The 55821-nt window shown below is 46.3% G+C and carries 60 protein-coding genes (2 of these 60 only partly in view); 27 read left to right on the top strand and 33 right to left on the bottom strand.

The genetic code is table 11. The features are described 5' to 3' along the window. The 3 genes from yhfH to ACINLD_RS00945 all read left to right on the top strand — a co-directional run. On the top strand, positions 1–127 hold the 3' portion of the coding sequence (gene yhfH, locus ACINLD_RS00955; protein ID WP_077737102.1) for a protein YhfH. Its footprint begins 8 nt before the window's first position; the window shows 127 of its 135 coding nt (coding positions 9–135); its start codon lies beyond the left edge, outside the window; its stop codon occupies positions 125–127. A 311-nt stretch (positions 128–438) separates the two neighbouring features. Further along, positions 439–1725 (top strand): cation:dicarboxylate symporter family transporter, encoded by a 1287-nt coding sequence (locus ACINLD_RS00950; RefSeq protein WP_077737103.1) that lies wholly within the window; start codon positions 439–441, stop codon positions 1723–1725. 149 nt (positions 1726–1874) lie between these two features. Next, entirely contained in the window at positions 1875–2078 is a 204-nt protein-coding gene (locus ACINLD_RS00945) for a hypothetical protein (protein WP_035427978.1), read from the top strand. 227 nt (positions 2079–2305) lie between these two features. Here the strand turns inward: ACINLD_RS00945 and ACINLD_RS00940 are convergent, their stop codons facing one another. Beyond that, positions 2306–3346, bottom strand: coding sequence for a M42 family metallopeptidase (locus ACINLD_RS00940; RefSeq protein ID WP_026586281.1), 1041 nt, complete (start codon positions 3344–3346; stop codon positions 2306–2308). 104 nt (positions 3347–3450) lie between these two features. Here ACINLD_RS00940 and ACINLD_RS00935 point away from each other — a divergent pair, with 104 nt between their 5' ends. Beyond that, on the top strand, positions 3451–4446 hold the full coding sequence (locus tag ACINLD_RS00935; RefSeq protein ID WP_077737104.1) for a ketoacyl-ACP synthase III: 996 nt from the start codon (positions 3451–3453) through the stop codon (positions 4444–4446). 91 nt (positions 4447–4537) lie between these two features. Here ACINLD_RS00935 and ACINLD_RS00930 read toward each other — a convergent pair whose 3' ends face one another. The 6 genes from ACINLD_RS00930 to ACINLD_RS00905 form a co-directional block, all read right to left on the bottom strand. Next, positions 4538–6700 (bottom strand): YhgE/Pip domain-containing protein, encoded by a 2163-nt coding sequence (locus ACINLD_RS00930; protein ID WP_077737105.1) that lies wholly within the window; start codon positions 6698–6700, stop codon positions 4538–4540. 71 nt (positions 6701–6771) lie between these two features. Beyond that, a complete protein-coding gene (locus tag ACINLD_RS00925; protein ID WP_026586278.1) occupies positions 6772–7344 on the bottom strand; it encodes a TetR/AcrR family transcriptional regulator in 573 nt (190 codons plus the stop codon). 183 nt (positions 7345–7527) lie between these two features. Continuing rightward, on the bottom strand, positions 7528–8949 hold the full coding sequence (gene hemY, locus ACINLD_RS00920; RefSeq protein WP_026586277.1) for a protoporphyrinogen oxidase: 1422 nt from the start codon (positions 8947–8949) through the stop codon (positions 7528–7530). Positions 8950–8964: 15 nt separating this feature from the next. Next, positions 8965–9903 carry a ferrochelatase gene (hemH, locus tag ACINLD_RS00915; RefSeq protein ID WP_409444915.1) on the bottom strand — a complete coding sequence of 313 codons (939 nt, stop codon included), beginning with the start codon at positions 9901–9903 and terminating at the stop codon, positions 8965–8967. Between the two features lie 73 nt (positions 9904–9976). Further along, the gene (hemE, locus tag ACINLD_RS00910) at positions 9977–11038 is read right to left on the bottom strand and encodes a uroporphyrinogen decarboxylase (protein WP_026586275.1); all 1062 of its coding nucleotides are present in this window, start codon (positions 11036–11038) and stop codon (positions 9977–9979) included. Between the two features lie 125 nt (positions 11039–11163). Next, positions 11164–13305 (bottom strand): transglycosylase domain-containing protein, encoded by a 2142-nt coding sequence (locus ACINLD_RS00905; RefSeq protein WP_026586274.1) that lies wholly within the window; start codon positions 13303–13305, stop codon positions 11164–11166. 131 nt (positions 13306–13436) lie between these two features. Here ACINLD_RS00905 and ACINLD_RS00900 point away from each other — a divergent pair, with 131 nt between their 5' ends. The 3 genes from ACINLD_RS00900 to ACINLD_RS00890 all read left to right on the top strand — a co-directional run bounded on the left by ACINLD_RS00900 (position 13437) and on the right by ACINLD_RS00890 (position 16726). Then, complete coding sequence (locus ACINLD_RS00900) at positions 13437–13940, top strand: antibiotic biosynthesis monooxygenase family protein (protein WP_026586273.1); 504 nt, start codon at positions 13437–13439, stop codon at positions 13938–13940. Positions 13941–14043: 103 nt separating this feature from the next. Continuing rightward, entirely contained in the window at positions 14044–15420 is a 1377-nt protein-coding gene (locus tag ACINLD_RS00895; protein ID WP_410206873.1) for a hypothetical protein, read from the top strand. 142 nt (positions 15421–15562) lie between these two features. Continuing rightward, the gene (locus ACINLD_RS00890; protein ID WP_142246162.1) at positions 15563–16726 is read left to right on the top strand and encodes a M20 family metallopeptidase; all 1164 of its coding nucleotides are present in this window, start codon (positions 15563–15565) and stop codon (positions 16724–16726) included. Positions 16727–16748: 22 nt separating this feature from the next. Here ACINLD_RS00890 and ACINLD_RS00885 read toward each other — a convergent pair whose 3' ends face one another. Genes ACINLD_RS00885 through ACINLD_RS00875 form a run of 3 tightly spaced genes read right to left on the bottom strand, consistent with a single transcriptional unit; the run spans position 16749 to position 19466 of the window. Continuing rightward, positions 16749–17456, bottom strand: a complete 708-nt coding sequence (locus ACINLD_RS00885) for an EcsC family protein (protein WP_026586270.1) — start codon at positions 17454–17456, stop codon at positions 16749–16751. A gap of 53 nt (positions 17457–17509) precedes the next feature. Beyond that, positions 17510–18733, bottom strand: a complete 1224-nt coding sequence (locus ACINLD_RS00880) for an ABC transporter permease (protein WP_026586269.1) — start codon at positions 18731–18733, stop codon at positions 17510–17512. Next, positions 18726–19466, bottom strand: coding sequence for an ABC transporter ATP-binding protein (locus tag ACINLD_RS00875; RefSeq protein WP_026586268.1), 741 nt, complete (start codon positions 19464–19466; stop codon positions 18726–18728). Before ACINLD_RS00875 ends, ACINLD_RS00880 begins: the two co-directional genes overlap by 8 nt. A gap of 512 nt (positions 19467–19978) precedes the next feature. Between ACINLD_RS00875 and ACINLD_RS00870 the strand changes: the two genes are divergently transcribed. From ACINLD_RS00870 to ACINLD_RS00860, 3 genes are all read left to right on the top strand, one after another. Then, positions 19979–20410 carry an HIT family protein gene (locus tag ACINLD_RS00870; RefSeq protein ID WP_026586267.1) on the top strand — a complete coding sequence of 144 codons (432 nt, stop codon included), beginning with the start codon at positions 19979–19981 and terminating at the stop codon, positions 20408–20410. Between the two features lie 220 nt (positions 20411–20630). Next, positions 20631–21704 (top strand): 3-phosphoserine/phosphohydroxythreonine transaminase, encoded by a 1074-nt coding sequence (gene serC / locus ACINLD_RS00865; RefSeq protein ID WP_026586266.1) that lies wholly within the window; start codon positions 20631–20633, stop codon positions 21702–21704. Positions 21705–21847: 143 nt separating this feature from the next. Beyond that, a complete protein-coding gene (locus tag ACINLD_RS00860; RefSeq protein ID WP_026586265.1) occupies positions 21848–22375 on the top strand; it encodes a tryptophan transporter in 528 nt (175 codons plus the stop codon). Positions 22376–22468: 93 nt separating this feature from the next. Here the strand turns inward: ACINLD_RS00860 and ACINLD_RS00855 are convergent, their stop codons facing one another. Continuing rightward, positions 22469–22660, bottom strand: a complete 192-nt coding sequence (locus ACINLD_RS00855) for a hypothetical protein (RefSeq protein ID WP_026586264.1) — start codon at positions 22658–22660, stop codon at positions 22469–22471. A gap of 149 nt (positions 22661–22809) precedes the next feature. On the opposite strand from ACINLD_RS00855, the gene ACINLD_RS00850 reads away from it, so the two are divergent. Then, the gene (locus ACINLD_RS00850) at positions 22810–23166 is read left to right on the top strand and encodes a YtxH domain-containing protein (protein ID WP_026586263.1); all 357 of its coding nucleotides are present in this window, start codon (positions 22810–22812) and stop codon (positions 23164–23166) included. Positions 23167–23357: 191 nt separating this feature from the next. Then, positions 23358–23978 (top strand): HTH-type transcriptional regulator Hpr, encoded by a 621-nt coding sequence (locus ACINLD_RS00845; protein WP_026586262.1) that lies wholly within the window; start codon positions 23358–23360, stop codon positions 23976–23978. Here ACINLD_RS00845 and ACINLD_RS00840 read toward each other — a convergent pair. Beyond that, a complete protein-coding gene (locus ACINLD_RS00840) occupies positions 23975–24322 on the bottom strand; it encodes a YhaI family protein (RefSeq protein WP_026586261.1) in 348 nt (115 codons plus the stop codon). The two genes, ACINLD_RS00845 and ACINLD_RS00840, sit on opposite strands and share 4 nt — an antisense overlap. 210 nt (positions 24323–24532) lie before the next feature. On the opposite strand from ACINLD_RS00840, the gene ACINLD_RS00835 reads away from it, so the two are divergent. Together ACINLD_RS00835 and ACINLD_RS00830 are read left to right on the top strand one after the other, a co-directional pair. Then, positions 24533–25048, top strand: a complete 516-nt coding sequence (locus ACINLD_RS00835) for a DUF3267 domain-containing protein (RefSeq protein ID WP_026586260.1) — start codon at positions 24533–24535, stop codon at positions 25046–25048. Positions 25049–25122: 74 nt separating this feature from the next. Continuing rightward, positions 25123–25338 carry a hypothetical protein gene (locus ACINLD_RS00830; RefSeq protein WP_003180249.1) on the top strand — a complete coding sequence of 72 codons (216 nt, stop codon included), beginning with the start codon at positions 25123–25125 and terminating at the stop codon, positions 25336–25338. A gap of 49 nt (positions 25339–25387) precedes the next feature. Here the strand turns inward: ACINLD_RS00830 and ACINLD_RS00825 are convergent, their stop codons facing one another. After that, positions 25388–25486 carry a YjcZ family sporulation protein gene (locus tag ACINLD_RS00825; RefSeq protein WP_003180247.1) on the bottom strand — a complete coding sequence of 33 codons (99 nt, stop codon included), beginning with the start codon at positions 25484–25486 and terminating at the stop codon, positions 25388–25390. Between the two features lie 121 nt (positions 25487–25607). Beyond that, positions 25608–25694, bottom strand: a complete 87-nt coding sequence (locus ACINLD_RS00820) for a YjcZ family sporulation protein (RefSeq protein WP_035427975.1) — start codon at positions 25692–25694, stop codon at positions 25608–25610. Between the two features lie 162 nt (positions 25695–25856). On the opposite strand from ACINLD_RS00820, the gene ACINLD_RS00815 reads away from it, so the two are divergent. Further along, the gene (locus tag ACINLD_RS00815; protein WP_026586259.1) at positions 25857–26717 is read left to right on the top strand and encodes a peptidylprolyl isomerase; all 861 of its coding nucleotides are present in this window, start codon (positions 25857–25859) and stop codon (positions 26715–26717) included. A 48-nt stretch (positions 26718–26765) separates the two neighbouring features. Here the strand turns inward: ACINLD_RS00815 and ACINLD_RS00810 are convergent, their stop codons facing one another. The 6 genes from ACINLD_RS00810 to ACINLD_RS00785 all read right to left on the bottom strand — a co-directional run bounded on the left by ACINLD_RS00810 (position 26766) and on the right by ACINLD_RS00785 (position 34554). Next, positions 26766–26993 (bottom strand): sporulation YhaL family protein, encoded by a 228-nt coding sequence (locus tag ACINLD_RS00810; protein WP_026586258.1) that lies wholly within the window; start codon positions 26991–26993, stop codon positions 26766–26768. Between the two features lie 67 nt (positions 26994–27060). Next, positions 27061–28005, bottom strand: coding sequence for a 3'-5' exoribonuclease YhaM (gene yhaM / locus ACINLD_RS00805; protein ID WP_077737106.1), 945 nt, complete (start codon positions 28003–28005; stop codon positions 27061–27063). A gap of 73 nt (positions 28006–28078) precedes the next feature. Next, positions 28079–31027, bottom strand: a complete 2949-nt coding sequence (locus ACINLD_RS00800; RefSeq protein WP_077737107.1) for an ATP-binding protein — start codon at positions 31025–31027, stop codon at positions 28079–28081. 13 nt (positions 31028–31040) lie between these two features. Further along, positions 31041–32267 (bottom strand): exonuclease SbcCD subunit D, encoded by a 1227-nt coding sequence (locus ACINLD_RS00795; RefSeq protein ID WP_077737108.1) that lies wholly within the window; start codon positions 32265–32267, stop codon positions 31041–31043. A gap of 126 nt (positions 32268–32393) precedes the next feature. Beyond that, positions 32394–33665: an ABC transporter permease gene (locus tag ACINLD_RS00790; RefSeq protein ID WP_077737109.1), complete on the bottom strand. Its 1272-nt coding sequence runs from the start codon at positions 33663–33665 to the stop codon at positions 32394–32396. Next, on the bottom strand, positions 33658–34554 hold the full coding sequence (locus ACINLD_RS00785) for an ABC transporter ATP-binding protein (protein ID WP_409445008.1): 897 nt from the start codon (positions 34552–34554) through the stop codon (positions 33658–33660). Before ACINLD_RS00785 ends, ACINLD_RS00790 begins: the two co-directional genes overlap by 8 nt. Before the next feature lie 118 nt (positions 34555–34672). On the opposite strand from ACINLD_RS00785, the gene ACINLD_RS00780 reads away from it, so the two are divergent. Then, positions 34673–34858, top strand: a complete 186-nt coding sequence (locus ACINLD_RS00780) for a YhzD family protein (RefSeq protein ID WP_077737110.1) — start codon at positions 34673–34675, stop codon at positions 34856–34858. Between the two features lie 67 nt (positions 34859–34925). Here the strand turns inward: ACINLD_RS00780 and ACINLD_RS00775 are convergent, their stop codons facing one another. From ACINLD_RS00775 to ACINLD_RS00730, 10 genes are all read right to left on the bottom strand, one after another. Next, complete coding sequence (locus tag ACINLD_RS00775; RefSeq protein WP_077737111.1) at positions 34926–35195, bottom strand: hypothetical protein; 270 nt, start codon at positions 35193–35195, stop codon at positions 34926–34928. A 17-nt stretch (positions 35196–35212) separates the two neighbouring features. After that, the gene (locus ACINLD_RS00770; protein WP_179115746.1) at positions 35213–35353 is read right to left on the bottom strand and encodes a hypothetical protein; all 141 of its coding nucleotides are present in this window, start codon (positions 35351–35353) and stop codon (positions 35213–35215) included. Continuing rightward, a complete protein-coding gene (locus ACINLD_RS00765; protein ID WP_077737112.1) occupies positions 35343–36461 on the bottom strand; it encodes a Rap family tetratricopeptide repeat protein in 1119 nt (372 codons plus the stop codon). The genes ACINLD_RS00770 and ACINLD_RS00765 overlap by 11 nt, the downstream gene beginning before the upstream one ends. 122 nt (positions 36462–36583) lie before the next feature. Beyond that, positions 36584–37351 carry an enoyl-CoA hydratase gene (locus ACINLD_RS00760; RefSeq protein ID WP_026586249.1) on the bottom strand — a complete coding sequence of 256 codons (768 nt, stop codon included), beginning with the start codon at positions 37349–37351 and terminating at the stop codon, positions 36584–36586. Positions 37352–37483: 132 nt separating this feature from the next. Beyond that, complete coding sequence (locus ACINLD_RS00755; RefSeq protein WP_026586248.1) at positions 37484–39001, bottom strand: coproporphyrinogen III oxidase; 1518 nt, start codon at positions 38999–39001, stop codon at positions 37484–37486. 166 nt (positions 39002–39167) lie between these two features. Beyond that, entirely contained in the window at positions 39168–40031 is an 864-nt protein-coding gene (locus tag ACINLD_RS00750) for a Cof-type HAD-IIB family hydrolase (RefSeq protein WP_026586247.1), read from the bottom strand. Positions 40032–40495: 464 nt separating this feature from the next. After that, positions 40496–40849 carry a YlbF family regulator gene (locus ACINLD_RS00745; protein WP_026586246.1) on the bottom strand — a complete coding sequence of 118 codons (354 nt, stop codon included), beginning with the start codon at positions 40847–40849 and terminating at the stop codon, positions 40496–40498. Between the two features lie 101 nt (positions 40850–40950). Further along, a complete protein-coding gene (locus ACINLD_RS00740) occupies positions 40951–42081 on the bottom strand; it encodes a DUF445 domain-containing protein (RefSeq protein WP_077737113.1) in 1131 nt (376 codons plus the stop codon). Between the two features lie 241 nt (positions 42082–42322). Continuing rightward, positions 42323–42712, bottom strand: coding sequence for a hypothetical protein (locus ACINLD_RS00735; protein WP_026586244.1), 390 nt, complete (start codon positions 42710–42712; stop codon positions 42323–42325). Further along, the gene (locus tag ACINLD_RS00730; RefSeq protein WP_026586243.1) at positions 42709–42915 is read right to left on the bottom strand and encodes a helix-turn-helix transcriptional regulator; all 207 of its coding nucleotides are present in this window, start codon (positions 42913–42915) and stop codon (positions 42709–42711) included. Before ACINLD_RS00730 ends, ACINLD_RS00735 begins: the two co-directional genes overlap by 4 nt. 459 nt (positions 42916–43374) lie before the next feature. Here ACINLD_RS00730 and ACINLD_RS00725 point away from each other — a divergent pair, with 459 nt between their 5' ends. From ACINLD_RS00725 to ACINLD_RS00705, 5 genes are all read left to right on the top strand, one after another. Continuing rightward, entirely contained in the window at positions 43375–44460 is a 1086-nt protein-coding gene (locus ACINLD_RS00725) for a YheC/YheD family protein (RefSeq protein WP_026586242.1), read from the top strand. Beyond that, complete coding sequence (locus ACINLD_RS00720; RefSeq protein ID WP_077737114.1) at positions 44457–45800, top strand: YheC/YheD family protein; 1344 nt, start codon at positions 44457–44459, stop codon at positions 45798–45800. The genes ACINLD_RS00725 and ACINLD_RS00720 overlap by 4 nt, the downstream gene beginning before the upstream one ends. Before the next feature lie 169 nt (positions 45801–45969). After that, positions 45970–46179 (top strand): YheE family protein, encoded by a 210-nt coding sequence (locus tag ACINLD_RS00715; protein WP_026586240.1) that lies wholly within the window; start codon positions 45970–45972, stop codon positions 46177–46179. A 20-nt stretch (positions 46180–46199) separates the two neighbouring features. Further along, positions 46200–47087, top strand: a complete 888-nt coding sequence (locus ACINLD_RS00710; RefSeq protein ID WP_077737115.1) for a helix-turn-helix domain-containing protein — start codon at positions 46200–46202, stop codon at positions 47085–47087. Between the two features lie 104 nt (positions 47088–47191). Beyond that, entirely contained in the window at positions 47192–48298 is a 1107-nt protein-coding gene (locus ACINLD_RS00705; RefSeq protein WP_026586238.1) for an ABC transporter ATP-binding protein, read from the top strand. A 24-nt stretch (positions 48299–48322) separates the two neighbouring features. On the opposite strand, the gene ACINLD_RS00700 is transcribed toward ACINLD_RS00705, so the two are convergent. Next, the gene (locus ACINLD_RS00700) at positions 48323–48544 is read right to left on the bottom strand and encodes a hypothetical protein (RefSeq protein WP_026586237.1); all 222 of its coding nucleotides are present in this window, start codon (positions 48542–48544) and stop codon (positions 48323–48325) included. Between the two features lie 220 nt (positions 48545–48764). On the opposite strand from ACINLD_RS00700, the gene ACINLD_RS00695 reads away from it, so the two are divergent. The 3 genes from ACINLD_RS00695 (at position 48765) to ACINLD_RS00685 (ending at position 49872) form a co-directional block, all read left to right on the top strand. Next, on the top strand, positions 48765–48965 hold the full coding sequence (locus tag ACINLD_RS00695; RefSeq protein WP_026586236.1) for an alpha/beta-type small acid-soluble spore protein: 201 nt from the start codon (positions 48765–48767) through the stop codon (positions 48963–48965). 118 nt (positions 48966–49083) lie between these two features. After that, the gene (locus ACINLD_RS00690; protein WP_179115747.1) at positions 49084–49227 is read left to right on the top strand and encodes a hypothetical protein; all 144 of its coding nucleotides are present in this window, start codon (positions 49084–49086) and stop codon (positions 49225–49227) included. Between the two features lie 24 nt (positions 49228–49251). Beyond that, positions 49252–49872 carry an NAD(P)-dependent oxidoreductase gene (locus ACINLD_RS00685; RefSeq protein WP_026586235.1) on the top strand — a complete coding sequence of 207 codons (621 nt, stop codon included), beginning with the start codon at positions 49252–49254 and terminating at the stop codon, positions 49870–49872. 34 nt (positions 49873–49906) lie between these two features. Here the strand turns inward: ACINLD_RS00685 and ACINLD_RS00680 are convergent, their stop codons facing one another. Next, entirely contained in the window at positions 49907–51925 is a 2019-nt protein-coding gene (locus ACINLD_RS00680) for an ABC transporter ATP-binding protein (RefSeq protein ID WP_026586234.1), read from the bottom strand. Continuing rightward, entirely contained in the window at positions 51922–53676 is a 1755-nt protein-coding gene (locus ACINLD_RS00675) for an ABC transporter ATP-binding protein (protein WP_026586233.1), read from the bottom strand. Before ACINLD_RS00675 ends, ACINLD_RS00680 begins: the two co-directional genes overlap by 4 nt. A 535-nt stretch (positions 53677–54211) precedes the next feature. On the opposite strand from ACINLD_RS00675, the gene ACINLD_RS00670 reads away from it, so the two are divergent. The 3 genes from ACINLD_RS00670 to ACINLD_RS00660 all read left to right on the top strand — a co-directional run. Next, positions 54212–54712, top strand: coding sequence for a universal stress protein (locus ACINLD_RS00670; RefSeq protein WP_026586232.1), 501 nt, complete (start codon positions 54212–54214; stop codon positions 54710–54712). A 225-nt stretch (positions 54713–54937) separates the two neighbouring features. Further along, the gene (locus ACINLD_RS00665) at positions 54938–55234 is read left to right on the top strand and encodes a heterocycloanthracin/sonorensin family bacteriocin (RefSeq protein WP_409446676.1); all 297 of its coding nucleotides are present in this window, start codon (positions 54938–54940) and stop codon (positions 55232–55234) included. 118 nt (positions 55235–55352) lie between these two features. After that, positions 55353–55821: the start of a putative thiazole-containing bacteriocin maturation protein gene (locus tag ACINLD_RS00660; RefSeq protein ID WP_409445017.1), read on the top strand. It continues 1379 nt past the right edge of the window; 469 of the gene's 1848 nt are visible here — the first part of the coding sequence; its start codon is at positions 55353–55355; the stop codon falls past the right edge of the window.

Here is a 55821-nt window from a genome sequence, read left to right as displayed (position 1 = left end):
CAAAATCACAGAATTTTTCAGAAATTTACCTTCAAAAAAATGTTCCAAATGCGGCAATGAAATTGATGAGCAGCACGAATGCTACGGAAATACGTGTTCTAAATGTCTCAATTTAAAAGATTTATAAATGCTAAGACATACACTTCGGCGGACAATTGCTCCCCGGGGTGTTTTTTTGTCACAAAGTTAGTCATAAAGTGAGAGATTTTTGTCAAAATTCATTATCTTAATAACATTTTACTATCTGGATTGGGAAAATAGGCTCCGCTTTCGGAGCCTGTTTGATTTTGAGCTGTGTAAATGATCTCATATCTGAATTTTCGATATATTCAGATGTTATTTTTTTAATGGACGAGCTGCTTTTTCTTTCGCTATACTTAATTTACGATCTCGAATTTAATATTTTAGTATAATTACATACTTGTTGGGAGGGCATCTATGAAAAGAATGAAAATCGGCTTAGCCACGCAAATATTCCTCGGGCTGATTTTAGGTGTGGCAGTGGGAGCTATTTGGTTTGGAAACCCCGCTGTAGCAACATATCTTCAGCCTGTCGGTGACTTATTTTTAAGACTCATCAAGATGATCGTGATTCCAATTGTCGTATCCAGCTTGATCGTTGGGGTTGCGGGAGCCGGAAGCGGCAAAAAAGTCGGCAGACTCGGCTTTCGGACGATTCTTTACTTTGAGATCATTACCACGTTTGCCATTGTTCTCGGACTGCTCTTGGCAAACGTTATTCAGCCAGGACACGGCGTCAATTTTTCGGGTGCCGAAAAGACGGATATCAGCCAATACGTCCAAACGGAAAAAGAAGCGGGCACAAAATCGGTCGCAGACACTTTTTTACATATTGTACCGACAAACTTTTTCCAATCTCTCGCCGAAGGAGACATTCTGGCGATCATTTGCTTCACCGTCCTTTTCGCCCTTGGGGTTGCAGCAATAGGGGAAAAAGGAAAACCTGTGCTGTCTTTTTTTGAAGCAACTTCCCACGCTATGTTTCATGTCGTCAATATTGTCATGAAATTCGCACCGTTCGGCGTTTTTGCCTTAATTGGTGTGACGGTCTCCAAATTCGGTTTTTCGTCACTCATGTCGCTGGGAAAGCTCGTTTTACTGGTCTATTTCGCGCTGGCTTTCTTCCTGATTATCGTCTTCGGCATCGTCGCCAAACTGGCCGGCATCAGCATTTTTAAATTTTTGGCATACTTAAAAGACGAACTTCTCCTTGCCTACAGCACTTCAAGTTCTGAAACCGTCCTGCCCCGCGTGATGGAAAAAATGGAGAAAATCGGCTGTCCGAAAGGCATCGTTTCCTTCGTCATACCGATCGGCTATACATTCAACCTGGATGGTTCTGTCCTGTATCAGGCGATCGCCGCCTTGTTCTTGGCGCAGGCGTATGGGATTGATCTGTCCATTGTCCAGCAGCTCACATTGATTCTCGTATTGATGGTCACATCAAAAGGGATGGCCGCGGTTCCCGGCACATCGTTTGTCGTTCTTCTGGCGACGCTTGGAACCTTCAACATCCCTGTAGAAGGTCTTGCCTTTATCGCCGGCGTCGACCGGATTATGGACATGGCGCGGACGGTTGTCAACCTAACCGGAAACGCCCTTGCGGCGGTTGTCATGTCTAAATGGGAAGGCGAATATGACGCCGTCAAAGGACATGCTGAATTGAATAAAACTGAACCCGCTGACATGAAAATGTCCAGCTGACGGCATGAAAAAACGTATGTATTCCCTTTATCGGAAAACATACGTTTTTTTTAAAAATATACGATTTAATCAAGAAACCTGTCCAATCAGCTTCCTTCTATTGACATACGATGTACTGTACTTCAAATAAGAACAGGAGGGAAGTTATCATGTATTACTATCATGATCACTGCAAGAAGGACTTTGACTACGATTACGACTATCATAAGAAAGACCACGACTGCAAGAAATACTACTACTATTATTATTACTACTACTATCCTTGCTATAAGAAATATTATGACTACGACTATAAGAAATTCGATTATGGCTATGACCACTGCAAAAAGAAAAAGCATTATGACTTCTGGTAAGTCATTCTATTAAGATTGCCGACAACCCTTCACATTCGTGATCGGTTTTTAAATCGGCGCTCACAAATCAGGAAGGCATGCCGGCTGCGTGCATGGATCCCCTGTGAAAGTCTGCTCCTCTGGCCGTTCTTCCTGAACTGTAATTGTTTAAAGGTCACGCCTGAAAAAAGATGACTTCCACAACTTTTCTCCCAAGGGATCGATCCTTGGGAGTTTTTTGCGAGAACTCAAACCATTTCCGACTGCACGTAGTGATACAAAAGGTTTGCCGTATGCTCCAGAGATGTCCGGTGCGTCCTTTCAAATGCGTGGGATGCGTCGATTCCCGGGCCGATCAGCCCGTGGACGATGTCATGGCCTGCTTTGATGGCAGCCGAAGCGTCCGATCCGTAGTACGGGTAAATATCAAGCTTATATTTGATCCCATGCTTCTCACAAATTTCGGTCAGGCGTTTTCTGAGACCGAAATGATACGGGCCGCTGGCATCCTTGACACAAATGGATACCGTATATTCATCCGTCGATTGTCCATCACCGATCGCCCCCATATCAACGGCCATGTATTCGACTGTTTCAGGCGGTATGTTCGAATTGCCGCCATAACCGATTTCTTCGTTGTTCGAAATCAAAAAGTGGGTTGTGTAAGGCAATATGATCTTTTTATTATGAATCGTTTTGATCAGCTGCAGCAAAAGAGCGACGCTTGCTTTATCATCCAAATGCCGCGATTTGATAAATCCGCTCCGCGTGATTTCAACCCGCGGATCAAAGGAAATAAAATCCCCTACATTAATGCCGAGCGCCCTGGTGTCTTTTTCATCCCGGACAGGCTCATCAATGCGGACCTCCATGTTTTTCTGGTTCCGTTCGGCTTTCCCGGCGTCTTTATATACATGAACAGATGTTTGATGCATTAAGATCGTGCCCGTGTATGTTTTTCCGGAAGCCGTTTCAATTCTGCAATATTCACCTTCGATCGAATTGTAATGAAAGCCGCCGATTAAGTCTATTTTCAGCCTTCCGTCTGACTTAATCTCTTTCACCATTGCGCCAAGTGTATCAACATGCGCCGTCAGCATCCGGTGGCGTGTCCTGTCGCGCCCGGGAATCGTCGCGATCAGCCCGCCTTTATGATTGAGCCTTGTTTCAATCCCTTCTTTCTTTAGCAGCTGGTCGATATAGTGTATGATCTCATATGTATTTCCGGTCGGGCTCGGAATCGAGACAAGCTCTTTGATAAGCTCCATTGTTTCCTCGACAGATGACATCTTCATTCCCCCTATCTTTGGATGTCTATAGTATACCTCATAATAACAAATTAGTACCAGATACTAATACTTGATGATATAATATAAATAAGGAGAGTGAGTTCATGAAAACTTTATCAAAAGCGCGAATCTCGGCCATTGGGAGCTATGTTCCCAAAAAGCGGCTGACAAACGAGGACTTGGAAAAAATCGTTGACACTTCTGATGAATGGATCACACAGCGGACGGGCATGAAAGAAAGACGGCTGGCTGACGAACAGGAATTCACATCAGACCTTTGCATTCAGGCGATAGAAAATTTACAAAACAGATATCACGGCACACTTGATGATGTCGATATGATCATCGTCTCCACAACAACGGCCGACTACGCGTTTCCGAGCACAGCCTGCCAAATTCAGGAGCATTTCGGATGGTCGGATACCGGTGCGGTCGATGTCAATGCAACATGTGCCGGGTTAACATACGGCCTGCACATGGCCAACGGGCTCATCACTTCGGGATTGCACCGGAAAGTCCTTGTGGTTGCCGGTGAGACATTATCAAAAGTGACCGATTATACAGACCGCTCATCATGCGTATTGTTTGGGGACGGGGCCGGCGCACTGCTTGTCGAGCATGATGAAACAGCTGCAGACTTCATCACATTTGTCCAAGGCACGAAAGGCGACGGCGCCCGGCACTTGTACAGGACCGGCTTGAGAAGTGATCTAAAAGGAGATCCGCTTGCAGGAGAAGGGAAAATGGTTCAAAACGGGCGTGAAGTATACAAATGGGCTGTCCGCACCGTACCAGAGGGCATTCATGCACTGCTCGAACAAGCGGAAATGTCTCTTGAAAACATCGATTGGTTCGTACCGCACAGCGCAAATTTGCGGATGATCGAATCGATCTGCGAAAAATCGGGAATCCCGATTGAAAAAGCGCTGACAAGTGTTGAATGGTTTGGCAATACGTCTTCCGCTTCGATTGTCCTTGCACTTGATGAAGCCGTGAAAAACGGAAAACTCAAAACTGGAGACACACTGCTCCTTTTCGGCTTTGGCGGAGGCTTTACATATACCGGACTGCTTGTGAAATGGGGTGTGCCTGTTTCCTAAAACAGGAGAAAGAGGATTGGCAGCTGAACAGTTTCCGGCATAAAAAAAACACCTTTTTAGACCTATAAAGGGCTAAAAAGGTGTTTTTTCCTTATGCAGGCTGCTCCTCGATTTTTCCTTTGCTGAGCAGCACTTTAAAATAGATGAGCGTTAAAGCCATCATGAGCAGGGCAACACCGCCGAGGACAGCGGCCTGTTCCCACATATAACCGTAATCTCCGCTTGAAATCACCGCTCTGTAGCCTGCAATGCTGTAAGTCATCGGCAGCGCCGCATGAATCACTTGGAAGAATTTTGGAACGAGGGCGATCGGGAATGTTCCGCCGCTTCCGCCAAGCTGCAGGACGAGCAGAATAACGGCGATGAACCGGCCGGGATTTCCCATCGTCGCCGCCAAAAATTGAATGAGCGCAAGACAGGTAATACTCATAATGATGCTGAACAAATAAAATCTCCAGACGCTTTGCACTTCAAGTCCGATTCCCCAAAGAATAATCGTGCAGGCGATGACCGCTTGCAGAATACCAACTGGAAGAAGCACGCTGAATTTGCTGATGAACCAGCCAAACGCCGATTCGGGCTTGCTTGAAGGTTGTTTGACATCAAACACAACGGTGATCATGAGGGCGCCGACAAATAATCCGAGCGATAAAATGTACGGGGTCAATCCTGTGCCGTAATTTGATACCGGATCGATCTTGTCGCCTTTGACATCCACAGGATCAGAAAACATATTATAGTTCTTTTCCCCGGCTTTGATATCACCCGTCTCATCCGCCGCATCAGACAGCTTGTCGGAAAGCTCCCCGCTGCCGTCTTTCAGCTTGCCAAGCCCATCGTCCAAATTCTTCATTGCGTCAGACAGCTTGAAAGAAGCATCCTCCAGCTTCTTGGATGAGCTTTGCAGTTCGCCAAACTTGCCGGTCAATGTCTGGCTGCCTTCGGCAATCTTTGAAGACCCGCTTTTCGCTTCTGCGAACTTTTCGTTATAAGCCCCAAGCCCGTTTGTCAAGGTGTCGAGTCCTTTTTGGATCTTTACCGATCCGGTATAAAGCTGGTTCGCCTGGGAAGGGAACTTTTTAAGCTCCTGAAGCTGCTGTTTCATAACAGAAAGATCAGGAAGCTTGCTCATATCCGGAATCCGCTCTTTCAGCTGTTCCAGTTCAGGGAGTTTCACCTCTCCCATCCGCTGATCGACCTGTTTTGAAAGAGCCGCTTTTTGTTCTTTTGTCAGCATGTTGCTTGATTCAATAATTTGTTTGACTTCAGTTTTTTGGTTTTTCAATGCTTGTTCCAGCTGTGTCAAGTCGTTTGACATTTGGCCGATGTCTTTTTTCGCCTTCTCGGCGTTTGTGAGCGCCTTTTCCAGCTGCGCAATCTTCTCATCTGAAATCGATTGTTCGAATTTGCTGATTTGCTGGGCCTTGTCATTGAGCTGCTCTAAGCCTGCCACCAGCTGCGGCATGCCTTGCTGAAGCTCTTGTGCACCGCTGTACAGCTGACCGCTTTTTTCCTGGAACTGTCCGAGGGCAGAATCAAGGTCATGGATTTTTTCATTGAGCGTATGAAACGCCTTACCGAACTTCTCCATGCCGTCTTTGTTAAACTGCAGCTGGCTTTTCGCCAATTCTTCCAGACCCTTTTTGATCTTTTCGCTGCCGTCTTTTGCATCCTTTAAGCCTTTATCAAGCTTTCCGGCTCCAGCGCTTGCTTCTCCCAGACCTTTTGCAATCTTACCGAAGTTATCAAAGATCACTTTGACGTACTGTTCGCTGATTTCCGAGCCGACTGAATGCTGCAGCTGCTCAATCGCCTTGTCGCTGATCTGAGCGCCGACATAGTTGCGTCCGGCGTTTGTATGATAAATCAGATCAAGCTTTTTCGGCTTTTTGTCCAACACAGTGCTGGCGTTTTTTGAGAAGTTTTCAGGAATTTCCACAACCATATAATATTCTTCATTTTGCAGGCCTTGCAGCGCTTCATCTTTCGTTGTAAAATGCCAGTCAAATTTATCATTTTCTTTCAGTTCTTTAACAAGATCATCGCCGATGTGAAGGTCTTTTCCTTCATATGTTGTTCCCTTATCAGAGTTGATGACCGCTACAGGCAGCTGATCAACGTGTCCGTAAGGGTCCCAGTATGCCGCCAAAAAAACGCTGCTGTAGATCAGCGGAATAAAGAGAACCCCGATGACAGAGATGAGCAGTTTTTTATTTGTGATCAGTTCTCTCCACTGGTTTTTTAAAACATTCATGGTTGATACGCCTCCTAATCAACGGCCGGATCTATCGATTTGGCCGCACACCTAAAAAAAGGAAGGATTATCTAGTTTGACAATCCTTTTAAAATATACATTTTCAGCATTTCTGCAATTTCTTCTTTCTTCAGCGGTTCATGGTGTCTTTCCCAATCAAAGATAAGCGCAATGTAAAGCTTAAAAATGACAAATGCGTTCAGTTCGGGATCACACGGTCTTATATCGTCATTTTTAACCGCTTCTTTTATTTTTTTCTTAATGTAGTTGATCACCATCCGCTCCAGCTTTTCAGTCACTTCCCGGGCGGCGGGGGTGCCCAGCTCCGTTGCCTCCTGAAAGATTTTAATCGTCAGCTGATGTTTCTTTCTGTACTCCAAAATGGCCATCATCGCGCGATGAGCATTTTCATGAAACGGCAGTTCAGGGTCGATCGCTTGATCTGCCGTTTGCTTCATTTCAATCAGCAGCGATGAAAAAATTTCGCCGAACAGTTCCTCCTTATTTTTGAAAAAGGTATAGATGGTGCCCTTCCCGACATTTGCAAGCTTTGCCACTAAATCCATTGTCGTCGCTTTGTATCCAAATTGTGTGAATGATTTTGTCGCCGCTTCAATAATCAGTATTTTCCGGTCTTTGCTCATGCTTTCTCACCCCAAAAATGACTATTTGAACATTTTGGTCAATAAGTACAGAGAGTAATTTACCACATCCGCAAGCGAAATGCAAATGATTTAAATGTTAGTTTTTCCATATCCAGCCTTTGATTATGTGATCATGAAAAGGGCAAAAAAAAAGCCGCCGATTTCGGTCGGTCAGCTTTGCTCTTATTCTGCTTTTTCAAACAGGTGGGAAAGAACATCTTTGACGGCTTGTTTGCCTTGATCGATGCAATCCGGAATTCCGACACCTTCAAAAGAAGCGCCTGTCACAAAAATTCCGGGATACGAGGTTTGAAGCCCTTCCCGTATTTCTTTTATTCTTTTTTGATGGCCGACATGATACTGCGGCATGGCTTCATTCCATCTTGTGATACAGCTCATTTCCGGCTCGCCTTCGATGTTCATGATCCGTTTCAGATCGTCGAGCACGATCTTGACCATTTCTTTGTCCGACTGCTCGACAACCGACTCATCACCGGCTTTGCCGACGTAAGCCCTTAACAGAACTTTGCCTTCCGGCGTGGTGCTCGGCCATTTTTTGTTTGTCCATGTGCAGGCGGTGATAGAGAAGTCACTGTTTCTTGAAATGACGAAGCCTGTGCCTTGATGCTCCATCTGGACAGCTTCCTCTGGAAAGCCCAGCGCCACATTGGCGACAGATGTCGAAACCATTTTCTGCAGACCTTTCAGCCAATCTTCATCTTGAAACATTTGCGAAACGGCTTTATGCGGAGCGGTGACCACGGCTGCATCGGCGTCGAGCACGGTTCCGTTGTCAAGCTTCAAGCTGTATCCGCCTGCGGCGTGCTTGATCTTGACTACTTTTGTGCCTTTGTAAATCTTTGTCCGTTCAAGCTGTTTTTCCAGTTCTTCTACAATGGTCTGCAGTCCGGTTTTCAAGGTTTGAAACTGGCCTTTCTTTTTGCCCGCCGGCTTTTGGCTGCCTTGACGGCCGCGCGACTTTTTCATACCGACGATCAAGCTTCTGTATTTCTGCTCGGTCTGGTAGAACTGCGGGAAGGTTGACATCAGGCTGAGGCGGTCGATATCTCCGGCATAAATGCCTGAGAGCAGCGGCTCAATCAGGTTTTCAACCACTTCCCCGCCGACGCGTCTTCTGAAAAACTCACCGAGCGACTGGTCTTCCTGAGGCTTGCTTGCGGGAAGAAGCAAATCCATCCCCGCCCTCAGCTTTCCCTGAAAAGAAAACAGGCCGGTTGTCAAAAAAGGCCCGATTTTCGTCGGCACACCCATTACAGCCCCCTCCGGGATCGGATAGAGCGTCTCATTGACGAGAACATAAGACTGGCCTGTCGCATTGTTGACAAGCAAATGCTCGAGTCCGAGATCTTTGACAAGCTGCGGAGCGCTCTGTTTTCGTTCCAAAAATGAATCCGGGCCCCTCTCAATTACATATCCGTCTTTGTGGACGGTCTGAATCTTTCCGCCTAATCTCGGACTCGCCTCAACAAGCGTCACTTCAGCCGGAAGGCCGTTCGTTTTGATTTCCTTTTCCAAGTAGAAGGCGGCGGCCAACCCGGTAATACCGCCGCCGATAATGACAATCTTCCTGCGTTCTCCACTCATATAAAATCGCCTTCTTTACTGTTCTTCTTTGTCCAATTCTTTCAGCACAACATCTGCTAATGCGTCGATAAATTGCGGTTTTGCATTAGGCATTTCCGGCCTGTAGTAGCTGGCTCCGACATCATCTGTGACAACTTTGCATTCATAGTCGTTATCGTACAGGACTTCCAAATGGTCGGCCACAAAACCGACAGGCGCGTAGACAAAAGCGCTGTAGCCTTTTTGCTCTGATAAGTCCCGCGTCAAATCCTGCACATCAGGTCCAAGCCAAGGATCAGGAGTGTTGCCTTCGCTTTGCCAGCCGACCGCATAATCCGCCACACCCGCTTGTTCAGCGATAAGGCGGGCTGATTCTTTGAGCTGATCCGGATATGGATCTCCTAAATCAACGATTTTTTCGGGCAGGCTGTGGGCCGATACGATCAGGACAGCGTTATCCCTTTCTAGAGGCGGCATTTGCGCGTACGTTTTTTTGATTTGATCCGCCCAGTAGCTGATAAATTTCGGCTCATCATACCAGCTGTTAATCGATGTGGTCTTGATGCCCAGCTTATCCGCTTCCTCCTTTGCCCGCTTGTTGTATGACTGGACGCTGAATGTGGAAAAGTGGGGCGCCAGGACGATGCTGACCGCTTCTGTTATGCCGTCTTTATGCATGTCCTGAACGGCGTCTTCAATAAACGGCTCAATATGCTTAAGACCGATATACGCTTTAAAGGTCACATCATCCTGCATCTCGTTTAAGCGCTTTTCAAGCTGACTTGTCTGCTCGCCGGTAATCTTCGCCAGCGGGGAAATGCCGCCGATCGCCTGATAGCGGTCTTTCAAGTCCTGAAGCATGTCCGGCTCAGGTTTTCTGCCTCTCCTGATATGCGTGTAATAACGTTCAATGTCTTCTTCCTTGTATGGCGTTCCGTATGCCATGACGAGAAGCCCCATTTTCTTTTTACCCAACATGAACACCTCTTTACAGATCTTTATCTATTCGTATTTTGACAGTTCAGGTCGTAAAGACCAACTGAAATGCTCATGAAATCAGGCTCGATTTTTTGGAGGCGGAATACTCATGAACAAATGCCGTTAACTTTTTCAGCGTCTCAGGGCTCACCTCAGGGAAGATACCGTGGCCGAGGTTGAAAATAAACCGATCTGTCAGCAGGCCCTGATCGAGAATTTCCTTTGTTCTCGCCTCGATGACATCCCACGGCGCAAGCAGAATCGACGGATCGAGATTTCCCTGGAGGGTTTTGGTCAGCCCTTTGTCCCTTGCTTCCTGAATGCTCATCCGCCAGTCCAGGCCGACGACGTCGAGGGAAAGGTCATGCCAGTCGCGGGCAAGGTGGCTTGCGCCAACACCGAACATGATCAATGGCACACCTTCTTGTTTAAGCTCTTTAAACAACACATCCATCGTCGGTTTGATGTAGCGGCGGTAGTCAGCCGCATTCAACGCTCCGACCCATGAATCAAACACCTGAATCGCTTTTGCGCCGGCGCGGATTTGCGCCTTCACATAAACGGCCGCCATTTCGCCCAGTTTTTTCATCAATTTAAACCACGCCTCAGGCTGACTGTACATAAACGCTTTTGTTTTATTGTAGTTTTTAGATGGACCGCCTTCGATCATATAGCTTGCCAATGTAAACGGCGCACCTGTAAAACCAATCAGCGGGACGTTCAGCTGCTCCTTAGTCAGCAGTCTGATCGTCTCGAGAATATAGGGAATATGTTCATCCGGCTCAAGCTCGCCGAGTTTTTCAACATCGGCAAGCGAAGTGATCGGCTGATCGATCACAGGGCCGATTCCGTTTTTAATCTCAACGTCTACGCCAATTCCTGGAAGCGGTGTCATGATGTCCTTATAAAGAATCGCCGCATCCACCCCGTACTGTTCGACAGGAAGCCTTGTCACATATGCGCACAGCTCAGGCTGATGCGTAATGTCAAACAGTCCGTATTTTTCTTTTAACGCCCGGTATTCCGGCTGCGATCTGCCGGCCTGCCTCATGTACCAAACGGGCACATGGGCGGTTTTTTCTCCGCGGCACGCTTTTAAAAACGCGTCATTAAAAGCATTGTCGTTTTTCACACTGATTTCCACCTTTCAAGCTGCAACCATACGTTCGCAAAATTACTCCTTCAAATATACCGTTTTTTTGCTGAACGGTATACTCATGAGACTTATTGTTCAAAAAATTGATGAATTTCGTGTTCCTAATGACCCGAAGGAAATATATTCGGTTCGATAAAATCGGTCCCTTCCCCCTCTGTTTTCGTTTGCGGATTGTATGGAACAATTTTGTATGAAGCACCGGAAAAAACATTGGCATACGGGATGTCATAGCTTCCCGTTCCTTTTACGGTATCGATCAATGTTTCTTTTCCGTTTTTCTTTTCATATATTCGGTATTCGGCTCTTTTATCCTCTTGTTCATGCCATTTTAGTGACACCGTAATCAGTCCCATAGGTGAAAAGGTGTAGTCTGCTGTCGCGCTTTCCAGGTCTTCAAGATGAATCGGACGGTCCAGATCCTTGATCCCTTCCGGTTTTTGAAATGCGGACGGCTGCTGGCCGGAGCGTTTTAATATGTCTTTAAACAGCCTTGTCGGATAAGAGCTTCCGCCTTTTAAATAATGGGTTTTATCCGTCCTGTCATAGCCCATCCAGACAGCCCCTGTCACTTCGGGGGTATAGCCGGCAAACCAGGCGTCTTTTGTACCGCCTTCTTTACCGGTAAACGTAGTGGAACCCGTTTTCCCGGCCACCTCTCCAGAAAATTCGCCGGCTTTCCCGGTTCCGCTTTTGACAACCTCTTGAAGCATGCGCGTCATGTTCCAGGCCGTCTGTTTGCTAAAAACCTTTTCCGGTTTTTCTTGATGGCGGTACAGCACATTCCCGGTCTCATCCGTAATTTTTTTAATAAAGAACGGCTCATCATATTTTCCTGAATTGGCAAATGTCCTGTATGCGCCGGCGAGTTCAAGCGGCGATACGCCTGTTTCAAGCCCGCCCAGCCCCAGCGCGAGGCCGTCATCAGGAAGGTTCATCCCCAAACGGCTGAGATAAGGCTTGACGGTTTCAACACCGATCTCATTCAGCGTCCAAACAGCGGGAGCGTTTTTACTGTATGTCAAAGCATCCACCATCGAGACTTTTCCTTCATACTTTCCGTCATAATTTTTCGGGGAGTAGCCGCCTTCATATGAAAGCTGTTTATCTTCAAGCAGAGAATACGGTTTATAGAGCTTTTCTTCAAGAGCCGGCCCGTAGACGGCAAGAGGCTTGAACGTCGAGCCGGGCTGCCGCGGAGCGGTCGCTCTGTTATAGCCCTTCGGAAGATAATCCCTCCCTCCGAGAGCTGCAACAACACCGCCTGTCTTATTGTCGATAAAAACGGCGCTGCCTTCGGCTTTATTGTCTGTACCCGGAAAATAGCCGTCCTCTTTCATCAGCGTATAGGCTGCTTTTTGGATTGAGGTGTCAAGCGGTACAGTGATCGTGTATCCGCCTTGAAGGAGCTGCTCGCTTGAAATGGAATATTTGTCTTCCGCCTCTTTCATGACAAGGTCAATATAGCTGTCGAGCCAAGGCGTTTTTGATTTTTCTTTTACGTGAAGGCCCAGCGTGCTTCCCTGCGCCCTGACCGTTTCTTTTGAGCTGAGATACCCCTGCTCATTCATCATGCTGAGGACGACATTGCGCCTCTCTCTGCTTTTATCCGGGTGGAGAATGGGTGAATATGTGCTCGGCGCCTTGGGAATCGAGGCGAGAACCGCTCCTTCGGCCGCTGTTAAATCTTTTACATCTTTATCGAAAAAATAGTTTGCGGCCGCCTGAATCCCGTAAACACCGTGTCCGAAATAAAGCTGGTTCAAGTACATTTCAAGGAGCTTGTCCTTGCTGTAATCCCGTTCTAAATTAATCGCGATGATGACTTCTTTTGTTTTTCTTAAAAACGTTTTGTCATTTGTTAAAAAAATATTTTTAGCCAGCTGCTGTGTGATCGTGCTTCCACCTTCTACTTTGCCGCCGGCTAATATATCTTTGTAGACGGCCCTCGTCACCGATTTAAAGTCGATGCCATGGTGCTCATAAAAGCGTTGATCTTCAACAGCGATGAACGCATGTTGAACGTTATCCGGCACTTCATCGATGGAAACCGGTCTTCTGTTTTCGGTATAAAGGCTTGCGACCTCTTCACCATTTTGGTCGACGATTTTAGAAGAAGCATGGAAAATCAGCTTCTTTTCATCAATGACGTAATCCCCCAGAAAAATGATCGTAATATAGCCGATTAATGATAATAGGATAATGGCAGCAGTTATGATAATTGGAATGAAAAATCTTTTTTTCATCTGTTCACCTCATTCCTTTCTATAGCTAGTATGGGAATTTTTTCTTCAGATTATGTTTTCGCATTTATTCATTTCCTTGATAGAATTTTAAAACGGCCTTTTGTTATACTATCAGAAAAGGGGTGGGTAAAATGAATTTTTACATGACATACGGAACCGTTGATTTTTTAAAAAAGATCGCTGAAAAACACGGTCTTGAAAACATGCTGTTTATGAAAAGCTACGATTCTGCGCTTCTTTTTCACGAAACGGAAGGAGAGAGCGTTTTCCAGGCTCCTCACCGCTACGAAATCATCGACCGGTCCGGGGAATTGGGAGAGTCCGGTTTTGTCGTCCTCAACAACATCCCTGTGACACCTGAAGGCAGACCTTTGTTTGAAACCCGTTTTAAAAACAGGGCGGGAAAAATCGAAAATCAGCCGGGGTTTAAAGCGCTTCGCGTGCTCAGGCCGCAAGAAAGCGACACCTATATCGTGTTATCGCTCTGGGAATCAGAACAGGCCTTTCAGGATTGGAAAAATTCAAACTCATTCAAAGAAGCACACAAAAAAGAACAATCTTCAGCAGGAATCAACAAAGGCGGAACGATCTTTTCCAGGCCGTCCTATATTTCTTCCTATCATTCCGTCCAATAACTGCCTTTTCGGCAGTTTTTTTATTTCCGGGGAAATGGCCCTCCTTCACACTCTTGCAGCCCAGGAATAAGCTGTATGAGGTCATGATACAGGGGGATTGGAAATGGATCTTGAACTGACGTCCGTTCATTTTTTGTATTTGGCGTTCATTGCCGCCATTCTTGTGTTTATGCTTCTCCGCCTTGACACGACATGCATCTCGCTTGCCGGAGTGTTTTTCATTTCCCTAATGGCGACCCATTCCTTCAGCGCTTCTGTCATCGGCGTATTTAACAGCTTAATCTATGCAGCCCGCGAACTTCTCCCGACCATTTTTATCATTTGCTTCGTTGTTTCCATGAGTGAGCTCCTGACCAAATCGGGGATTCATGAAACGATGATCACCCCCATCGCCAAGTGGATAAAAGGGCCTGCTCTGGCCTACTGGATTACCGGAGCTCTGATGTTTATCATTTCATCCTTTTTCTGGCCTTCCCCTGCCGTTGCTCTCGTCGGAGCCGTGCTTTTGCCCGCTGCGCTTAAAGCCGGCCTTTCACCGATAGCCACGGCGGCAGCGATGAATTTGTTCGGCCACGGCTTCGCCCTGTCAGGAGATTTCATTATTCAAGCAGCGCCAAAACTGACGAGTGATGCGGCTGGTGTCCCGGTTGCAGAAGTGATGGCCGCAAGTGTTCCGCTCGTCCTCGTCATGGGTTTGACAACGACGGTTACAGCCTTTTTCATGCTGAAAAAGGAGCGCACAGTTTCAGGGATTGATCCGGCCGGCGTGCAGCAAGACGCTCCCGAACCGCTGCTTGGTCCGGCTGCGAGAAAATGGCTCGCATTCGTCGTGCCGATGATATTCATCAGCGATATTGCCCTTATGTTGATCCTAGACCTCCAAGGAGAAGAAGCGACAGCGCTAATCGGCGGAACAGCCGTTTTCGTCCTCATTCTTATCCATTTTATCGTCTACAAGCACCGCTGCCTTGAGAAAATCACCGCTTATTTCATTCACGGGTTTCAATTCGGTTTTAAAGTGTTTGCCCCCGTCATTCCGATTGCCGCTTTTTTCTACCTGGGCGATACAGGTTTTAAGGAAGTTTTGACGGCCGACATTCCGGGATTCTCGAACAGAATTGTAAACGACCTCGGATTGGCTGTTGCCCATTCCGTTCCCCTGTCTCCCGCCATTGCCGCGATTGTCCTGACATTCGCCGGGGCTATTACAGGTCTTGACGGCTCAGGATTTTCCGGAATTTCTCTAGCCGGTTCTGCCGCCAGCATGTTCGCTGCCGCTACAAGCGCCGATCCAGCTGTTCTGACAGCCCTCGGCCAAATTTCCGCAATTTGGGTAGGCGGCGGAACGTTGGTTCCTTGGGCGCTCATCCCTGTGGCAGCCATTTGCAAAGTTGATCCGTTTGAGCTGGCAAGAAAAAATTTCATTCCCGTCGCCTGCGGCTTGGCGGTAACTACGCTGGCTGCGATTTTTCTTTTATAAAAGCTTGAAAGCATGGTTGAACAGCGGCTCAAACTGTCATAAAATTATAAAAACTCGTCGTTCCTTAAAAGGAGGAATTGTTTTGAGATTAGCCGCATTAAAGCAAACGATCCATCAGGAGCTTGATACACACTATGATGAGATGGTCAAATTGAGGCGCCATTTCCACCAGCACCCAGAGCTCTCATTTCAGGAAAAGAACACAGCCGCGTTTATCGCTTCTTATTATGAAGCGCTGGGCGTTCCGATCCGCACGAATGTCGGCGGAGGCGGTGTCCTCGCTGTTATTGAAGGAAATGAGCCAGGGCCAGTCGTTGCCTTAAGAGCCGATTTTGACGCGCTGCCCATCCAGGATCAAAAAGATGTCCCTTATAAGTCAACGGTTCCCGGTGTCATGCATGCCTGCGGCCATGACGGCCATACCGCAACCCTGCTCGTTCTTGCAAAAGTGTTGAGCCGGCATACGGACGATTTAAAAGGAAAGATTGTCATGATCCATCAGCATGCTGAAGAATATTCACCCGGAGGCGCCAAGCCGATGATTGAAGACGGATGTCTCGATGGAGTCGACGTCATTTTCGGCACCCATCTGTGGGCCACTTCACCGCTCGGAACCGTTCAATACCGAACAGGTCCAATCATGGCAGCCGCTGACCGCTTTACGATCACGATTCACGGGAAAGGCGGCCATGGTGCACAGCCTCATGAAACAAAGGATGCCGTCTTGATCGGTTCTCAAATTGTGACCGCCCTTCAGCATATCGTCAGCCGCAGACTCGATCCGACACAGCCGGCCGTCATCTCGACTGGATCTTTTCTTGCGGAAAACTCTTTTAATGTGATTGCCGATAAAGCCGTTTTAATCGGAACCGCACGCTCCTTTAGCGAGGATATCCGCGCAGCTATTGAAAAAGAGATTGAAGAGGTCGTAAAAGGAATTTGCGGCATGCATGGAGCCTCTTATGACTATGCGTATGAAAGAGGCTATCCGGCCGTCTGCAATCACCGAGAGGAAACGGCTTTTCTCGCCGGCATTGCCGGGGAAACCGAAGGCGTTGAAAAGATAGAGGAAAGCGAAATGCAAATGGGAGGAGAAGATTTTGCCTACTATCTCCAGCATGTGAAAGGAACTTTCTTCTTTACAGGAGCCAGCCCTCTTCATCCCAATGAAGTCTTTCCGCACCACCATCCGAAATTCGATATCAATGAAAAAGCGATGCTGATCGCGGCCAAAGTGTTGGCAAGCGCCGCTGTTTCTTATCAAGAGCAGAAAGCGCCGCTCGCAAGCGGAAAACGGGACAAATGACTTTTATACAAAAACAGCCGGATTATCCGGCTGTCTCTTTCATGAATCTTAAGTGAAAGACATGTCTCGCCGTTTCGCCGAGGTGGCCGAGCAGCTGATAATTGGCCGTTCCCCCGACAATCGCACCGAAGCCCGGGACAAGCTGAAATAATTTGACGAGATCGAGATAATCCCGATATTCCTGCTGAAATGTCTGCCAATCGATGTCGCGCTTTTCTCTTTCCCAATTGTCAATGATGCGGAAAATCTCTTTCCGGTGGGCATCACCCGAAAAAGCAAGCTGAAAAATATACAGGAGGAAGATCCGCTCTTCCTTCACTTTGACGTCATAGCCGTAAATCGCTGCCAACTCAAACAGGCATTTCATTTTGATGCCGAGCAGGAGCGGAAAATCCGCCAACCCGAGAAAAATCCCGCCGGCACCCGTACCGGCTCCTTCGACTGCGGCCGCTTTCTGATAGCGGGCCACCGCTTTTTGCGCCAATTCGGCTTTTTCCTTTAAGGAAAGGGAGCCAGTTTCCCTTTGGGAAGTCGTCAAATTTGAGCCGACGAGCGTCGCTTCGACCATTTTTTTGATGCTTTCCGTTACGGCCTTGTGCACTTTTTTGGGAATGGCAGCATTGATCTTTGTCTGAACGCCTTTTGACATCCGTTCTGCCATCGACTGCTTCCGCAGAAACTTCATTTTCCAGCGGTGAGCCTCATCTAACAACAGCTGGTTTTCATTCATGCGCCTTTCACCTCTTCTTTATTCATACTGAAAAAAGGAGAAAAGGTTTCATTTTATCTGCGGGCATTTTTCCTTAACCTGCTGGTAAAATAAGGCTTCATGACGACAAATATTAAGAGCGCCGAACCGCCCAGACCTAAAAGCATACCTGTCCATTGGAGCCTGACGCAGGCGGCGGCTGCGACTAAGATCGCCTGAATGCTCAAGACAATCTGAAGCAGCTGGAAAAAGCTCTTTCTTTTTTCTTCTTGTCTGACAGGGTAGAGCTCCTGCAAAGACAAATGCGAAAAATGATCAAACAGCGGTGTCAGCTGAATGCCGGTGATGAAAACGGTGAAGACGACAAGCAGTGCAGACACCCACTCAACCGTTGAAAAGTAAGCAATGATGAGGGCGAAAATCACGGTCAGCCTGATCACGATTCCGAAATAGTCGTTTGATCTGATGAATGCCCTGCCGTACATGTACGCAAATGTCCGCCGCTGATCATACGGGATGAAGCCGAGCATCCAGTCGAGATATGCCCTTCTTTTCGCTTGTTTCTTTAGGTGAGGGACATCGGTAAACAGATTGGCAAGCCGGTAAAACCGTTGTTTTCTTTTGATTTCATCCTCTATATGGAGCTCCCATTTCAATGACTTTTTCTTATCAATCATTGTGAAATAGACGAGCAAAGCTGCCATGATCACATAAAGCGCGGCGGCAAAGCCGTAGGAGGCCTCTAAAGCAAAGTAAATCACGATCGCATTGAGAAAAAAGCGGACAACCCTGTCCATAATCCGCATATTTTTCTCGCTGAAGTATGTCAAACGCCATTGCATCGCCATGTTCCAGACCTTTAAAACAATAAGCTGAACCAGCAACATCAGATAAGCCGACAGCGTCTTTCCGCTCGCCTCGAAGTACAGCGGCGCTAAAACGAGCATCGCCGCGACAAGCGGAAACAGCTGTGTGATAAAACTGAATCGGAAGGCCTGTTTTAAGTACGGCTCCATTTTCGCTTCAAGCGGCAGCAAAAAAACAAGATCCGCTTCTTTAATCAATGTTCTGACATGCGATCCCGCCAAAATGAGCGAAAACAGGACGGCCATCAGCCAATAGGCCGGAAACCCTTCCGGCATCTCCTTCAGCCATTTGCTGTACCAGCTCGCACCGCCCGCCAGCACAAAAATCATGACGATGACGAGATGATCATTCAGCATATATTTCAAGTACGATCTCGTCTCTTTTATATACTCCTCGATCCTTGTCTTCCAAATCGCGCGAATGCTATTCATAGCTCTCTTCCTTCGTCAGTTCAACATACAGATCGTCAAGGCTCGCCTCTTTCATGGAAAACTGCTCTCTCAGCTCTTCAAGCGTACCCTTAGCCCGCACTTCGCCGTTATGTAAAATAATAAAAGAATCACAATACCGTTCTGCGGTGGCTAAAATATGCGTCGACATCAAAACGGCCGAACCGTTTTTCTTTGCTTCATTCATCCGTTCAAGGAGAGCGTTGATCGCCAGCGGATCAAGGCCGAGAAAAGGCTCATCGATAATATAAAGGTCAGGCTCCACCAAAAAGGCGCACATAATCATGACCTTCTGCTTCATCCCTTTGGAAAAATGGGCCGGAAACCATTTGAGACGCTTCTCCATCCTGAACTCCTTCAGCAGCGGCGGAAGCCTTTTTTCAAATGTTTCTTTCGATAATCCATAGGCCATCGCGGTCAGTTCCAAATGTTCCTTCAGCGTGAGCTCTTCATATAAAATCGGTGTTTCCGGGATAAACGTAAATTGGGAACGGTAGCTTTCCGGATCTTCCATGAATGTCTTGCCGTTCAGCTCAACAGAGCCTTTGTGCGGCTCCATCAGTCCGATAATATGGCGGATCGTCGTGCTTTTCCCCGCCCCGTTCAAGCCGATCAATCCGACGATCTGCTCCCGTTCAATCGAAAATGAAATATTGCGGAGCACCGGATTTCTTGTATATCCTCCAGTCAGATCCTTAACAGTCAGTAGTGACATACGTTCGTTCCTTTCCACTCATTTTTCTTAATAGTACCAAAAACAAGGAGGCTTTTAAAACGTTTTCCCTCCGGCTTTTTTCAGTCTGAAAGAAAAACGAATAATCGAAAACGGTTCAGGACAATCTAAGTGATGAAGAAGGGGCAGCTGATCACTCTGGCAAATGAGGTGTTTGTCAAAGACGAGTCTTGAGTAAGAAACGTGTCAGCTTAGAAATTTCTTTCATCCACTGAATTGAGAAAGCATCCGCTTCTTATGGCAAAGCCGTTTGAAAAGGGTGTGACGATCAAATGAGGTGTTTGTCGCAGGAAATGTATAGGCGTTTCAAGTCTTCATTTTGACGAAAAATGGGGTGCTTGCAAAAGGCAGGAAAAGTTTCTCATCAACAAGCGAACCTTCTTCATGGCAGGGTGAACGCGGGAGCCGTTCATCCTGTTTTCGTGTTTCACCGGAAATTATGGTAATATGATGCTTATACATAACCTTTCCATAATGGAAAAAGGAGGAAAAATATGAGCGACTGTATTTTTTGCAAAATCATTAACGGTGAAATCCCATGTGCAAAGGTATATGAAAACGAACACGTCTTGGCTTTTCTTGACATCAGCCAAGTGACGAAAGGACACACCCTGGTCATTCCCAAAGTCCATAAAACGAACATTTACGAAATGACGCCTGAAATTTCAAGAGAGTTTTTTGAAGCGGTTCCGAAAATCGCCCAAGCCATTAAAGATGAGTACGAGCCGATCGGCTTAAACCTGCTCAACAACAACGGCGAAAAAGCGGGTCAGTCCGTCTTTCATTATCATATGCACATCATCCCGCGCTACGGAAAAGGTGACGGCTTCGGCGCCGTCTGGAAAACACACGCGGACGACTATTCACCGGAAGATTTGCAAACGATTGCCTCTTCCATTAACAGCCGTTTGACCAAACAGGCATAACACTTCCTCAGGCATCGAGAACATCGATGCCTTTTTCTATATAAAGCCTTCCCGCATCCCCGCGTTTTTGTCATAAAATATTCACATGTTTCGCTCCTTCTTGGTGCGGCTGGAATCAGATTGCTCTATATTTCACACAATTCAAATTTTTTATGTATAACGCGATCCTTTTATGATAGGATTGTTTTATATTTTTATACATGAACAGGGAGCGATTGTGATGATACGTACAACGAACTTTAATGCAGGACCTGCGGCACTGCCTTTAGAGGTGTTGCAAAAGGCGAAAGACGAGTTTCTTGATTTCAACGGTGCAGGGATGTCCGTTATGGAGCTGTCCCACCGAAGCAAGGAGTATGATGCCGTTCATCAAAAAGCGAAAGCTCTTTTAAAAGAACTGATGGAGATCCCTGAGGATTATGACATTTTGTTTCTGCAAGGCGGAGCAAGCCTCCAGTTTTCAATGATTCCGATGAATTTTCTGTCCGCACAAAAAACGGCGCACTTCGTCATGACCGGGTCATGGTCTGAAAAGGCGCTCGCAGAAGCGAAGGTTTTCGGAAACACATCGATCATCGCTTCAAGCGAAGAGGACACATACAGCTATATTCCGGAAGTTGCGGAAATTCCGGAGGACGGGGCATATCTTCATCTGACATCCAACAACACGATATTCGGAACGCAGTGGCAGGAATATCCCGACTCTCCGATTCCGGTTGTAGCCGACATGTCGAGCGATATTTTAAGCCGTAAAATCGATGTTTCACAGTTTGACATCATCTATGCCGGCGCCCAAAAAAACCTCGGACCGTCCGGAGTCACCGTCGTCATTATGAAAAAAGAGCTGCTCGCAAAGGAAAATGAAGGAATCGCCAAAATCTTAAAATACTCCACACACGCAAAAGCGAATTCGCTCTATAATACACCGCCGACTTTTGCGATCTATATGCTGTCTCTTGTCCTTGAATGGATCAAAGACAAAGGCGGACTGGCCGAAATCGAAAAACGCAACCGCAAAAAAGCCGAGATTTTATACAGCGCGATTGATGAAAGCGGCGGATTTTACCGCGGCCATGCGAGACCGGACAGCCGTTCAGCCATGAATGTCACCTTTACGCTGAAAAATGATGAGCTGACAAAATCATTCATCGAAAAGGCCAAGGAAGAAAAAATGTCGGGACTCGGCGGACACCGCTCTGTCGGAGGCTGCCGAGCATCGATCTACAACGCTGTTTCCGTTGAAGACTGCGAGAAACTGGCAGCATTTATGAAGAGATTCCAGGAAGAGCATTAAGCCTTGATCCTTTTTCTGACATCTTCTGAAAAAGGCTTCCCCATTCCTTCTAAAGTTTGATATACTACTAGAAAGCTTTCGCAATAAATGGCGAGCATATTATTGGAAAGCAATAAAGAGCCTGAGACGAGGAGAGAATAGACATGAAAACAAAAGAATTAGTTGCCATGGCGCTTTTTGCCGCCATCGGAGCAGCGCTGCACGCTGTGATTCCGCCCTTTTTTTACGGTATGAAGCCAGATATGATGCTGATTATGATGTTTATGGGAATCCTTCTGTTCCCTAAAGTGCAAAACGTACTTGTCATCGGAATCGTGACGGGCATCATTTCCGCTTTAACGACCGCATTTCCGGGAGGACAGCTGCCGAACATCATTGACAAACCAATTACAGCTTTGATCTTCTTTGCCGTATTTCTTGCTGTGAAGAAGCTGAAAAATAGAACGGTCACAGCTTCCGTGTTAACCGCAGCGGGAACGATCCTTTCCGGAACCATCTTCCTGGCGGCGGCCCTCCTGATTGTCGGCCTGCCTGGAAACCAGGGATTTGCCGCACTGTTTACGCTCGTGGTTTTGCCTGCTGCACTCATCAACACAATCGCCATGTTCGTGATCTACCCGATCGTGCAGGCGATCATGAAACGTTCAAGACTGATCGAACAGGCAAAATAAAACCGAAATGCCTCTTTAAAAAAGGTGATCTTCCTTTTTTAGAGAGGTTTTTTTCATTTCTATGGTCAAAAAAAGAGGAATCCGCCCGATATTTTATATAAGAAGCCGAATGAAAAAAAGGAGCAGGAGTGCTAATCCAGCGCTTCCCGTACAAAAAAGCGCTTTTTGTTTTAGTACGCGTTTCGGCGGATAAGATGCGGAAAAACCGAGAAGCCTTAAATAGTAAAAGGAGCCTGCAGCAAAAACAGCGGATAATATTGTTAAAACAATGATGATGACAGACAACCCTCTCCCTCCTTTTTTAAAAAGTATGCTAAAATAAAGCAAGCTATGCAGATGTTTCTTCTGAATCTAAAACAAGTTTTCAATGACAAAAAGGCCGGCGTTTTTGCTTTATAGCCTGACCTTTCAAAAATATAACCGGGGTGATGTACATGTCAAAAGGCCGATCTTTAGCAGCTGGACTGATTGTGGGCGGAATCATCGGCGGTGTCGCCGCTTTATTGTCCGCACCGACTTCAGGAAAGGATTTGAGAAGACAGCTCAAATCAAATTGCGGAAAGTTTGAAGACACTGTCAATAGACTGAAAACCGACGGACGTGCTTTAAAAGAACAGGTTGTCAAAACCGCCAGAGAAGGCGCTGAAATCATCAAAGATGTCAGCAGCGAACTGCAGACGTCCATCCAGGAGTGGCGCAAGGAAATCCAGCCTCATCAGGAGAACCTGAAAAAAGAAATCGCTGATATTGAAGAGAAGATCAAACAACTGGAGAAAACCTTACAAAACTAATATATTCAGCGAAAAAAAAGAACCTTTAAAAAGGGGTGTGAATGGTCATTTTCACGCTCTTTTTTTAATCAAAATGTTGAATTAACACCGAAAAAAGGATTTTTTAAAAATTTCGTAAATTTACATCTTTATTAATCTTTATTTTATTGGCATAATAGAAATTATAAGATAAAGAGAAGCAGGTGAAGTGAATGAATCGAGCGGAAGAGCCCTATTCAGTGAAAGAAGCCCTTTTATTCAGCCAGCGAATGGCACAGCTCAGCAAGGCGCTTTGGAAATCGATCGAAAAGGATTGGCAGCAGTGGATTAAGCCTTATGATCTGAACATTAACGAACACCATATTTTGTGGATTGCCTACCAGCTGAACGGAGCTTCCATTTCAGAAATTGCGAAGTTTGGTGTCATGCATGTATCCACGGCGTTTAATTTTTCCAAAAAGCTTGAGGAAAGAGGATATCTTGAATTTTCCAAAAAATTAAACGATAAACGCAATACGTACATTCAGCTGACCCCGAAAGGCGAAGAGGTATTTCTTAAAATCCTTGAGTCCTATGACCCATCCCGGAACGCTGTTTTAAAAGGCGCCCAGCCCCTGCATCAGCTGTACGGAAAATTCCCTGAAATCGTGGAAATGATGTCCATCATCCGCCATATTTACGGCGATGATTTCATGGAAATTTTCGAAAAATCGTTTACCAACATTGAAAATGAATTTGTCAGCGAAGAGGGCAAAATGAAGAAAAAAGAACCAGCAAAAGAAGCCGGGGAATCGATAGAAATGGACAAACCGCTTGAGCCAATTAAAAATTAAGCCAGATCATATCGCTTGATGATGCTGATGAACTCGCTCATCAGCGGTTTGTAAAGACCTTGTCTGTGAAGGGCGAAAATCGTTTCGTGCACTTCAAGTTTTTCATTTAACTGCCCGGCAAAAAGCGTAAGGAGATGATCGAACATCACATATCCTTGCGCTTTTTGCGCTTCCAGTTCCTTTGTAAGTTCCTCGCACAGCTTTTCCGTCTCCTTTGCTTCTTCCTCGGATAAGCCCTGTTCAATCAGCATTTTATAATATGGATATTCGCTTAAATCTAGTGTGCTCAAAAGCAGCCTCGTATAAAATTCCAGCCGCTCAAGACGCTGTTCCAATGATTTCATATTCGTCACTTCTCTCACCCTTTCTCTTATTTTAGCCGATATTAGCTTCTGATGAAAGTTCAGCGGAAAATTTTCCGTTCCTTTAAAAGCCCCTAAATTCTTTCTAAAATAACGAACTTTTTTTCGAAAAGGGATTGATTTTTCTCATCCAAGGGAGTAAATTATTCTGAGGATTTCATATATGAGTTTTGAAACGGAAGGATGTTATTCATGAGTTGCTGGAAAACCATCAATCTGATCAAAGATTATGGAGGCATGCGCATCGTGCTCAGTGCCGTCAGTTTAATGATTTTATTTTTTATTCCTGAATATTTGGCTATGCAGCTTATTCATCCGCAAACCGTTCAGAGAGGCGATCATGCGCTTTTGTTTGCCGGGCTTTTAATTGCTGCGATTATCGCCCATAAGATCCTTCACATTGTACCGATGTTGACGAAGAAAAAAATAGAAAAAAAGATTTTTTGGCTGAAAATGAGAACATGGAGAGAAATTCCGAAAAATACGATGCTGACTTCTCTTCTCTGCCCATTCCTCGTGATTACACCGATTTTGTTTTACGCGGGAGCAGTGATGCCGAGCTTCGCCCATTATTTCTGCATCATTTCCAGCATCCATTTCGGCTACTGCCTGCCGGACTTTTTGTTTGCCTGGAAACTGGTCAAAGCGCCGAAGAATTGCTTTGTTGATCAGGAAGCAGACGATTTTGATATTTTAATACAAAAATAAGCGGAATAAGCGCTGGAAAATCCTTTTTTTCAGTCTATTTTCTATCTTTTTTAATAAATATTTGGTAATGTAATATGGAGCAGAAACAGAGAGGGGGATCTCCTATTATTCTTTTTTATTTCATCTTGTTTGCGGTCTTCACTGTGTTTAACATAAACAAGCTTACAAACTCTTTATGCCTTGTCAGAGAGATTCCTGAAGAACGGCAGGATAAGGTATTTAGAATGATTAACGTGCTGATTTTAATTTTATTGATCTCATCATTCATTGAGATTTCCTTTACAGTGTAAAGAAAAAGGATAGCTGCCCTTCAGAATGTAAGGGAGCTATCCTTTTTCATTAGCATATCCAAGAAGCACCAATAATAATTAATAAAATGAACAGTACCACCAACAGTGCAAAACCGCCGGCGAAACCTCCTGCGTAACCATCGCCCATATTGACACCTCCTCTGCCCCAGTCGTTACATTAGTGTATGCACGAATGTCATGAAACGATTAGGCTCTCGGAAAAAGAAAAGAACCGCCGGAATTGGCGGTTCTTTTCCTATTTTCCAGGTTTAGCACAGATAAGCTGCACCAACGATGATTAACAAAATGAATAACACGACCAATAAAGCAAAACCGCTTGAGTATCCTCCGCTCATGTTATTGACCTCCTTTTCTTGATCACTATATGTGTATGACCGCCGAGAAAATTTGACTAGACGGATGCCCCTCTGTTGAAATTCTTTTTACAGCATGTCAGAATATGATATGATACAATTTAAAGGAAGTTTAAACTGTTAAGATTAGGAGTGTTTGCATTTATGAAGAAAATTGCAATTGCGGCGATAACAGCAACAAGCGTGCTGGCTCTCAGCGCATGTAGCGGAGGAGATTCTCAGGTTGTTGCTGAAACAAAAGCTGGAAACATAACAAAAGAAGACCTTTACCAAACCCTTAAAGAAAACGCCGGAGCGGACGCGCTCAACATGCTTGTTCAGAAAAAGGTACTCGATGACAAATACGATGTCACCGATAAAGAAATCGACAAAAAGCTGAACGAGTACAAAAAATCAATGGGAGACCAGCTTGATTCACTCATTAAGCAAAAAGGCGAAGACTATGTCAAAGATCAGATTAAATACGAGCTTCTCATGAAAAAAGCCGCAAAGGATAACATAAAAGTAACCGATGATGACGTAAAAGAGTATTATGACAGCCTAAAAGGCAAAATCCGCGCAAGCCACATTCTTGTCAAAGACAAGAAAACCGCAGAAGAAGTTGAGAAAAAGCTGAAAAAAGGCGAAAAGTTTGAAGACCTTGCAAAAGAGTATTCAACTGACGGCACAGCTGAAAAAGGCGGCGATCTCGGCTGGTTTGCCAAAGAAGGCGAAATGGATAAAACATTCAGCAAAGCCGCTTTCGCATTGAAAACAGGCGAAGTCAGCGAACCGGTCAAAACGGATTACGGCTACCATATCATTAAGAAAACCGAAGAGCGCGGCAAATATGATGATATGAAAAAAGAACTGAAAAAAGAAGTTGAAGAACAAAAGCTAAACGATCAAACTGAGCTTCAATCTGTCATAGACAAGCTTGTGAAAGACGCTGATTTAAAAGTCAAAGACAAAGAGCTGAAAAAACAGATCGATCAGTCACAGACAAACACCAACAGCAACAGCTGATGTCGCAAAAAAAGCTGTCCATCCCTAAGGGGTGAGGACAGCTTTTTATTATGCGATGGAATGTTCATTTTTCTCTGAACCCTCGTTTTTGTCATCGGCAGAACGCTTCATTCGCCTTTCTTTTTCCTTCTCCATGCGCTCGATATAAATGCGGCCTTCTTTTTCTATAAACGACTGATCGATCTTTTCCTCTTCCTTTGCGGTCGCCATCAGCTTATAAGCGCTGAATATAATGCCGACGATGCAAAGGTAGACCCACCACGGAAACAGCAGCATGGCTCATCCCCCTTTTTCAATAAACTGTATATCAGACATTATGCAAAAAGGAGACAAGTTATGACGTTTATTTATGAAAACTAGGCTTGTAAAAGGAGCGGTTATCCAAAGCAAAGACGCGTTCCGTATATTCACCAGGCTTGACCCGTTCGAGCGCCCTGTCCATCATATTGATTTTCGCGTCAAGATTGTCAATATAATGAAGGACCTCCGCCTCTTTGACCATCGGCGGCTTCGGGCTTCCCCATTCAGGTTTGCCGTGGTGGCTTAAAATCAAATGCTGAAGAATCAGCACTTCCTCGGTATCAATTTGCAGCTCTTCTGCGGCTTTTGAGATCTCCGTCACCATAATTGAAATATGGCCGAGCAGATTCCCTTCAACCGTATAGGTGGTTGACACCGGGCCGGAGAGCTCTTTGACCTTCCCGAGATCATGCAAAATGACACCGGCATACAGCAGATCCCGGTCGAGCGTCGGGTACAGGTCCGCGATCGATTTCGCCAGCTTCAGCATCGAGACAACATGGTATGCCAGTCCAGATACAAACTCATGATGATTTTTCGTCGCAGCCGGAAAGTCCATAAATTCATTTCCGTATTTTTTGACGAGGTGTCTCGTGATTCGTTGAATATTCGGGTTTTTCATTTCAAAAATATATTGGGTGACCGTATCCATCATTTCATTTTTGGGGATCGGGGCGGTCTCCAGAAAATCGTCGATCCGGACGTTTTCATGTTCGGCCGCAGGTCTGATGTTTCTCAGTTTCAGCTGGTTCCGCCCGCGGTAATGATGAATGTCTCCGACCACTTTGACGATCGTCTGCGGTCCATAAGTCGTTTCATCATGTTGCTTGGCGTCCCAAAGCTTTGCTTCAATATCTCCCGACTGATCCTGGAGCATCAGTGTTAAAAACGGTTTTCCGTTGCTTGCGATCCCTTTTGTCGACGATTTGATAAGCAGATACATATCGACCTGTTCGCCGACTTCATGCAGCATAATACCTTTTGCCATTTTAAAGCTCCCTCCGTTTTCTTACATAAATTCATTATAACACAGACCATTTATTGACAGATTGACATTAACCTTATTTTTCCATCTGGTGCAGACTTGGAGAAAGCATTGTCACCTCTCCCTCGCGGAAAGCTTCTCTCACATGTTCATGACATGTAAAGTATAATATTTGCTGCTCTTCGCCTGACAGGCGTTTTAATATGTCCAGCACCTGTTTAAACCTTTTTCGGTCAAAATGGACGAAGCTGTCATCAAGCAGGAAAGGCAGATTGATGCGTTTTTGCTGGGACAGGGCGAGCGCAAAGCGGATCGCCAAATAAAGCTGTTCACATGTGGCCTGGGAAAGCTCGTGTGCGTAAAACACAGCTCTGTCCTTCCTCATGACCATCATGGCGTCATCTGTTTCGGAAAAATAAATGTTTTCATATCGTCCGTCTGTTAACGGCTTTAATAAAGATTCTGCTGTATGCAAAAGCTTCGGAAGACGAACCTTCTTATGGTCTTCTATCCTGTTTTTCACCGCCTGCCTGACAAGCTTGACAGAGGCCCAGTTTTTGGCGAGTTCGGTGACCCGCGCTTTTTGCATTTCCACCAGGTGTGTGAGCTCGGAAACCGTTCCGGATTCTTCAAGCCTGCGCTGCTCTGCCAAAAGCATAGCAGCCTTTTCCCTTTCTTCTTTCAGCTGAATTTCCGTCCTGTTCCTTTGTTCGTTGGCTCCTTCAAGCTTTTCTTTAAGATCGGCAAGAGAATGAGCGGACGCCAGCATGACGGCCCTTTCGTCTTTTTTGCTGATCTCAGCTTTGATCCGGCTGAGCTCTAGTTTCACTTCTTTTTTGAACTCATCGCGCTTCGCCAGTTCAATAAACCTATCCCGGCCGTTTGCTCCAGCCTTTTGAAACAATGCGGTGATTTGTGATTTGAAGTACTCCGCTTCCTCCGACAATTCTTTGATTTGCTCATCCGTATGTTGAATAGACAGCTCTGCCTCCTGTTTTTTCAGGAGCTTTTCTTTTTGTGAATCAAGCTCGTGTTTCAGCTTGAACATCAGCTCCTGCACGCTGCCTTCAGATTGAAGGAGCAATGTGGCGAGCCGTCTTAAGCGCTCTTCAAACGATGCTTTTTTTGCCTTCAAGCTCCGAAGTTCGTCTTCCATTTCCCTCTTTTCGGATATCCTCGTGGAAAGTTCCTTCATCAAAGCGTAAGCATCGGATAAAAAGGACGGATCAATTCCCAGGTTCAGCTCTTTTAAATAGCGATCGATTTGCTCCTGATAGGGAAAAAAATCTTTTTCCCATTCTTCGAATTTTTGAATCGCCCGTTCGTATTCCGCCTCTTTTTGCTTCAATTCAGACTGTTTGGCCATGAGCAGCTGTCTGTTTTGGTCGTCCCTCCACAGCGCTTCTCTTAAGCGTTTCAGTTCCGGGCCATTTTCCGCTGCACCGCGTTCGGCATCTTCAAGCTGCTTTTCCATGAAAGCCATAACAGAGGACGGCTCCGGCTTTTTCAATGCGAAAAGAATCAACACGAGCGATAAGGGAATGATCAAAGCGGCCGGAAGCCAAGCTTTGAAAAACACCGCTGCGGCGCCTGCTGCAATTGCCGCTGTCAGCGCCGCGGCAGCAGCGGTTTTCCTTTTTTTCATCCGCTCGTTTTGTTCACGCTTCAGAAATGACAGCTGGCGCAGCAGCTCTTCACGTTTCAAGGCCCCTCCGCCGGCTGCTGTCAAACGGCTCAGCGCTTCCTCCTTTTGTTTGCGGATATCATCCGGCATCACTTCGCCTTCAACATCAGAACAGGCCTGTTCCGCCTCCTCAAGATTGATCCGCGCCTGTTCAAAGCGTTCATCAAGGGTTCGTTTCTCTTCGCGCAATCTGAGAAAAGTCTGAACCGTCTCCTCAAGCTTCCACTCGTACTCGTATGTGGTGTCCGCCTTGAGAATGTCCGCTTCATGATCGATCTTCAGCCGCTTCATCCCGGCCTGAACCCTTTCATTCGTCTGCTTCAGCTTGTCCGTCAGCGTCATGATTGTCTCGGTATATGATTGGTAAAACGGATGCTCTGATAAGAGCTCTTCGATTTTCGCTTCATGCCGCAAATAGCCTTCATGCGGCGCAAGAGCCGCCGCCTGCTGCTTCAAATCGCGTTTTTTTTCTTGCAGCGCCTTCAGCTGAGCGGCCTTTGGATGAAGGTGGGATTCGTACTTTTCAAGCTCAAAAAGCCCTCCCTCCGGGAAGCCGCTTTCTGCGGCCCCGTCCGCCTCAAGCTCTGCGGCCAGCCGCCGCTCCTCTTCCTTCAGCGGATGAATCTCGATCGCCTGTTCAATTTGCGCGATCGAGTGCATCAGGTCTTTCAGCAGCCGTTCGTTCTCCTTAATGGACGCTTCCGCGGCTTTTTTTCCGTTTACGATTTGCTGATAGTCGCCTTCGCGCGCTTTCGCCTTTTTCAGATCTTCAGAAAGCTTTTTTAAATGTTCAAGCTCCTGATTGAGCTCCGGCTTCCGGCCATTCGGCTTAAACAGCTCTTCCTGCCTTTTTCTCAAAGCTTCATCCATTTTGGATACGACGTCTGATCCGAACAGACTTGAGAAAAGCAAAAACTTGTCCATTTGATCACGGCTGAATTGATGAATCTCTTGAAGCCCGAACACATCAAATGAGTAGACCGCTTTATACAGCCGCCTGTCGATGCCTGACAGCAGCTGTTTCAAAAACGCCTCCGGCCGGGTGCTTCCATCTTCTAAATATACGGTGACCCGTTCAGGCTTTCCCGCAATCCGTTCAATGCGGATATGACCCAGTTCGGGATGCCGGGCTTCCAGCATTCCCCCGTAGATTCCGCCTGTTTTCGGCACGTATCGCTTCGTTTTCGGAAAGCCGAACAGCATGCTCTCAATAAAGGACATCAGCGTCGTTTTTCCGGCTTCATTCAGCCCGTAGATTAAGTGAAGGCCGGAAGGCGAAAGGCGAAATATCTGATTGGCAAACTTCCCGTATCCGTATATATGTATTGCGTGAATATTCACCCCGTATCCTCCCTTACTTCCTGATCATCTTCAGCCCATGAAGCAGAGCATTTTGCGCCTGAATGCGAATGTCGTGAACATCTTCCTTCTCAAAGCGCTCTCCATACCTTCTGAAAACGGGGTGTCTCTCCAAATCGGCGAGAATCAGGCCGATATCCTCAAAATCATTAATTTCACGTGTGAGCTCCCGGAAGAACGAATCGCTTTCCAAGTCCTCCATCCCTCTGTCAGTCCGGTCTTCGACAGCGGCGAGCCAGATGAAATGTTCTTCTTCCAGCTCCTGGTCATGAAAAATGTCAAGCAGCTCATCTGTGATTCCCGCCGACCCTTCCCTCAAATAAGGGGGAGCTTCTCCGGTCAGCACGGCTTTGATGCAGGCGGGTTTTCCTTGATTTCTGAATGATTGAAAGACGCCTTCGATCAGATCGATTAAGTCTGTTAAATGTTTTGTTTCCGATATATCGAGATCAACCGTTTCCCAGAGCACATCCGAAACCGCTTTAAAGGCAAAGGAAAGTTCGCCTTCATGAGCCTTGACGAGATAGCAGCCTTTCTCACCGGTTTCCTTCATATGGCGGGATTGTGTGTTTCCCGGATAAATCACCGCCGGATGTCCGGATGAAATGACCTGTCGTTTATGAATATGGCCGAGCGCCCAATAATCCATCTGGCCGTTTTTTAGATCTTGCAGAGAAAAGGGACAGTATGGATCATGGCCGCTTTCCCCTGCAAGCGTGCCGTGGATCATGCCGATATGGAAGGGGGCGTCCGTCGTTTTTTTCATTTCGGAAGCTTTGTTCGCAAATACCGAGCGCTCCGGATAACTGTATCCATATATGCTCGCCGCAAGCCGGCCGTCTTTGTAAAACGGCTTTTCTTCAATGTCCTCCGCAGAAAAAATGTGGACATTGTCAGGCCATTCAACAGGTGTCCATTCCCCGCCCAAATGATCATGGTTTCCGAAAATGACATAAGCCTTAATATCGTTTTCCCGGAGTTTTAAAAATTGATTGCGCAAAAACATTTGGGCTTTTAAGCTGCGGTTCGCTTCATCGAAAAGATCGCCGGCCAGCAGCATGAAATCAGCCCGCTCATCTACGGCAAGCTGAAACACATTCGCCGCGCTCTGAAATGTGCTGTTTTTGATCCTGCGGTATACCTCTTCAGGAAGCCGGCTGAGGCCGTGGAACGGACTGTCCAGATGCAGATCGGCAGCGTGAATGAAGGTGATGTTTGTCAATCTTCTGCTCCTTTTTTATAAAACAATTTCTGCCCTCATTCTATCACGGCTTTCAGGCGAATGCACGTTCTATTGATCAACCGGAAAAAGCAGCTTTTCTTTCAAGCTGCTTTTCTCCTATTCTCACTATTCGTCTTTGGACAGGCGAAGCGCCTGTTTGATATTTTTCAGCCCGCCTCCGTGGCCGTACATGAGAACGCCGCCTTTATAAACCCGCGCACCGATGACCGCGAGAATGATGATGGTTGCGGCGGTGATGCCGATGCCAAGCGCCGCCTCCCAAAACGGAATATCAAGCATTCCCACCCTGAGAAACATAATCATCGGGGCGAAAAACGGAATGAAGGAAGTGACCGTAATAAATGGTGAGTCAGGCGCGTTTAAACCAAACATCGCAATCATAAATCCGGCGACAACCAAAAAGATCATCGGGGAAATCGTCTGCTGAACGTCTTCTATCCGGCTGACGATGCTGCCGAGAAATGCGGCAAGCGTTGCATAAAGGAAATAGCCGAGCGCCAGAAAAATCACGCCGTAAACGAGCGTTGCCACAGGAACACCGGATAGGTCGAAAAAGCCTTTAATCTGTTCTGCCGCTCCGCCTGCATTCTCTGCGTTTGCCTGCAGGGACATATAGCCTGCCAGAATCAGGACGGCCAGCTGTGTAACCCCCAAGAGGGCGATCCCGAACAATTTGGCAAACATTTGCTGAACGGGCGGTACACTGGAAATTAAAATCTCCATGACGCGGGACGATTTTTCGGTTGCCACTTCAGTCGCGATCATTGATGCATACATCACGACAGATATATAGATGACAAACAGGACGATATAGACAAGGCCTGACGCCTTCTCCAGCTCTTCCTCCGTTTTGGCCCCTTCTTTCAGAGCGACACTTTTGATTTTAACCGGTGCAAAAAGCTGATTCAGCTTTTCCGGCGGCACATTCAGCTCAGCCGTGCCGACGGCGATTTTCGTTTGTGAAAGCGCCTGTTCAATCGTGGAAACAGATGACTTCTCAGCGATATCAAGCGCCTTATATGTTCCGGAGACTTCGCCTTTTTGATCCTTGGCTAAAATGAGGATCCCGTCAAGCTTATCATCTCTTACGTCTTGTTCCAGCTCTTTTTCAGTCTTCTTCGCTTTTTCAAGCTTCAGCTCATGATCCTTGTCAATCGCCTTCACCTGCTGGGAAAATGGCTCATACAGCTGATTCGCTTCATCAATGACGGCGATTTTATCCGCTTCACCGCCGTCACTGTCAAACATGGAAATAATTGAGCCCAGGTTTGTGACGACCATCACCAGTGCAAGTGTGATCACAGTCGAGATGATAAAAGACTTCGTTTTCAGCTTGCTTATATATGTATGAAAAAGGACAATCCAAAACCTACTCATAACGGGCACCTACCTTTTCAATGAAAATATCATGCAAAGAAGGCTCTTCCAGTTCAAACTTTCGGATAAACCCGCGCCCTTGAAGCATGGAAAACAGCTCCCGGGAAATGTCCTCATTCTCGATTTGCAGCCTGACGCCGTCAGAAATCTCTCTCCACTTTGTAATCCCGCTCGCTTCTTTGAGAAAACTCAAGTCGTCATCTGAGTGGATCGTGACGTTCTTTTTGCCAAAAGAACGCTTGATTTCTTTTAATCTTCCTTGAACGACCGGCGTGCCGCGCTGCAAAATGCAGACGTGTTCACAGAGCTCTTCAACATGCTCCATCCTGTGGCTCGAAAAGACGATGGACGTTCCGCTGTTTTTCAGGGAAACAACCGCGTCCTTTAACAGCTCGACATTGACAGGATCGAGTCCGCTGAACGGCTCATCGAGAATCAAAAGGTCGGGTTTGTGCAGAACAGCTGTGATGAACTGAATCTTTTGCTGGTTTCCCTTTGAGAGGTCTTCAACCTTTTTATCCGCATATTCTGTAATGTGGAATTTTTCCAGCCATTTATCCATTTCTTTAAGCGCGTCCTGTTTTGACATGCCTTTCAGACGGCCGAGGTATACGAGCTGATCTCTTACTTTCAGCTTCGGATACAGTCCGCGTTCCTCCGGCAAATAGCCGATGCTGCCGGTGACATTGTAATTGATCGGCTTCCCCTTCCAGGTCACCGCGCCTTCTGTCGCATTCAAAAGGCCCAGTATCATTCGAAACGTCGTCGTTTTTCCCGCTCCATTTGCACCAAGCAGTCCGAACATTTCTTTCTCGGGGATCTCGAGCGTCAGATCGTTCACCGCTGTAAAAGAACCGAACTTTTTCGTTACATGATCGATTTTCAGCATCAAAAACTCCTCCTTCCAATTTACAATCATACGTTAGTCATACAAATTTAAAAAGGATTTTTTTGATTTTTATATAAATTTAAACAAACAGATCTTTATTTGTGAAAGGAGAATATAAATGGAAACATATTATGTAACCGCTTTCGATCCTTCGGGGGAAACCTTGCTGAATGAACGGTTTGAAGCGATGAATGAGGAAGAAGCAAAAGAAAAAGGAAAAAAGCTGTTGAAGGAAAAACAATTCTCGGACCATACCCACCGTGTAGTTCATTCGTCCGGTAAAATGATCGTGTTCCAAAGATAAAAGAAATCGCGAGGCGGCGCTTTGAAGCAGACACCGGTGTTCCGCCGCCCGTCCTTTGACTGCTTGTTTACCCGAGAATCAACGCGGCCAACAAGCCGAGGTTAAGCAATCCGAGCAAAAACGACACAAATGCAATGCCTTTATGTCTCTGCCAAAAATAGAGACCGTTTGCGATCAGCACAGAGATGATGAAAACGTCGAAAATGCGAAACGGCATGTCTTCCAACTGAAAGACCGGATTGAAGACAGCAGTTCCAGCCGCGCCCAGCACCAAAAACAGAGAAACTGACCAAAACGATTTCCACTCTTTTTCCGCCGGGCTTCCTAAATCCTCCATAGACTAAAGTGCGCCTCCTATGCCGTTGTATTCCCGTCCGAAGTCGTGATCATTTTGTCCGCATACAGCGAAGGGGCTTTTCCGCTTTCCGACAAAAAGCTCGCAGACGTCAACACACAAGCCAACGACAACGCGACAACCAGCAGCTTAACTTTCATACAACGCATCTCCCCTTTGAATTTTTCGTCTTGCCTGAGCGCCCTTTTCATAATAAAAAATGGAATCTTTCAGCCGCTCAACTTTATTATAATATTGAGCCGCGTCTAATGCCAGTTCTTCGACAACAGAATACATATGTTTCGACTCCAAATAATCAAATCCGCGTTCCACAGCGATTTGGTCCCCTCCGTCTAAATACAGTCCCCGCAGAATATTCAGCTTTGCCGCATGTTCTTCATCGCCGAGAGATGCCGCACTTTTGATGCCTTTTTCGTAACATTCGGCAGCTACAGCAAAATTGGCCTGTTTCAGATGGACGTACATCAAATTGTAGAGAACCTTTGGAATATATGATGAACTTTCCTGTTTGAAAATGGAAAGAGCGCTCTCCATGTGGTCGGAAGCTTCGCGGTATAATCCTTGATAAAAGTAGCAATTCCCCAAATTGAAATGTGCGGATGCCGTCAAATGGCTGTTTTCGATTTTTTTCGCATCTTCTAAAGCATTGGACAGACTTGTCAGCGCATCACCATATTTCATCGATTCAACCCAATTGCCGGCAATGATAAAATCGCAAAAAATCTTTTTTTCTTTCAGTGTTTCGTATTTGTTAAAAATCTCGGAAGCCAGCTCCGCATAGTTGATCGAAAGGTACCGCTGGTTGATATAATAATAAATTTCCGCAAGCTTATAATAAAACTCTGCCTTTTCAACCTCGTCTGCCAATACGCTCACTTTTTGTTCAGCCATTTTATAACAGTCGATCGCTTTGACGAACTGCTTTTGCTTAAATTCGTACATTCCTTTAAAAAACCAATAGTAATAGTTTAATAACCCCGTCATTTGGTCTTCTTTTTCTTCCAAATCCCGAAGGTTTTTTTCAATATTTTCTGTTTTTTCTGGTTTCAAATAGCTGAGCATCAGCTTATGCCTGAATTCTAGCAGCGAATAATAAAGCAGGACATCCTGATTTTCTTCCATGTCTTGAAAGTCGTTTAAAATTTCGGCTTTTAATGATTCACTGGCGGCGACCTGATTTTTCCGAATGGCGTTGTACCAGTCATTCAGCTTTGCAGCAACGAATTCAGATGGAATCTTTTGTCTCAATTTTCTCCGCCCCCTCGGCTCCAACAACCTGTGTCTTATGAATCATTTTATAAAAGTTTAAATTTTTTTACAAATCGTTTCAAACCTCATTCCCATGACCGCCATCCCATTCGTGCCTTTAGTCATTGGCGATTAAACCGGGGTTGCCGCTTTTCCAGAAACGCCCTGATTCCTTCTTGATGATCGCTTGTCCTTCTCATTTTGATCTGGGACACTTTTTCAAGATCAAGCGTTGTGCGAAGACGGCCGGCATTCAAAGTCTGATAAATTTTTTTCGTCTCAATCATGGCCGAAAGCGGCGATTCGAGCAGTTTTTCGAGATGCGCCCCAACATGGCGGTCGAGATCCCCGTCAAATACCGCATCAACCAGCTGAAGCCTCCTCGCTTCATCAGCCGTCAGCTTTTTGCCGCTCCAAATCAGTTCTTTGGCGGCGCGTTCACCAATTCGCCGTTCCAGAAAAAAATGCCCGCCGCCATCAGGGACAAGACCGATGCCGATAAAGTTCATCGCCAGCTTTGCTCCTTTGTCGGCAAGCACATGATCACAGCTGAGTGCAAGGCTCAACCCCAGCCCCGCCGCCGCACCGTGGACGGCCGCGACCGTAATCTTCGGCATGCTGTAGATCATCATTGCAATATCGGAAAGCGTATCAATCACAAGTTCTGACAGTTTTTCATCGGTGGACAGCATCATGTTGATGTCGCCTCCCGCTGAAAATCCCTTTCCGCTGCCTTTCAGAAGCAAAAGCATCGCTTCACTTTCCGAAGCAAGGGTCAATGCCTCTTTCAGCTCTTCAAGCATTTGGACATGTAAGGCATTATACGCCTCTGGTCGATTCAGGACAATCTCAAACATCTCGCCCCTGTCTTTCCATTTGATATACTCCAACTTTCAGCACCTCCGCGAATGCGTTTTCAAAAGACGTTAGCTTTACTATTCCACTTTTAATCTCCAAAACCTTTTTTTAAGTCTGAAGTTTCATTTCACAAAAAAACTGCCGGTTAGGCCGGCAGTTCAGATTTAAGCCCTATGAAACCCGCTTTTGGCGTCCTGTTCATAAAGCTCAGACAGGTAGCGAAGTTTTTCCTCTGTGTAGTGTTCAAACCTGTCGTTATATGTTTTGGGATCCTTCGGATTGGCGAAATGCGTGATTTTTCCTGTGTTCGGATCGACAAATTTACTTGCCGCTCCGCAGCCGATGCCGATGATCGTCTGCTTTTCTTCCATGATCATAATGTTGTAGATGCTTTCCTGTCCCGGCAAAGAGTAACCGATATTTTCAAGATTGCCGAGGATGTTTTTTTGCCTGTACAAATAGTAGGGATGATAGCCGTGCTGTTTTGTCCAGGACACTGCATCATCCATCATCTTGACGATTTCCCCGCGGTCGGCCACTTTGTATTTGTGCTTGTTTCTCGTCATTTCAGATGCCCGTTTAAATGACAATGTATGGACTGTCAGTGACTCCGGCATTAATGCTTCCGTTTCGCGAAGGGAGTTTTGGAATTCTTTGACGCCTTCGCCCGGAAGGCCGATGATTAAATCCATATTGATGTTCGACATGCCGTGCTTTCGTGACAAATGATATTTTTCAATCGTCTCTTCAACCGTATGATGGCGTCCGATCGCCTTCAGTGTCTCATTTTCGTACGATTGCGGGTTGATGCTGATGCGGTCGATGTTCCATTTGTTTAAAACGGCGAGCTTTTCCTCTGTGATGGTGTCAGGGCGGCCTGCTTCAACCGTAATTTCACGGATATTTTCCACATCGGGAAAGGAGCGGTACATTTCTTCATACAAAAGATCCATTTCTTCCGCGGAAATGCTTGTCGGTGTGCCCCCGCCGAAATAAACGGTCGTAATTTTCACATGATGGGTTTTGAGCCATTCGCCGATTTTCTGCATTTCATAGTGCAGACCCCACAAAAATGAACCGACCCGTCCGGCCTGCCCCCTGATGGCGTAAGCTGGAAACGTACAGTAGGCGCATTTTGTCGGACAGAACGGGATGCCGATATAAATCGAGACTTCCCTGTCCAATTCGTATAAATCAGGAACAGCTTTCAGCTGCCGGTCGATGATGTTTTGCATCAGTTCGATCTTTTCTTCATGAATTAAGTAATCTCTTTTTAATTCGGCATGAGCCTGCTCTTTTGACAAGCCGCTCTGCAGTTTTTTGTGAAGCAGCTTTGTCGGACGGACGCCTGTCAAGATGCCCCACTTCTGCACGATCCCCGTATGCTTTTGCAGCATCGTTAAATAAATATAGGAAACGGTGTTTTTCACCTGTTTGAACGCTTCTTTCTCCGACAAACCGGGCGCAAGTGATTTCGTGCAGTCGGCTTTGATGTCCGTATCTTTGATCGCTCCAGATGCGCTGACTGATGCCTCGTCCCGCTCATAGCGGAGGACAATCGCAAGGTCGGCTGTTTCTTCTTCAGCGAAAACAACCTCGGACTCTTCAAAAAATAGGTTGGCTATGTGCTCAAGGGGCCGCTGGAATCTTTCATCTTGAAGCCCTTCTATATAAATGCGCAATCTCATCACCTTTTTCGTTTCAAAACTTTCTTTAGTGTACAAAAATAACCGGGCAAAATCAATCCGGGCCGGCAAAAAGGCCTCCCCTCCCCGCATTTAACATTCCGGATTATGCCCGTAACAAACGAATCCCCGTTTCCAAAACGAAAACGGGGATGTTGTCGGATTATACTTTTCTAATATGGAATTTTTTAAGAAAGCCTTTGCTCTGCTGCATTCTGAAATATTCTTTAATCATATAGGCGACGCCCTGCTCATCATTGGATCGCGTCACCCAATCGGCTTTTTGCTTGACTTCCTGGACGGCATTGCCCATTGCCACACCGAGTCCCGCAAGCTCAATCATCGGCAGATCATCGATGTCATGGCCGATCGCGACGACATCGTCCATATTGAAGCCAAGATCTGCGGCAAGCATGGTCAAGCCCGATTCTTTTGAAACGCCTTTGTGGACGATCAGCATTTTTTCTCCAGCCTCGATGATATCGACCGAAGGAAAAGCGCCTTTGATCGTTTCTTTGATATCCTCTTGCTGCTCTTTTGTACAATAAACTTCAATAACCGGCGCACTGACCGGTTCATCCATCAGCATATCGCTTAAGGAATCAACGAACTGCACGGGATAAAAGATCGGATCAGACGGATGGATCATCGTTTTGCCAAGCAGATTGGAGTTTGTTTTTTTGCGGTTGCCGATTGAATATTTTTCATGGAGGATTCGTATATTGCAATCATAGCTCTCCAATATTTGAACAAGGTTGAACGTTTTTTCTTCGGAAATCCTTTTTTCCAACAATGGTTCATCAATATTGTCGGCAATAATGGCCCCGCTGTGGGTAATCAGTTTTGCATTGAGTTTAAGCGATTTGGCGATTTTTTGCGCCGAGCGAAAATGCCTGTTTGTGACAAGCGTAACATATACATCTTTTTTCTTTGCATATTCTATCGCTTCCTTCGTTGCGGGATGAAGCCGTCCGTTTGTCCGAAGCAGCGTTCCGTCTATATTGAGCGCAAGCATTTGTTTTGACACTTGGAGGTCCCCCTTCTTTGATGACTGAATCTATTACAGAGAATATGTCCTGATCCGCCTCTTTAGAACAGAGCTCTTTTGTTCAAATAAAAAAAGCCTGTGAAAAACAGGCTTTTGCTTCGCATCTTTTTGGATACGATCATGATTTCTCCCTAAAATATCCGAAAACAGCGAATTCAATGCCCCTTTTCATTCAATTCGCTGTATATAATGAACCCCTTTTATTTGACCGGAAGTTGTCGTGCTTTCCTTCAACAAAATCTGTTCATTTTCTCTGTACCCCTTAACATTTTGCCGCAAGTCAGTTTATCATGATCGTATCCCGGCAAACTATGAAAGCACTTACATTTAGTATTATCGCAACAATTTCACAAATTGACAAGTCTTTTTTTAAATGATTATGAAAGTTATTTATTCACCTAGTTAAAAACCCCCTCTTTTCCATGTAAAGAGGGGGTTTTTTATTAGCTTTCCGGATTTCCGTAAAGTTCTTCCAGCGGCTTCATGATGATTTTGTTCAGTTCGGCAATCAGCACGCTCATCCGCTGCTCTGCTTCCATCAGCTGAGAAATTTTTTCATGCTGCTGGACAAGCGCTACGGATTTTTGCGCCTGTTCGACTTCCTCCTGGGAGATGTCTTCACCGTTCATCTGTTTCTGCTGAAGCTTCAGCTGAATATCACGAAAGTTATCAAACATCTTTTTGGCAGATTGATCGGCATTCACCTCATCATAAAGGCTTTTCAACCGGGAGTATTCATCGCTTTCACGCAATGCCTTCTCCAAATCATAAGCCGAATCGTGCAAGTTGACCGTCATGTTCATACGCTCCTTTCCTGCCGTTATTTCCTCTCATGGAAATGGCACCACTCCACTATAACAAACTATGGAGTATTTTTCACAGTTATACAGACGATTTCTCAGATGAAGATCACGAAGAGGGCTTGAACCGCTCCGATGATTCCGCCAAGCAATCCGCCTAAATACGTGATCATCTTAAACTCCCGTTTCGAGATGGACAAGACCATTTCCTCGAGACGCTCGACCGGAAAATTGTCGACCTGCTCCTTTACGATGTCTTCAAGCTGGAGCCTTTTCAATATATCTTCCAGGCGGCGCCCTGCTTCTTCAAGAAGGCGGTCGGTCACTTCCGGCAGACGTTTTTCAACCTCCTGTTCGATCATGGAGACGTATGAGCCTGTCGTTCTTTCAAAAAAAGGCGCGAGCGAAAATCGCTTCATCAGCTTTTGTTTCATCTTCATGATCAAGGTTTGAAGGTTCCATTTGTCATCCGCTTCTTTAAAAGTATACTCCTTCAGCTTGTCCCATTCATTTTCAAGCAAATCCATCAGCAGCCGTGCGGTTTCACCGTTTTTCAAAAACTTGATGATCTCCGGCTGAACGCGGTCAACCAGGCTGCTGTTGCCTAAAAACATCTGCACCATGCTCCCGAGCATGCCGCGCTCTTTCAAAAAATCGTCAATCATATGTCCAAGGCGGCTTTTCCCTTCATCACTTTCAAAATAGCTGACAGCCCGCTGCAAAATATAGTCGGACACCATCGGGATTTTTTCTTTCAGCTTTTCCTGTGCTTCTATAGGAATCAGCTCTTTCAGCGGTTCATGTTCATACGCCTCCAAAAGGGCAGACAGCTTTTCATCCGTCCATTTGTTCACATATTGGTCGGCCTTCTGGGCGGGATCGGCAATTCCGATTTTTTCGAGCGCTTCTCCAAGCGTAAGCGTCGATTGGCCTGCGTGCGACAAGAGCCGCCTCCCCAATTGGAGCGCCTCTTTTTTGACCGCGTCCGATGTCAGCCTTTTTTGGATTCCCTCCGTTGTCAGCAGGTGACCTGTGACCATCTGTCCCATCTGCCTCGCCAGTTCATCACGTCTTTTCGGAATCAAACCGGGTGTAAAAGGGATCCGCTTCCCGAATATGTAATGCGCCTTATATGGGCGAAAAAGCATTTTGATCGCAAAGTGATTCGTCACAGCGCCAATCAGTGCGCCAATTGCAATCATGATGATAAAAATTCCTAAAACATACATTTATTTTTCAACTGCCTTCCATTCACCTGATGTCATTGCTGCCTAGACTGCACACGGCCTTCCGCAGCTGGGACCCGTTATGCCTATCATTATCTAAGGATACACTGTTTCATAATAGGAACCTGAAGCACCTTACACTCGCCTCTATTTAAAAAATGAATAAGCTGCGTCTTCTTTAGGATTGCCTTTTTCCTTTACTTACAGAAATTTATTTTCATGCTAGAGAAAAAAGTTATACATATTACTGATATTTTTTTGCAACTAAAAACTCAATAAAAGGTAAAGTTATCATTGATAGCGCTAATAACAGCAATAGAAAGATATTCATTGTCTCGTTTATAAATTGGTCAGCAGCTACTGCTCCAAAAATAAAAAATGTCAGAAGAAAATAACTCACTTTCGAACTTTTCTCTGTAATCCTTTGTCCGAGCTCTTCCTCCTGCAATATTCCATCTTGCTCTTTCTTTGTTCCCCAAGTGATAGCAGAAAAAAATATCATCAACAAAGCACCCATACTCATAACTTCGTTAAATCCAACAGCTTTTCCAACAACAATCTTATAAATTGTAAAGCCTATCACAATCAGAGCAGCTATACCCGATATTGCTGAACTCATTTTTCGAGTGCTCATCCTTCTCCCTCCCTTTCATTTAAAAACAAGATATCAACCCTAACTTCTAAATTTTTTGCAATATCAAATGCTAATTGTAAACTGGGGTCATATTTATTGTTTTCAATGGCATTAATCGTCTGTCTGCTCACATTGCATAAGTCTGCCAATTTTCCTTGCGAGATGTTTTTTTTCTCTCGATACTCCTTGATTTGATTTTTCATCAGATTTCCACCTTCACAATAAGATAGGTGTTAAAAAGTTTTTACATACAGAGTATAAAAAAAGATGGTTAAGGTGTCAAATCTTTTTTACATCCAAACCATCATATCAAAATATGTCTTCTTTCGCTAACCTATCCTTTAATTGAAGTCCATTTCTTCACAATCTCCATCATGATATTATCCAGCGTTTATTTGAACGTCTTATTCCATTAAATCAACCGATTGCGGAACAAAAATAACATGGGACAGGCGTTTGAACAATAAAATTGGTCAAGTGGCTTTTATTTAGGGCGAAAAATATTTTTAATAAATTTCCAATTTATAAATGCCTATTTCCGCAGTTTCAGGCGTATCATTTAACAGAAGTTCATGTATATGATGATTGTCCCCACGGCTTAAAGAGTTAGCCGCGTCCTTTTCTTTGGCCGGCTAAGCGTTTTTTAACAAGGAGGAATATGCATGCTGACGCTTGGATTTATGTCGCTGTCCAACGATCATGAAAAAGATTATGCCGAGGAATTGGCGAAAATGGCTTCGGAATACGGCATTCGCTTGATCCGGTTTACACCTTTGGATATCTCTCCGGGCTCCCTATTTGTTAAAGCGCTCACATATCACCCCAAATCGGGACAGTGGAACGAAGTCGAACGGGAAATTCCCGAAGTGATCTATGACCGCTGCTTTTACGGCCGCGATCAGCAATCGAAGAAAGCAAAACCGATCGTTGAATGGCTCAAAAAATACCCGAAAACGGTCTTCCTCGGACTTGGACTCCCTGATAAATGGACGGTTTACAAGGCTTTAAAGGCCGACTCCATTCTCCAGTCCTATTTGCCTGCCACGAGGCTTGCGGCCAGCGCGCAGGATATACTGCGCCTCCTTGCCAAAGAAAAATCGTGCATCTTAAAACCCGCTTCCGCATCAGGAGGACGCGGCATCATCCACCTCGAAATGACGGGGAAAACGGTGAAAGCCTCTTACCAAACAGGGAAGCATAAACAGCTCAAATCGTTTTCAAAGCAGGCTTCCTTTGAAACATGGTGCAAAAAAGTCCTGCAGCACCGCTATCTATTGCAATCGTTCCTCGACATTCAAGACAAAGACGGCTACCCGTGCGACATCAGACTGCTTTTGCAAAAAAACCGCTCGGGGGAATGGGAAACGGCCGGGAAAACGGTGCGCAGAAGCTACCAGCACGGACTGCTGGCGAATCTGACCGGGGATGCTGAATCGGTAAGCTTTGACAGCTGGCTCGTATCCGTTCCCAAGAAGCGCCAAGCCGTCCTTCTTGATGATTTGGAGACGATTGCTCAAGCCGTGCCAAAAGCGCTCGAATCCGGGCATGGGCCGTTATTTGAGCTCGGCCTTGATATTTGCTTGACGAAAGATGGAAAGGTTTGGCTTCTTGATGTCAATTCTAAGCCGGGAAAAAAAGCTTTTTTAAAACATTCCCCTGAAAGCAGACTGCTTTTGCATCAAGGTCCCCTGGAATACTGCTCCTTTTTGGCGGAAACGTTCGATAAGAAAGGGGCTGGGAAAAGATGACCGGTCAAACGTTTACGGTCGGGATCCATCCAAACAGTGAAAACACGATGCTGATTCCCGCTCCTTTCAAACAGGAAGGTCTGCTTTATGCGGCTTTTGGAATGTGTGTAGAAAGGTGTCATATCTCCTTTGACAGTCATTTGCAGCGAACGGTTTTGCTCTCTGAGAATCTGTACAAAAGTCTGCGGATTCCGCACCGCGGGAAAGCGACCTTGTTTTTCCGCGATAATACCGTCCATATCGGGCCGTTAATCGGGATATTCACCGCCGGCTTCACAAAGTCGGAGCATGAGCCTCTGAGAGACCGTTCTTTGTTTTTTTCGAAGCTTTTAACAATGGAGCTTCCGGCCGGCGGCTATTGCTATCTGTTTGGCACCCATCAAATCCAGTGGGAAGAAGGAACGGTCCGCGGCCTCATCTTCAGGGAAAACGGCTGGGAGGAAGCCGTCGTTCCCCTGCCGAACGTCGTTTACGACAGGCTGCCGAATCGAAAGGCGGAAGACTCGGCCGCCCTGCAGGAAGCGAAGGTGCGTCTGGTGAACGAATACCGGATTCCATGGTTTAATCCCGGCTTTTTTAATAAATGGGATGTATATGAAGCCTTACGGCATGACGAAAGAACGAAAGAATTCCTTCCTTATTGCGAATTAGAGCCCGGTGCAGAAACAATCAGCGACATGCTGAAGCAATATGGCGTCATCTATGTAAAGCCGACCGACGGCAGCTTGGGAAACGGCATTTTTCAGCTTTCTAGAGGTGAGGATCAACACTTTTTGGCAAAGGACGCTAAAAGCGAGAAAACGTATCCGGGAGCGGACGCTTTTTTAAACGATTTAAAAAAACGTCTGAAAGCCCCGTATATCGCCCAGCAAGGTATTGAACGGGTCAAGGTCGGCGATCGGCCCGCGGATTTTCGGGTGCATACGAACAAAAACGGAAAAGGAAAATGGACCGTAACAGCAATCGCCTGCAAAATCGCGGAAAAAGACGGCATCACAACTCATCTTTCAAAGGGAGGCGCCGTCAAAACGCTTGGAGAAATCTATGATGACCCCAAGGAGAGGCTGCTTATTCTGCAAAAGCTGACCAAAACAGCTCTAGTCATCAGCAGTGTCCTTGACGAAAAAATACACGGCTTTATCGGTGAAATCGGTCTTGATCTCGGGATGGACGTGTCAGGAAAGGTTTGGATATTCGAGGCCAACTCCCGTCCGGGCAGAGGAATTTTCGCCCATCCCCGTCTATCATCTGTCAGCCATTTGACGAAAAAAAGAAATTTCGAATACGCGTCTTACTTAACCGAACAATCGCTCCTCCATCCGGAGAGCATGTGGACCTAGATGAAAACCGTGAAGTTGATGCTTCACGGTTTTTTGTGGAGAAACCATTTGAAAAGAGCCTATGATCTTTGCTGTGAATAAGATACAATGATAACAAATCAACGTTGGATAGCCGGCTTGTGGTTCGACCGCGGAACATTTAGAAATCGATTAAGGAGCGTGGCACTTTATGATTTCTCACTTTCAATGGAAGCCGTTGTTTAAACAAGAAAAACTGCCTGGCTGGAAAATTTCGTTTTACCATAATGGAACACATTATGAAGGCATTTACCATCGCTCTGGGGAAATTGAATGGGGCAGCGTTTATCCGCCTCATGATGATGAGCCTTCCCTTAAAAGCGAAATTCATGAATTAATGCTCTTTCATATTTACGAATAAATGAAAAGGACGTTTTCAGGATGCTGGAAAAATTAAAAATGTTGTACGGCGAAAGAATGGTTGCCTCCGGCTCGGCTCCAAAACATGAAACGCTCTGGTATCAAACGGACGAAGGCGAAACGTTCGGCGTTTTAAAAGAAGCGGTGACAGACCGGGAAAAACGGCTGCTCTCGGCGCTGTTTCAGCCTTTTAGAGAACCGGAGGCGCCCGAGCTTACACTGCGCGAAAAAGAATGGCATCAATATATTTTTGCCAATGCCCCTCTACACAATCTGGAAAACATTCAGCATGTCCAAGGACATTTTTTCAAAATGAAACATTCGCCTGAAGAAAGACAGGCGATAAAAGAGGCCGTCAGCGGTTTTTTTGAAAAACCGCTTATTGTGTGGTATGACCTTCATGAAGCGGTCATCCTTCATGAAGATCCTTCTGTGTTTCTCTCAAAAAAAGAATTGGAAGAGCTGTCTGACGCCTTGACGAGCGATTTTTTGTCAACCCCTGTATTTTTCAGCGGCCAGCTTCATCAAGTGAACGCTTCGCTCCAAGAAAAAATCCGCTTTGAAAAACAAATGTTCCACCATATGCTGGCGAACAATAATCGCGGAAATGTCGCTTCATTTTGCCAGTGCCTCCCGTCATTTTTGCTGGCGGCACCGGAAAAAATCAATGCCTCGCTATTTTCGGACGCCATGCGAGATGCCCTGGCTGATCCGGAAATCTCCTTGACGATCCGGACGTATTTGAGATGCAGCCTGAACGCATCTCTGACAGCCAAAGAACTATTTATCCACCGGAACAGTCTGCAATACAGGATTGACAAATTTATTGAACGGACGGCAATTGATATCAGACAGTTTGAAGAAGCAGCAGCCGTTTATTTGATCCTGCATGTTCTCAAGCTTTTCTAGCAATCTGCACGAACTCAAATTGTGCACCCTGTCCATTTACACCGCCCATTCATTTCTATAAGATAAAAATAAATTAAGCGCTTACATAAAAAGGGGGATGAAAAATGGCTGAGCTTGTACTTGACCGGATTTACAAAGTGTATGACAACAAAGTGACGGCTGTGGATAATTTTAACCTTCATATTGAGGACAAGGAGTTCATCGTCTTTGTCGGACCTTCAGGCTGCGGAAAATCGACAACACTTAGAATGATCGCGGGACTTGAGGAAATCACAGACGGCGAATTCATCATTGACGGAAAACGGATGAACGATGTTGCCCCGAAGGATCGCGACATCGCCATGGTGTTCCAAAACTATGCCCTCTATCCTCATATGAATGTCTATGACAACATGGCTTTCGGGCTGAAGCTGCGGAAGTTTCCAAAAGACGAAATTAAACGCAGGGTGCACGAAGCGGCGAAAATTCTCGGGCTTGAAGAGTATTTGGACAGAAAGCCAAAAGCGCTTTCCGGCGGACAGCGCCAGCGCGTCGCCTTAGGCAGGGCTATCGTCCGCGATGCGAAAGTATTCCTGATGGATGAACCTTTATCAAACCTTGACGCCAAGCTGCGCGTTCAAATGCGCGCTGAAATCACAAAGCTCCATCAGCGCCTGCAAACGACGACGATCTATGTCACGCACGACCAGACGGAAGCGATGACGATGGCGACGAGGCTCGTCGTCATGAAGGACGGCATCATTCAGCAGGTCGGCGCGCCGAAGGAAGTCTATGAAAACCCGGAAAACGTCTTTGTCGGCGGCTTTATCGGCTCTCCGGCGATGAACTTCTTCACGGGCACCCTGAATGAAAACAGGTTTACATTCGGTGATGCATCCGTCCTTGTTCCAGAGGGAAAAATGAAGGTTTTGCGCAGCAAAGGCTATAGCGGAAAAGAAATCATCATGGGCATCAGACCTGAAGATATTCATGACGAGCCTGTCTTTATCGAAGCTTCAAAGGAAGCAAAAATCGATGCGCATATCGAAGTGGCTGAGCTGATGGGGGCTGAAACAATGCTGTATTCACAGGCGGGCGGACAGCCGTTCATCGCAAGGGTCGATTCGCGGACGGACGTCCAGGCCGGGAACACGGTCGCTCTCGCCTTTGATATGAATAAAGCCCATTTTTTTGACAAGGAAACAGAGCTCCGCATCCATTCCGAAGGATAATCCAATGCAAATGACCGAAGCAGCTTATGCTTCGGTCGTTTCGATTGCAACTGTTTCATCATATGTGCAGTCTTGGCAAGTGAATATATGAATGCAGTTCCGGGGCTTCTGCAAAAATGAATCATATTCCATATACGGGCTGTACGGTCCGTAAAAATCGGTCGTTCTTCCGGCATCCGCCATCTCGCCGCCGCACTTCGGGCAATTCCTTTCCACGACAAGCATGCCATTGCACACAGGACACATCTGAACATCCTCCTGACTTTTTCCTTAGCATGCCCAAATTGCAGCATTTTGCACTTTCAACATTTACCAGTCCGCCTCATGCATGCAAATCCGATCGTTCCTCCATAATACGTAGTAACAATCCACATTGGGCTTAGCCAGAGAGGCAGCGGTGAACACCGTCAGCTGGTGCAAATCCAGCCGGCCCAACCATACTAATATGAAAAGGAGTTTGGATACAATGGCTAACCAAAATTCTTCAAATCAACTTGTTGTACCTGGAGCAGCTCAGGCGATTGATCAAATGAAACTCGAAATCGCTTCTGAGTTCGGTGTGAACCTTGGCGCTGACACAACTTCCCGTGCAAACGGTTCTGTCGGCGGAGAAATTACAAAACGACTCGTTTCCCAAGCTCAAGCTTCTATGGGCGGTCAACAATAAACAATTTCATATATTGGCTTAACAGAAGAAGGTGCTATGCACCTTCTTTTTACATTGGCCAAAAACGCGCACCCCGCTTCTCCTTTTTTCATATGCTGAAAACAAAGGAGGAGTCGGCATGCAGTATGTGGCAAGCATCAATTGGGAACTGTTTCAATTTGTCGGGATCTCTCTCTTGCATGAATATGTCGTCAATGTCCGCCCAATTCATGCGGCCTTCCGCTTTCAGGGGGCTTTTTCTTCCAGACGATCTGGCGTATGATAGATCAGATGGGAGGAATGAATGATGAAGATTGCGCTTTTTGGAGGCACAGGCCGTGTCGGACAGGCCTTTGTGAATATTTTGGAAAAAGACGGCAGACACTCGGTTTACGCCCTCGTCCGCACGGAAAATGCAGGCCTTTTGAAAAACCGCTGCCGGACGCTGACGGGGAACGCAAGAAATCAGGCTGATGCGCGCGCTTTGATCGCAGGAGCGGACATTGTGGTCAGCTGTTTAAATACGGATGGAGACGATACATTAACCGTCTCCATCGAAAACATCATCAATGCCATGAACGAACAGAACAAAAAACGGCTGATTACCATCGGAACCGCCGGAATTTTAAATGCAAGACAGGATCCCAAGCTTTACCGCTTTGAAACGAATGAATCAAAAAGACGTTCAACACGGGCGGCTAGAGAACATGCCAAAGTGTATGAACGGCTCGCCCGCACGAACCTTGATTGGACAATCATTTGTCCGACCTATCTTCCCGACGGTCCGGCCGTTCAAACATACCGGACGGAACGGGATTTTTTGCCCCTTGGCGGAAAAGAGATTTCAACAGGAGACACCGCCCACTTCCTTTTACAGGTCTCCGAGTCTGATCAATATATTAAAACAAGAGTCGGAATCGCTTATTGATTGTCAACAAGGTGTAAGCCGGAGATCGTCCGGCTTACACGCTAAGCTTCCCGCGCCCTTTTTGCAGCTCATACATTTGATAATATTGTCCTTTTTGTTTCATCAGCTCTTCATGATTGCCCCGCTCTATAATCCGCCCTTTTTCAAGGACAAGGATTTGATCGGCGTTTTTGATGGTTGACAGCCTGTGGGCGATGATAAAGGTTGTGCGCCCTTTTTTAACCACGTCAAGCGCCTTTTGAATAACGGCTTCTGTTTCGGTATCGATATTTGCCGTCGCCTCGTCTAAAATGAGGATGGCCGGGTTATAGGCAAGCGCACGCGCAAACGAAATCAGCTGTCTTTCCCCGGAGGAAAGCGTGCTCCCTTTTTCAATGACCGGCTCATCAATGCCTTTGGACAGATGAGCAAAGAGCTTATCCGCCCCTACGTATTTCAATGCCTCTTCAACCTGTTCTCTCGTGATCTCTTCACTATCAAGGCTGACATTTGAAGCAATCGTCCCCGAAAACAAGTAAGGATCTTGAAGCACGATCCCCATGTTCTGTCTGATTTCCTGCCGCGACATTTGATAAATGCTTGTTCCATCAATTTTCACATCGCCTTTTTGAATGTCGTAAAAGCGGAACAAAACATTCATAATCGAGCTTTTGCCTGAGCCCGTATGACCGACTAATGCGACGGTCTCCCCTTGGTTGGCTGCAAATGAGATGTTTTTTAACACAGCGGCCCCGCCGTCATAGCCAAATGAGACATCCTCAAACACGACATGCCCTTTCATTTTGTCAGCGCTTGTTTCTTCCACATCAACTCCCGCCTCATCCAAAAGGCGGAATACCCTTTCAGATGACACGCGCGCCAGTTCAAGCTTGGCGAATTGGTTGACGATGGCGGTAATCGGCTGAAACAAACGATTCAGGTAGTCAACGAATGCATAGAGGGCTCCGATTGAAATCATGCCTTCCGCATTCAGTGCAGCGCCTCCAAAGTACCAGATCAATCCGGCGAATGTCACGTTTCTGAGAATGTTGACCAGATTGTGCGACATGAGAGAATTGAGATTCAGCATTTTATTTTGATAGCGGAAGTGGTTTTCATTGAGCTGTTCAAATTCCCGTTTCGTCTCCTTTTCGCGGCGAAAGGCCTGAATGATGGTCATCCCTTGAATGGACTCATTCATTTTAGCGTTGATCTCACTGTTGATCGATCGGAGTTTATGATTGTATCCTGATGCAAATTTGCGGTAGATGACCGACCAGACGGCAATCAGCGGCACGATCACCAGACAGGCGGCTGCAAGCCTGATATCAAGCAAAAACAGCGCGGCAAAAATTCCGGCAATATAAATAAAATTGGTCACAAATGTCGAGAGGACGGTGACGTACAAGTCGCGGATCGCTTCTGTATCATTTGTTACTCTGGCCACGATTTTTCCGGCCGGCAAATTGTCAAAATAGCGGACCGGGAGACGTTGGATGTTGGCAAAAACATCCCGCCTCATCTTTTGAATAATCCGGTTTGCACCCATCTGCAGCAGGTAGAATTGTCCGTAATGGAAAAAAACCGAGAAGATGAGAAGGCCAAAATATAAGAAGACCAGAGAGATGAGCCCTTCAACTTCGGGTTCATAAAACGAATACACTTCAGACATTGACAACCGGTCAGCCTGATACGTTTTCGACTGTTTCCCGTCGGAAATTCGCAGCTCCCCGCCGGACGCCGTGCGTTTCCCGTCAAAAGGAACCGCTTCATCAACAAAATAATAATCTAGGCCGACTTGAAAAACATGGACTTCCCTCGTTTTTTCTGCGGAAGGGCCCAGCCTGTCTTCCCTGACATATTCGCGGCCGTTATAGGAAACCGTATACTTGCTTTTATCCGGGACTTCATACCACGTCTTTTCAATCCCCAAAATATGATCGTCGATCATCTTTTTGGCGATCATCGGTCCGGTCAGTTCGGCGGTCACCGCCACAGTCAGCATGACAAGCGCCCAAATAAGGATTTTTTTATAATGAAGCGCATATTGCCAAAGCCTTTTTCCCGTCTTCATCCAACAGTCCTCCCTTCTTCCACTGAAGGAAGCTGCTGTGCTTCATACTGTTCAAAATACCAGCCTTTCGCGGCGATCAGCTCATGGTGCGTCCCTTTCTCAATCATGCGCCCGCCTTCAAGGACAAGAATGAAATCGGCATGCTCAACAGCCGACATACGATGCGACGTAATCAAGGTTGTTTTTCCTTTCCTGGTGTGCCGAATGTTGTCAATGATCGCCGCTTCCGTCTTCGCGTCAACAGCGGAAAGCGAATCATCCAATATCAAAATATGAGGCTGTGCGATTAAAGCCCGGGCAATCGAAATCCGCTGTTTCTGCCCTCCTGATAAAGCGACGCCTTTTTCCCCGACCATCGTCTGAAGTCCGTCTTTCAAAAGCTCAATGTCCTTTTCCAAATAAGCCGCATGAATGACACCTTTAAGGTCCTGCTCTGTCGCATGCTCAGCGCCGAACAGAATATTTTCTTTGACCGTTTTTGAAAACAGCACATGATCCTGCGGTACATAGCCGATCCAGCTGCGCAGCTCGTCAAGCGGAAGCTGTTCAATCGGCACATCCGATATGCTGATTTTTCCCTTACCCGGCGGATACTGCCGCAACAGCTGTTTGACTAATGTCGTCTTCCCGCTTCCGGTTCTCCCAACGATCCCGACCGTCTGCCCCTCTTGGACAGCGAAGGAAATGCCGGTAAGGTTTTCTGAGGCAGAGCTCGGGTACGTAAAACTGACATTATCAAACACAATATCCCCCGGCTCCGTTTTTACAGGGGTTGAGGCTTCCGTTACATCAGGCTGATACGCGAGTGTATCCGTGACCCTGTCAAGCGATGCATTCCCCCTCTGCATGACATTGATCAGCTCCCCGATCGCAAACATCGGCCAGATCAGCATCCCCAGGTAAACGTTGAATGAAACGAGTTCTCCCAATGTGAGCTGGCTGCGGAACACAAGAAATGCACCATAGCCGAGGCCGATCAGATAGCTGATGCCGACCAAGAGCTTTACCGTCGGCTCAAACAGCGAGTCAATCAGCGCCACTTTCATGTTTTTTTGATAGACATCCGCCGTCATCCGGTTAAACCGGGCGACATCGTTTTTTTCTTGCACATAGGCACGGATCACCCTGACCCCTGAGACCGACTCAAGCACGCGGTCATTCAAATCGCCAAAGGCATCCTGCGCTTCGGTAAAACGCTGGTGGATTTTTTTCCCGTAAATACTGATCGCTGCGGCCATCAAAGGCAGCGGAATGATCGAAGCAAGCGTCAGCTTCCAGCTGATGAAAATCCCCATCGTGAACAGAATCGTCAGCATATACATGGTTGAGTCTACAAGCGTCAGGATTCCGAAACCGGCCGTCATCGAGACCGCTTTTAAATCATTTGTCGCCCTCGCCATCAAATCTCCGGTGCGGTTTTTCTCGTAAAAAGCCGGCGTCATCTTCAAAAGGTGCCCCATCAGTTTAGATCTGAGGATTTTCTCGATCAAATTCGCCCCGCCAAACAGCTGATACATCCAATAGTAAGACAATGTATATACGACAATGGCAAGCGCCATGAATAAACCGATATAACCGAGCATCCCGGCCGCTGAAAATGTCCCCGCCTGCATATCGTCAATGGCGTTTCCCAGCAGCTTCGGCGGAAACATCTCCAAAATATTTACGATGATGAGCAAGGCGATCGCGACCGTGTAGCGCCGCCATGAGGCTTTGAAAAACCAGCCAAGCTTCCATAAAACAGAAAACATGTGATATCCTCTCCTTTTTTAGCCGCCTTCAAGCTTTTCCTTACAGTCGTTGATTTTGTTTTTGCTGACAGTGAGCATCAAAACTCCTCCTTATGTTCGTTTTTTCGAAAAATCAGCTGGTCCAGCTTCATTTTCGTCTATAGAAAAGCATGGGCCCCAACTTGTTAAAACCATGCTTTTTCACCTAAAAAAAGGCATACTGTAAATGCAGCATGCCCTTTCACATCAAAAAGGCGCATGTACGCTCATACTACGCGACATGCGCCTTCCTTCATTTTCAGATAAAAATGCGGATTTTCTATAACCATCTGGAAGGTATGGAGCCGTCACGCGCAAATTGATTTGTCTCTTGAGCTGGTCGATTGATTCTCTTCATGACGATACCCTCCAATCTTATTAATATTTTCCATCTTATAGTACGGCCCTTTATTTGTCAATTTGTTTTTTGAAAATTGACAATCTTTTTCTTCATCTTGTTAGATCATGTGAAAAACGGGTAAAACGTCTATAAACCCATTTCGAAAGGAGGAGCAAAATGTTGAAAGCCGATCGCATCATCGTCGCCTTTGACGAAAAAGAAGAAAGCAAGAAAGCGCTGCAAAAAGCGATTGTCCTGACAAAAAAGCTAGGCGCCGAACTGACCATCGCCCATGTTCACGAACCGAAGCAGGCAAGAACGGCGAGCGAAGAGCAGCGGCCCGCCGCAGGCGCCCCTTATCTTTACAGCGGCATTCCGGCCGCAGCTCCCGTCCCGCACGAGTCCGACCCGGCCGGGGAGCCGCTGATCTATGAAGATAGCGCAGAAGAAGCGATTGCCGCAGCCAAAATCATCTTAAATAACAACCAATTCGACGCTGACATTGAAGTGTTAGAAGGGGACCCTGCAAACGCGGTCCTTCACCATGCTGAACATATCGGTGCCGATCTCGTCATAACAGGAACCCGCGATCAAAACCGCCTGAAAAAACTGCTGTTCGGGAGTGTCAGCGATAAGATTTCCTCAAAGTCGGAGATACCGGTGCTGATCGTCAAGTAATACCGCTAAGGAAGCCGGCTTTTACAGCCGGTTTCTTTTTAATGGTGCCGCCTTTTCCCCCTCCCTCACACCCCGCCTCATATCCATTTACAGGAAAAATAGGCGTTGCATTCAGTAACACTCACCTAACAGGCCTCATAATTTGATCTTGAGTGACCCGGGTAGACTTTCAATCTACGCATATGATTTTGTTCTTTTGGATTACATTGAGGAGGATTGTATAAAATGCAACATTTTTATGATGAACTGCAATCATTGGAGATGGATCCATTCCAAGCGGAGACGCCTTGGAATCATGACCGTCACCATGTCAACGACAAGCATTGCGCGAGCTGCTGGAGTTGCGCCAGTTGCGGAAGCTGTTGGAGCTGTGCGAGCTGCGGAAGCTGCTGGAGTTGTGCAAGCTGCTGGAGCTGTGCAAGCTGCGGAAGTTGCTGGAGTTGCGCGAGCTGTGCGAGCTGCGGAAGTTGCTGGAGTTGCGCGAGCTGTGCGGGCCACTGCTGCTGGCATGGAGGTATGTAGCACCACCCGAAGAAAGCCGCCCCTGCCTGTTCTGCCGCAGGGGTCTTTATCATAACAGACAAACATGATTACATAACATGATATGTATGATTTTTACATCTTCTAAGGAGGAGGCAGCATGACACAATTGACCGCTTCCGCTCGTCTGAAAGTGAAGAAAGATACACGTTACCTACCCGATCCGCATGGAGCTGTGTATTTTAAACATAATTCCGGTTCGTTTCGTATCAAAGGCGCTTCAATTGATCAATGGATTGAAAAACTGCTGCCGATGTTCAATGGCGATTATACGCTCGGCGAATTAACAAACGGGCTGTCGGCCCCGTACAAAAACAGGGTGTATGAGATCGCTGATATGCTGTATCAACACGGATTTGTCCGGAATGTGGAAAAGGACCGGCCCCATCAGTTGGAAAGCGGGTTGCTGCAAACGTACGCTCCGCAGATCGAATTTATTGAAAGCTTTAAGGATTCGGGAGCTTATCGCTTTCAGCTATGCCGCGAGACAAAAGTCTTGGTGCTTGGTGCGCTCTCCTGTGTTGTGCCATTGATTCAATCGCTTGCAGAGGCTGGTTTCGTCAATATTT

It is taken from the genome of Bacillus sp. z60-11 (assembly GCF_046464135.1).
In the GTDB taxonomy this organism is placed as follows: Bacteria; Bacillota; Bacilli; order Bacillales; family Bacillaceae; genus Bacillus; species Bacillus sonorensis_A.
This window is presented reverse-complemented; position numbering and strand designations above follow the sequence as displayed.

Coding starts and splice junctions, on each gene's coding strand:
- ACINLD_RS00950 (WP_077737103.1), top strand. CDS start 439: ATGAAAAGAATGAAAATCGGCTTAGCCACGCAAATATTCCTCGGGCTG.
- ACINLD_RS00945 (WP_035427978.1), top strand. CDS start 1,875: ATGTATTACTATCATGATCACTGCAAGAAGGACTTTGACTACGATTAC.
- ACINLD_RS00735 (WP_026586244.1), bottom strand. CDS start 42,712: ATGAGCACTCGAAAAATGAGTTCAGCAATATCGGGTATAGCTGCTCTG.
- ACINLD_RS00810 (WP_026586258.1), bottom strand. CDS start 26,993: ATGCTGCTGTTTCCGTGGTGGGTCTACCTTTGCATCGTCGGCATTATA.
- ACINLD_RS00845 (WP_026586262.1), top strand. CDS start 23,358: ATGAATCGAGCGGAAGAGCCCTATTCAGTGAAAGAAGCCCTTTTATTC.
- ACINLD_RS00925 (WP_026586278.1), bottom strand. CDS start 7,344: ATGAGCAAAGACCGGAAAATACTGATTATTGAAGCGGCGACAAAATCA.
- ACINLD_RS00785 (WP_409445008.1), bottom strand. CDS start 34,554: ATGCTGAAAATCGATCATGTAACGAAAAAGTTCGGTTCTTTTACAGCG.
- ACINLD_RS00890 (WP_142246162.1), top strand. CDS start 15,563: ATGGTCAAATTGAGGCGCCATTTCCACCAGCACCCAGAGCTCTCATTT.
- ACINLD_RS00905 (WP_026586274.1), bottom strand. CDS start 13,305: ATGAAAAAAAGATTTTTCATTCCAATTATCATAACTGCTGCCATTATC.
- ACINLD_RS00885 (WP_026586270.1), bottom strand. CDS start 17,456: ATGAATGAAAACCAGCTGTTGTTAGATGAGGCTCACCGCTGGAAAATG.
- ACINLD_RS00690 (WP_179115747.1), top strand. CDS start 49,084: ATGCAGTATGTGGCAAGCATCAATTGGGAACTGTTTCAATTTGTCGGG.
- ACINLD_RS00850 (WP_026586263.1), top strand. CDS start 22,810: ATGTCAAAAGGCCGATCTTTAGCAGCTGGACTGATTGTGGGCGGAATC.
- ACINLD_RS00700 (WP_026586237.1), bottom strand. CDS start 48,544: ATGTGTCCTGTGTGCAATGGCATGCTTGTCGTGGAAAGGAATTGCCCG.
- ACINLD_RS00940 (WP_026586281.1), bottom strand. CDS start 3,346: ATGTCATCTGTCGAGGAAACAATGGAGCTTATCAAAGAGCTTGTCTCG.
- ACINLD_RS00900 (WP_026586273.1), top strand. CDS start 13,437: ATGAATTTTTACATGACATACGGAACCGTTGATTTTTTAAAAAAGATC.
- ACINLD_RS00725 (WP_026586242.1), top strand. CDS start 43,375: ATGCTGACGCTTGGATTTATGTCGCTGTCCAACGATCATGAAAAAGAT.
- ACINLD_RS00935 (WP_077737104.1), top strand. CDS start 3,451: ATGAAAACTTTATCAAAAGCGCGAATCTCGGCCATTGGGAGCTATGTT.
- ACINLD_RS00830 (WP_003180249.1), top strand. CDS start 25,123: ATGGAGCAGAAACAGAGAGGGGGATCTCCTATTATTCTTTTTTATTTC.
- ACINLD_RS00780 (WP_077737110.1), top strand. CDS start 34,673: ATGGAAACATATTATGTAACCGCTTTCGATCCTTCGGGGGAAACCTTG.
- ACINLD_RS00685 (WP_026586235.1), top strand. CDS start 49,252: ATGAAGATTGCGCTTTTTGGAGGCACAGGCCGTGTCGGACAGGCCTTT.
- ACINLD_RS00675 (WP_026586233.1), bottom strand. CDS start 53,676: ATGTTTTCTGTTTTATGGAAGCTTGGCTGGTTTTTCAAAGCCTCATGG.
- ACINLD_RS00720 (WP_077737114.1), top strand. CDS start 44,457: ATGACCGGTCAAACGTTTACGGTCGGGATCCATCCAAACAGTGAAAAC.
- ACINLD_RS00670 (WP_026586232.1), top strand. CDS start 54,212: ATGTTGAAAGCCGATCGCATCATCGTCGCCTTTGACGAAAAAGAAGAA.
- ACINLD_RS00840 (WP_026586261.1), bottom strand. CDS start 24,322: ATGAAATCATTGGAACAGCGTCTTGAGCGGCTGGAATTTTATACGAGG.
- ACINLD_RS00730 (WP_026586243.1), bottom strand. CDS start 42,915: ATGAAAAATCAAATCAAGGAGTATCGAGAGAAAAAAAACATCTCGCAA.
- yhaM (WP_077737106.1), bottom strand. CDS start 28,005: ATGGCAAAAGGTATTATGCTGCATGAAGTCGGCGAACAGGTCGATATG.
- ACINLD_RS00680 (WP_026586234.1), bottom strand. CDS start 51,925: ATGAAGACGGGAAAAAGGCTTTGGCAATATGCGCTTCATTATAAAAAA.
- ACINLD_RS00895 (WP_410206873.1), top strand. CDS start 14,044: ATGGATCTTGAACTGACGTCCGTTCATTTTTTGTATTTGGCGTTCATT.
- ACINLD_RS00775 (WP_077737111.1), bottom strand. CDS start 35,195: ATGGAGGATTTAGGAAGCCCGGCGGAAAAAGAGTGGAAATCGTTTTGG.
- serC (WP_026586266.1), top strand. CDS start 20,631: ATGATACGTACAACGAACTTTAATGCAGGACCTGCGGCACTGCCTTTA.
- ACINLD_RS00860 (WP_026586265.1), top strand. CDS start 21,848: ATGAAAACAAAAGAATTAGTTGCCATGGCGCTTTTTGCCGCCATCGGA.
- ACINLD_RS00770 (WP_179115746.1), bottom strand. CDS start 35,353: ATGAAAGTTAAGCTGCTGGTTGTCGCGTTGTCGTTGGCTTGTGTGTTG.
- ACINLD_RS00930 (WP_077737105.1), bottom strand. CDS start 6,700: ATGAATGTTTTAAAAAACCAGTGGAGAGAACTGATCACAAATAAAAAA.
- ACINLD_RS00695 (WP_026586236.1), top strand. CDS start 48,765: ATGGCTAACCAAAATTCTTCAAATCAACTTGTTGTACCTGGAGCAGCT.
- ACINLD_RS00880 (WP_026586269.1), bottom strand. CDS start 18,733: ATGAATAGCATTCGCGCGATTTGGAAGACAAGGATCGAGGAGTATATA.
- ACINLD_RS00870 (WP_026586267.1), top strand. CDS start 19,979: ATGAGCGACTGTATTTTTTGCAAAATCATTAACGGTGAAATCCCATGT.
- ACINLD_RS00665 (WP_409446676.1), top strand. CDS start 54,938: ATGCAACATTTTTATGATGAACTGCAATCATTGGAGATGGATCCATTC.
- ACINLD_RS00745 (WP_026586246.1), bottom strand. CDS start 40,849: ATGACGGTCAACTTGCACGATTCGGCTTATGATTTGGAGAAGGCATTG.
- ACINLD_RS00825 (WP_003180247.1), bottom strand. CDS start 25,486: ATGGGCGATGGTTACGCAGGAGGTTTCGCCGGCGGTTTTGCACTGTTG.
- ACINLD_RS00790 (WP_077737109.1), bottom strand. CDS start 33,665: ATGAGTAGGTTTTGGATTGTCCTTTTTCATACATATATAAGCAAGCTG.
- hemY (WP_026586277.1), bottom strand. CDS start 8,949: ATGAGTGGAGAACGCAGGAAGATTGTCATTATCGGCGGCGGTATTACC.
- ACINLD_RS00710 (WP_077737115.1), top strand. CDS start 46,200: ATGCTGGAAAAATTAAAAATGTTGTACGGCGAAAGAATGGTTGCCTCC.
- ACINLD_RS00740 (WP_077737113.1), bottom strand. CDS start 42,081: ATGTATGTTTTAGGAATTTTTATCATCATGATTGCAATTGGCGCACTG.
- ACINLD_RS00820 (WP_035427975.1), bottom strand. CDS start 25,694: ATGAGCGGAGGATACTCAAGCGGTTTTGCTTTATTGGTCGTGTTATTC.
- ACINLD_RS00835 (WP_026586260.1), top strand. CDS start 24,533: ATGAGTTGCTGGAAAACCATCAATCTGATCAAAGATTATGGAGGCATG.
- ACINLD_RS00815 (WP_026586259.1), top strand. CDS start 25,857: ATGAAGAAAATTGCAATTGCGGCGATAACAGCAACAAGCGTGCTGGCT.
- ACINLD_RS00875 (WP_026586268.1), bottom strand. CDS start 19,466: ATGTCACTACTGACTGTTAAGGATCTGACTGGAGGATATACAAGAAAT.
- ACINLD_RS00715 (WP_026586240.1), top strand. CDS start 45,970: ATGATTTCTCACTTTCAATGGAAGCCGTTGTTTAAACAAGAAAAACTG.
- ACINLD_RS00705 (WP_026586238.1), top strand. CDS start 47,192: ATGGCTGAGCTTGTACTTGACCGGATTTACAAAGTGTATGACAACAAA.